Raw genomic sequence first — 57671 nt, 5'->3', positions numbered from 1 at the left:
CGGTGGCCGCCGCGGTGTAGCGGAGCTGCTTGGCCCGCTTGCGGATCTTGTGCAGTGCCTCGTCGGCGTGCTCGCCACCGTCGGCGTCGCTCGCCTTCTTCGCCGCCTTGCGCACCCGCTTGTAGGCCGAGTCGATGGTCACCTCGACTCGCTCCTCACCGGCTTCCAGCGGCGGCTCGGCCGTCGTCAGCTCCCCCAGCGCATCCAGCAACCGGAAGTACCGAGGTGTGCGCATCGCCGCCAGCGAGCGTTTCCAGCCGGTCTGGTACCGCTTCTTCGCGCCCTCGACCAATCGCTCGCGCACCGGGCCCCGCACCAGGTCGTCGGGCAGTCCGTCGAGCGCCTGCTCGTACCGTTCGGCCAGCACCTCTGCGTCCCGTGCCGTTCCGAGCACGCCCGCCAGTTCCCGCAGTTCCGCGAGCACCCACGAGTCGTCGTCGATGCCGAACGCGCCCTCCGACGACTGCAGCAGGCTGCGGATCTTGCGCGTCGTCACCCGCATCTGATGCACGGAGTCGTACACGTCCGCGCGGACGGCGCGGTCCCACTCGATGAGCTCGGCGACCTGCTCGGCCACGGCACGGTGCACCGGATCGTCGGGTACCGCCGGAGCCTCGTCGGCAGGAGTTTCGAGCACCCGCGCCAACTTCGAGCCGTGTCCGGCGGGGCGCGCCCCCGCGTCGAGCAGGCGACGGGTCAGCGGCTTGAACAGTCCCCGATCGGCACCCTCGGCGAGTTCGAGTTCCCACTCCCGCCAGTGCTGATCGTCGCCGCCCACCGCGCCCGCGGTCACATGGTCGTCACAGAACTCGGCGATCGGGGCCCCGTCGACGCCGTAGAACATCGTGACCTCGCGCACGGTGCTGATCCGAGCGACCGGGGCCAGTCCGCGGTCCCGGACGATCGCGAGGACGACGTCGCGCAACTCGTCGGGTACCTGCGGATGTGCCGGCGCGCCGTCTTCCAGCGGCAGCCGGACCTCGGTGCGACTGTCCTGTCCCGAGGGCAGCTTCAGGTGCCATCCCGCGTCGGTGCCGCCCGTGCGGCGGCGCAGCGTGATCCGGTGGCGGGCCAGATCATGGGCCGATGTGTCGTAGTAGACAGCGTCCAGAGACTGTGACGGCGACCGCTCGGCACGAGACACCGCCGCGAGTCCGTCGAACGACGGACTGACGGTCGAGACGTCCACGTCGAACTTGCGCTCAGTCTCGGTGTACCTGGACAAATCGGACGATCGGGAGGGCATGAACACCTTCGTTTCAGCGGGAGGGGGCCCACAAGATTGCCATACCGAGGTGAACCGCGAATCCGCTCGTCGTTATCGAACCGGAACCGAGTCGGAATCGGACTCGCGGGACACGTGCGCGCGAACCTGAGAACCACTCTTACAATTCTCTTATGAGTCCAGAGATGAGGCTCGAGGACTATCTCGATGCCGAAGGCAACATCGAGATTCCCGCCGGAGTCACGCTGACGTCGTTCATGGATCGCCACGCCGAGCAGTCGGGCGAGGCGCCCGCCTACCGCTATCTCGACTACGACCGGGACTGCACGGTCGAGCTGAGTTGGGCGGCCCTGCGAACTCGATTACGTGCCGTCGGCGCGCGGCTCCAGCAGATCACCGACACCGGCGACCGGATCGCCATCCTCGCGCCGCAGGGCGTGGAGTACGTGGTCGGATTCTTCGCCGCCATCCAGGCCGGCGGCATCGCGGTTCCGCTGTTCGCACCTGAACTGCCCGGGCACGCCGAACGCCTCGAGGCCGTGCTCGGCGACGCGCAGCCGACCGTCGTACTGACCACCACGGCCGCGGCCCCGGCGGTCCGCGACTTCATCAAGACGATTCCGCGGGAGCGGCGGCCGAGGATGCTCGCCGTCGACGCCGTGCCTGACGCCGTCGGCGAGCACTTCACCCCCGCACGCATCGCCACCGACGACATCGCCTACCTGCAGTACACGTCCGGATCCACCCGCACCCCGGCCGGCGTCGAGATCACCCATCGCGGCGCCGCGACCAATGTGGTGCAGATGATCGAGTCCGTGGGCTTGGACTGGAACACCCGCAGCGTCAGCTGGTTGCCGCTGTTCCACGACATGGGGCTGTTGATGATCATGTTCCCGGCGCTGGTCGGCGGCCACATCACGTTGATGTCGCCGGTGGCCTTCGTGCGCCGGCCCTACCGCTGGCTCCGTGAGCTGGGCGCATCCGACAAGCCCACGTTCGCCGCCGCGCCCAACTTCGCGTTCGAACTCGCCGCCCAGCGTGGCCGCCCGCCCGCGGACGAGACGCTGGACCTGAGCAACGTGGCCGGTCTGATCAACGGCTCCGAACCGGTCAGCATGGCGTCGGTCGATGCGTTCGTCGCGGCGTTCGCGCCGTACGGACTCGACCCCGCTGCGATCAAACCGTCCTACGGCATGGCCGAAGCCACCCTGTTCGTCTCCACCACCGAGTCCGGTACCGCCCCGAAGGCTGTGCACCTCGACCGGCAGGCGCTGGGCGGGGGAGACGCCGTCCAGGTCGGCGCCGACGATGCCGACGCCGTGGTCAGCGTGTCGTGCGGGCAGATCGCCCGCAGCCAGTGGGCGGTGATCGTCGACCCGCAGACCGACGCCGAGCTGCCCGACGGACGGGTCGGTGAGATCTGGTTGCACGGCGACAACATCGGCCGCGGGTACTGGAACCGTACCGACGAGACCGAGCTGACGTTCCGCAACAAGCTGCAGTCCCGGCTGGCCGAGTACAGCCACGCCGAAGGTGCCGCCGAGAGCGCTCTGTGGTTGCGCACCGGTGACCTCGGCGTCTACATCGACGGCCAGCTGCACATCACCGGGCGCGTCAAGGATCTCGTGATCGTCGACGGCCGCAATCACTACCCGCAGGACATCGAGGCGACGGTCGCCGAGGCGTCCAAGGCCGTGCGTTCCGGCTTCGTCGCCGCGTTCTCGGTGCCCGGTGTCGGACGCGAAGAGGTGGTGATCGTCGCAGAACGCGCCCCGGGCGCCGGACGCGCCGATGCCGCGCCCATCGTCGACGCCATCCGCGCTGCCGTCTCGCGACGCCACGCCATCCCGCTAGCCGACATCAAACTCGTTGCGGCAGGGGTGATCCCGCGGACCACCAGCGGCAAGCTGGCGCGCCGCGCCTGCCGCGCTCGCTACCTCGACGGCACCCTGTAGAACGCCGCGCGATAGCGTCGCCGGTGTGAGCGACTTCCACACCATCGACGTGCAGCGCAGCGCAGGGCTGGTGCGCCTGACGCTGAATCGGCCCGCCGCCGCCAACGGCATCAACGCCGAGATGGCGGGCGAACTCGCCGCCGCGGCCGCTGCGTGCGACGACCCCGCGGTCAGAGTCGTCGTCATCACCGGCGCCGGCCGCTTCTTCAGCGCCGGAGGCGATCTCAAGGAGTTCGCCTCCGCGCCGCACCGCGGCCGCCATCTCAAGGGCGTCGCCGACGACCTGCACCGGGCGATCTCGACGTTCGCGCGCTGCGACGCCGTGGTGATCACCGCGGTCAACGGTGCCGCGGCGGGCGCGGGATTCTCGTTGGCGGTCCTCGGGGACATCACTGTCGCCGCGGAATCGGCGTCCTTCACGATGGCCTACACCCGCGTCGGATTGACCCCCGACGGCGGCGCCACCTACCTGCTGCCGCGCCTGGTGGGGATGGCGCGCGCCAAGGAACTGATGCTGACCAACCGCAGGCTCTCGGCTCAGGATGCGCTGCAGTGGGGTCTGGTCACCGAAGTCGTCGCCGACGACGCCCTCACGGCCCGCGTGGACGACCTCGCCGCCGGGTTGCTGCGCACGTCGGGCGGCGCCAACGGCGGCGTCAAAGCGTTGCTGCTCGACAGCTTCGGCAACGGCGTGGAAGCCCAGATGGAACTCGAGGGCCGAATGATCGCCGGCCGCGCCGAATCCGCCGACGGCCGGGAAGGTGTCGACGCGTTCCTGGCGAAACGCACCCCCGACTTCGCCTGACTAGAAGGAGTGCTCCTCGGCGGGGAACGCCCCCGTCGCCACCTCGGCGGCGTATTGCGTTGCAGCGCGGCGCAATTCGTCACCCACGGCGCCGAACCTCTTGACGAACTTGGCGGTGCGGCCGCTGGTCATGCCGGCCATGTCCTGCCAGACGAGCACCTGACCGTCGCAGTTCGGGCCGGCGCCGATACCGACGGTCGGGATGGTCAGCTTGCCGGTGATCTGGGTGGCCAACTCGGCGGGCACCATCTCCATCACCACCGCGAACGCACCGGCCTCCTGCACGGCGATCGCGTCGTGGATCGTCTGCTCGGCGCCGTCACCGCGGCCCTGCACCTTGAACCCGCCGAGGCCGTTGACGCTCTGCGGGGTGAAGCCGATGTGCGCCATCACCGGGATGCCCGCCGCGGTGAGTGCCGCGATCTGCTCGGCCACCCGCTCGCCGCCCTCCAGCTTCACCGCATGGGCACCCGTCTCCTTCAGGAACCGGGTGGCCGTCTGGAGCGCCTGGGCAGCGCCGCCCTCGTAGCTGCCGAACGGCAGGTCGGCCACGACCAGCGCATGAGGTGCACCCCGAACGACGCCGCGCACCAGCGGGATCAGCTCGTCGATGGTCACCGGGACGGTGGTGTCATAGCCGTAGACGACGTTGGCCGCAGAGTCGCCGACCAGCAGCACAGGAATCTCCGCCTGGTCGAACACCGCGGCGGTCGAGTAGTCGTACGCCGTCAGCATCGCCCACTTGTGGCCTTCGGACTTCCACTTGGCGAGGTGATGAGTGCGGATCTTGATCCGCGCCGCGGGGGTCTGCGTGGCAGCGCCGTACACACTCTGTTCAGACATCGATGTCTCCAGATGGGTGGTCGTTTCGGATCCTCGAGGCCGCTCCGGGTCCCCGGGTTCCACTGACCCGTCAAGTCTGCCACCGCGTCACCAGAAGTTGAACAACGCGTTAAGTGGATTTGCTCACATCTGTTCGCGGCGCGCTTACGATCGGCGGATGCAACGGCTCAGCGGGCTCGACGCCAGTTTTCTCTATCTCGAGACCGCGGCGCAGCCGTTGCACGTGTGCTCGATCCTCGAGCTGGACACCTCCACGATGCCCGGCGGCTATTCGTTCGCCCGGTTCCGCGACCTGCTGGCCGAACGCATCCGCGCGATGCCCGAGTTCCGGGAACGCCTGGCCGACAACCGATTCAATCTCGACCATCCGGTGTGGGTGGACGATCCGGATTTCGACGTCGACCGACACCTGCACCGGATGGGTTTGCCGTCACCCGGCGGGCCGCGCGAACTGGCCGACATCTGCGGACACATCGCCTCCCTTCCGCTGGACCGCACCCGCCCGCTGTGGGAGATGTGGGTGATCGAGAACCTCGGCGGGGCCCCGGGCGGCGACGACGGTGAGCGCATCGCGGTGATGACCAAGGTGCACCACGCAGCCGTCGACGGCGTCACCGGCGCCAACCTGATGTCGAAGCTGTGCACCACCGAGCCCGACGCGCCCGCCCCCGAGCCCGTCGCCGGTCCCGGCGGCGGCAGCGACCTCGAGATCGCGGTCAGCGGTGCGGTGCGTTTCGTCAGCCGGCCGCTCGGGCTGGTCAACGCGGTGCCCAACACGCTGACCTCCGTGATCGACACCGTCCGGCGGGTCCGCAGCGGAATGACGATGGCCCCGCCGTTCGTCGCCCCCAAGACCGCGTTCAACGCCAACGTCACCGGCCACCGCAACGTGGCGTTCGCGCACCTCGACCTCGACGACGTCAAGACCGTCAAGAACCACTTCGGCGTCAAGGTCAACGACGTGGTGATGGCCCTGGTCTCCGGTGTGCTGCGCACGTTCCTGCTCGACCGTGGCGAGCTGCCGAACAATTCACTGGTCGCGATGGTGCCGGTGTCGGTGCACGAGAAGTCCGACCGGCCCGGCCGCAACCAGGTGTCGGGCATGTTCGCGCGGCTGGAGACCAACATCGCCGACCCGGTCGAGCGGCTCGAGGCGATCGCGGAAGCCAACACCGTTGCCAAACAACACAGTTCGGCGATCGCAGCCACCCTGCTGCAGGACTGGACGCAGTTCGCCGCGCCCGCGGTGTTCGGCGCGGCGATGCGGGTCTACGCCAGCAGCAGGCTCAGCGGCGCCCGGCCGGTGCACAACCTGGTGGTCTCCAACGTCCCCGGGCCTCAGGGCCGGCTCTACATGCTGGGCTGCGGCGTGGAGGCGATGTATCCGCTGGGGCCGATCTTCCACGGCTCCGGACTGAACATCACCGTGATGTCGCTGTCGGGCAACCTCGACGTCGGCATCGTGAGCTGCCCCGAACTGGTGCCGGACCTGTGGGACATGGCCGACGACTTCGCGGTGGCCATGAAAGAACTGCTCAACGCCGTCGAACGGGCGACCAAGTAGGCGCTCCGACCGCGCCTCGCCAGCACAGATGCCCGGTCATGGCAGCATGTGTTGCCATGAAGCTCATGACCGGGATCGCGCGATCCGGACTCGTCCTCGCGGCGGTCATGCTGCTCGTCGCCGGCTGCAGCAAGATCGTCGACGGCCGGGCGATGCTCGCGGTCCCTCGTCCCGGTTCGCCGATCCAATGGAACGCGTGCAAGCCCGTCGGACCATCGGACCGCTCCCGCGTCCCCACCGGCGCCGAGTGCGGATTGCTGTCGGTCCCGGTCAACTGGGACAACCCCGAGAGCGCCGACGGCGACGTCGCCCAGCTCGCCGTGGTGCGGTTCAAGGCCACCGGCCAGAAGATCGGCTCGCTGATCGTCAACCCGGGCGGGCCCGGCGAATCGGGGGTCAACGCCGCGGTCAACATGCTCGCGACTCTGCCCGAGCCGCTACGCGAGCGGTTCGACCTGGTGGGCTTCGACCCGCGTGGGGTGGCGAACTCCTCACCCGCCGTGTGGTGCAACAGCGACGCCGACAACGACCGGCTGCGCGCCGACAACGTGGTGGCCTACACCCCCGAGGGCGTGGCCCACATGGAGAAGCTGACCAAGGAATTCGTGCAGCGCTGCGTCGACAAGATGGGCAAGAACTTCCTCGCCAACGTCGGCACCGCGAGCGTGATCAAGGATCTCGACGCGCTGCGCCAGGCCCTCGGCGACGAGAAGCTCACCTACCTCGGATACTCCTACGGCACCCGCATCGGTGCCGGTTACGCCGAGGCCTACCCGGACAAGGTGCGCGCGATGGTCCTCGACGGCGCGGTCGATCCGAACGCCGATCCGCTCGAGGCCGACATCCGCCAGGCCGCCGCATTCCAGAAGGCATTCGACGATTACGCGGCGGACTGCGCCAAGGACCCGAGCTGCCCGCTGGGCACCGACCCGGCCAAGGCCGTCGACGTCTACCAGTCCCTGGTGTGGCCGCTGGTGGACAAGCCCGCCGCCACCGCCGACCCCCGCGGCCTGAGCTACTCCGACGCGGTGGTCGGCACGATCCTGCCGCTGTACTCGCCGAACCTGTGGCGCCACCTCACCCAGGCGCTGACCGAGATCAAGGAGGGCCGCGGCGACACCATGCTCTCGCTGGCCGACCTGTACATGGGTCGCGACGCCCAAGGCCACTACAACAACTCGACCGACGTGCGCGTCGCGGTGAACTGCGTCGACAAACCGGCGATCACCGACCGGGCCACGCTCGTCGACCAGGACCGGCGCCTGCGCGAGGCCGCGCCCTTCATGAGCTACGGCAAGTTCACCGGTTACGCACCGCTGGGTACGTGCGCGATGTGGCCCGTGCCGCCGACCAGTCAGCGCCACGAGATCAAGGTCAACGGTCTGCCGCCCGTGCTGGTGGTGTCCACGACCAACGATCCGGCCACGCCCTATCAGGCCGGCGTGAACCTGGCCGAGCAACTGGGCGGAAGCCTGCTCACCTACGAGGGCACCCAACACACCGTCGCCCTGCAGGGCAACGCCTGCGTCGACGAGATCGCCACCCGGTACCTGCTCGACCTGACGGTGCCCCCGCCCGGCGCGCGATGCTGACGATCACCCGCGTCGGTGACGCGGACCTGACCGACCTGATGCCCCTGATGCGCGGATACTGCGACTTCTACCGGGTAAACCCGAGTGATGCCGACCTCACCGCGATGATGCGTGCCCTGATCGCCGATCCGCGCGAAGGCCTGCAACTCATCGCCCGCGACGACACCGGCGCCGCAGTGGGTTTCGCGACCGTGTTCTGGACGTGGCAGACGCTCTACGCCGCGCGGGTCGGCGTGCTCAACGACCTCTTCGTGACCGAACACGCCCGCGGCACCGGTGCCGGGCGGGCGCTGATCGACCGATGCCTGCAGCACTGCCGCGAACGCGGGGCGCAGAAACTGGTGTGGGAGACGGCGCCGGACAATGTCACCGCCCAACGCCTGTACGACGGCATCGGGGCCGAGAAATCCAGTTGGCTGACCTACGAACTGGACGCCGGATAACAGCCCGGTCACCGTTGAGCCCCAGGGGAAGCCACCCGCGGGATTGCGTGACAGCATGTACTCCCATGTGGCGGGTGGGACGGATGATCGCGGCTGTGTGCGTGCTGAGCGCTGCGCTGTGTCCCACCGCGACCGCCACTCCGGCGCCGGCGTCGGCGGTGTCCTGGGGGACGTGCGCCGACGTCATCAAGGACGCCTCCCGCGTCCCCACCGCACGGTGCACCACCGTCTCGGTGCCGGTCGACTACGCGAAACCCGATGGCGCACAAGCTCAATTGGCGGTCATCAAGGTACCGGCCAGCGGTCGCCGCATCGGCGCGCTGCTGGTGAACCCGGGCGGGCCCGGCGCTTCGGCCGTCGACACCGTCGCCGACATGGGCGCGTCGCTGACCGGCTCTCCCATCACGAACCAATTCGACCTGATCGGTATCGACCCCCGGGGGGTCGGGCACTCGACCCCGCAGCTGCGCTGCCGTACCGACGCGCAGTTCGATGCCTACCGGGCGCAGCCGATGACCGACTACAGCCCGGCCGGCGTCGCCCAGATCGAAGGCGTGCTGCGCGATTTCGCCGATGAATGCCTGTCGGCGATGGGGGCCGACTACCTGGCCAACGTCGGGACCGCGGTTGCGGTGCGCGACATGGACGCCGTGCGCGAAGCCCTCGGCGAAGCGCAGATCAACTACCTCGGTTTCTCGTACGGCACCGAACTCGGCGCGCTCTACGCCGGTCGCTACCCCGACCGGGTGCGCGCCATGGTGCTCGACGGTGCGGTGGACCCGAGCCTCGATCCGATCACCGAGAGCGTCAACCAGATGGCAGGCTTCCAGCAGGCCTTCGACCGCTACGCCGCCGACTGCATGACCGACGCCGACTGCCCGCTGGGCACCGACCCGGCCCAGGCCGTCGCGCGCTACCACCAGCTGATCGATCCGCTGGCCGCACGGCCGGCCGCCACGTCGGATCCGCGCGGGCTGAGCTATCAGGACGCGTTCACCGGCACCGTGTCGGGGCTGTACTCGCCGCGGTACTGGCCCTACATCACCAGCGGTCTGCTCGGCCTCGCCCGCGGCACCGACCCCGTCGACCTGCTGCTGCTCGCCGACGACTACCAGCAGCGAGATCGCAACGGCCACTACAGCAATAGGCAGGACGCATTCACAGCGATCCGCTGCCTCGACTCCGTGTATCCGACCGACCCGGCCGTGTGGGCCGACGCGGACCGGCGGATCCGTGCCGTGGCGCCGTTCTCGTCCTACGGACAGTTCACCGGCTTCGCGCCGCGCAACACGTGCGCGCTGTGGCCGGTGCCCCCCACGCCCGTGGTCGGGCCCGCCACGTCACCCGGGCCCGGCAAGGTCATCGTCGTCTCCACCACAGGGGACCCCGCCACCCCGTACGCGGCCGGCGTCGAGCTGGCCCGGCAGATGGGCGCCCCGCTGGTCACGTTCGAGGGCAGTCAGCACACCGTCGTGTTCAACGGCGATCAGTGCGTCGACACGACCGTCGTCGACTACCTCACCGCACTGAAGCCGCCACCGGCCGGTTTGCGGTGCTAGCAGCGCTGTAACACAGAATTAACAGGCGGAAATTAGGCTCCCACCATGGATCGGCAGAAGGAATTCGTGCTGCGCACGCTGGAAGAACGCGATATCCGCTTCGTCCGGCTGTGGTTCACCGACGTACTCGGATACCTGAAGTCGGTCGCGATCGCGCCTGCCGAGTTGGAAGGTGCCTTCGAGGAGGGCATCGGCTTCGACGGCTCGTCGATCGAAGGCTTCGCCCGCGTGTCCGAAGCCGACATGGTGGCCCGGCCCGACCCGTCCACGTTCCAGGTGCTGCCGTGGACGTCGAGCGCCGGCGAGCACCACTCGGCGCGGATGTTCTGCGACATCACCATGCCCGACGGATCGCCGTCCTGGGCGGACTCCCGGCACGTGCTGCGCCGCCAGCTGTCCAAGGCCAGCGACCTCGGCTTCTCCTGCTACGTGCATCCCGAGATCGAGTTCTTCCTGCTCAAGCCGGGCCCCGACGACGGAACCCCGCCGGTACCCGCGGACAACGGCGGCTACTTCGACCAGGCGGTCCACGACTCGGCGCCGAACTTCCGCCGCCACGCCATCGACGCGCTGGAGCAGATGGGCATCTCGGTGGAGTTCAGCCACCACGAGGGCGCGCCCGGACAGCAGGAGATCGACCTGCGCTACGCCGACGCGCTGTCGATGGCCGACAACGTCATGACGTTCCGCTACGTGGTCAAAGAGGTCGCCCTCGCCGACGGTGTACGAGCCTCGTTCATGCCGAAGCCGTTCGCCGAACATCCCGGCTCGGCCATGCACACCCACATGAGCCTCTTCGAGGGTGAGAACAACGCCTTCCACAGCCCCGACGATCCACTTCAGCTCTCCGAGGTCGGAAAGTCCTTCATCGCAGGCATTCTCGAGCATGCACAGGAGATCAGCGCCGTCACCAACCAGTGGGTGAACTCCTACAAGCGGTTGGTGCACGGCGGTGAGGCGCCGACGGCGGCGTCCTGGGGTGCGGCGAACCGCTCGGCGCTCGTGCGGGTACCGATGTACACGCCGCACAAGGCGTCGTCGCGCCGCGTCGAGGTCCGTAGCCCCGATTCGGCATGCAACCCGTATCTGACGTTCGCCGTGCTGCTGGCGGCCGGGCTGCGCGGAATCGAGAAGAACTACGCGCTGGGTCCGCAGGCCGAGGACAACGTCTGGACCCTGACCCCCGAGGAACGCAAGGCGATGGGTTACAAGGAGCTGCCCGGCAGCCTCGGTGTCGCGCTGACCGAGATGGAGAACTCCGAACTGGTCGCCGAGGCGCTGGGGGAGCACGTGTTCGACTTCTTCCTGCGCAACAAGCGCGCGGAATGGGAGAACTACCGCAGCCACGTCACACCGTTCGAGCTGAAGAACTACCTGTCGCTCTAACGGAGAACGGGCCGGACTAGATTCACCGGTATGGCCAAACCCGCGACGCAGCGTCCCAAGCTGCCCGGAGTCGGCCGACTCGGCCTCGTCGAGAAGACCGCGCAGGCCGACCTGGACCAGCTCGGCTGGAACACCGACGCCCACGTCGAGCTGCTGTGGTCGCTCTCGCGCGCCCCGGACGCCGACAGCGCGTTGCGCACGATCGTCCGGCTCTCCGAGGCGCTCGGCCGCGACTGGGCCGAGCTCGACGCCGCACTGCTCACCGACAAGCCGCTGCGGGGCCGGCTGTTCGCCGTGATCGGCTCCTCGCTGGCCCTGGGCGATCATCTGGTGGCCAATCCGCAGTCCTGGCGTCTGCTTGCGGGCCGGGTGCGGTTACCGAGCATCGACGATCTGGCGCGCATGTTCGGCGAGGTGACCGAAAAGGCAACGGGTGCACCGACTGTCACGCCCGAGCTGCGCACGCTCTACCGGGATCGACTGCTGGTGCTGGCCGCCCTGGATGTGGCACCGACGGTGGAGAACGAACCGGTGCTGCCGTTCACGGTGGTCGCCGAGCACCTGTCGGATCTCGCGGACGCAGCACTGCAGGCCGCACTGACCGTGACCACGAGGTCGGTGTGCGGGGACGGGAAAGACGAGGCGCCGCCGGCGCTCGCGGTGATCGCGATGGGCAAGTGCGGTGCGCAGGAGCTCAACTACGTCAGCGACGTCGACGTCATCTTCGTCACCGACGACGACTCGCACAGCCGGCTGGCGCAGGCCACCCGCATCGCCGGGGAGATGATGCGGCTCGCGTCCGACGCGTTCTTCGAAGTCGACGCGGCGCTGCGGCCGGAAGGCAAGCGGGGTCCGTTGGTGCGCACCCTGGACTCCCACATCGCCTACTACGAGCGGTGGGCCAAGACTTGGGAGTTCCAGGCACTGCTCAAGGCGCGGCCCGCCGCCGGCGACGCCGACCTCGGCCGCCGCTACGTCGACGCACTGATGCCGATGGTGTGGACCGCCAGCGAGCGTGAGGATTTCGTGCCCGATGTGCAGGCCATGCGCCGCCGCGTGGTGGAACTGGTCCCCGCCGGCGTGCGCTCCCGGGAGCTGAAGCTGGGTACCGGCGGTCTGCGCGACGTCGAATTCGCCGTGCAACTCCTGCAATTGGTGCACGGACGGCTCGATGAGTCGCTGCACGTGGCTTCCACGGTGAACGCGCTGGCCGCGCTCGGCGACGGCGGGTACATCGGCCGCGACGACGCGGCCAACATGACAGCGTCGTATGAGTTCCTGCGCCTGCTCGAACACCGTCTGCAGTTGCAGCGCCTCAAGCGCACCCACCTGCTGCCCGAGGACGACGACGACGAGGCGATGCGCTGGCTGGCCCGCGCGGCCCACATCCGGCCCGACGGCCGCCACGACGCGCTCGGCGTGCTGCGCGAGGAACTCAAGCGGCAGAACCACCGGGTGTCGCGCCTGCACGCGAAGCTGTTCTATCAGCCGCTGCTGGAATCGGTGGGCGAGACATCGCTGGGGATCTCCGAGGTCATGAGCACCGAGTCGGCCGAAAGGCAGCTCGCCGCACTCGGTTACGAAGGCCCGCAGAGCGCACTGACCCATCTCGCCGCGTTGACCAGCAGCAGTGGCCGACGAGGCCGGGTGCAGCAGGTGCTCCTGCCGACGCTGCTCGACTGGCTCTCCGACACCCCCGACCCCGACGCCGGCCTGCTCAACTATCGCCGGCTCAGCGATCAACTGGCCGACCATCGCTGGTATCTGGCGACGCTGCGCGACGAGGGCGCCGTGGCCAAGCGGTTGATGCATGTCCTGGGCACCTCGGCGTACGTGCCGGAGCTGCTCATGCGTGCGCCCGAGGTGATCCAGCTCTACGCCGACGGGCCCAACGGACCCAAGCTGTGCGACGTCGACACCGATGGCGTGGCGCGCTCGCTGGTCGCCTCCGCGGCCCGGCACAGCGACCCGGCCCGCGCGATCGCCGCTGCCCGCTCTTTGCGCCGTCGCGAACTGGCCCGCATCGCCTCGGCCGATCTGCTCGGGATGCTCGACGTGACGGAGGTGTGCGCGCAGCTGACGTCGATGTGGGTGGCGGTGCTGCAGGCCGCCCTCGACGCGGTGATCCGGGCGAACACCCCCGAGCAGGGCCCCCCGGCGCGCCTCGCGGTGATCGGGATGGGCCGCCTCGGCGGGCGGGAACTGGGCTACGGCTCCGATGCCGACGTGATGTTCGTGTGCGAGCCGAACGCCGGGGTCGAGGAATCGGCGGCGGTGAAATGGTCGGTGACCGTCGCCGAGCAGGTGCGCGCCCGACTCGGCACGCCGGGTGCCGACCCGCCGCTGGACGTCGACGCCAACCTGCGCCCCGAGGGTCGCTCGGGCCCGCTGGTGCGCACGCTCGCGTCCTATGAGACGTACTACTCGCAGTGGGCGCAGCCGTGGGAGATCCAGGCGCTGCTGCGCGCGCATCGGGTGGCCGGCGACCTCGAGCTGGGGGAACGCTTCCTGCTCATGATCGACAAGACCCGATATCCCGCCGGTGGCGTGTCGGCCGAAGCCGTGCAGGAGATCCGCCGCATCAAGGCGCGCGTGGACGCCGAGCGACTGCCGCGCGGAGCCGATCCGAACACGAACACCAAGCTGGGCCGAGGCGGACTCGCCGACATCGAGTGGACCGTGCAGCTGCTGCAATTGCGGTTCGCGCACAAGATCCCGGCCCTGCACACCACCTCGACCCTGGACACGCTGAACGCGATCGGCGCGGCCGAGCTGATCGCCGAAGGCGACATCGAGCTGCTGCGCCATGCGTGGCTGACCGCGACCCGGGCCCGCAACGCGCTGGTGCTGGTGCGCGGCAAGCCCACCGACCAGTTGCCCGGGCCGGGCAAGCTGCTCAACGCCGTCGCGGTGGCCGCCGGCTGGCCGGACGGCGACGGCGGGGAATTCCTGGACAACTATCTGCGTGTCACCCGGCGTGCGAAAGCCGTGGTGCGCAAGGTGTTCGGGGCCTGACGCGGTCTGAGGGCAACCCGCCCGTCCGTTTGACAGCTGTCAGTGCTAAGAAACATAGATGGACTTCACGTTCGATGTGATCAGCGCGAAGGAGTACGACGAGCAACGGCGGCGATTCGATCCGCTGACCGATGCGCTGCGCGAACTCATCGATGTGGGTATTCACACCGACGTCGACGACGCCACGGTGCTGTTGGCTCTCGAACACCTCGAGGAGGCGCATGCACTTCTCGAACAGCGCCTCCGCACCGGGCGGTCGACGCTGCGGCACGCCGAGACCGGCCGCGCCGTCGTCTGGGCCAATCCCGCGGTGGGGTTGCGCAACGCGATCGCCCCGCCGATGGTGATCGAGCGCGAGCCCGACGGGAGCTGCTGGAGCGAATTCACCCTCGGTCCGGCCTATGAGGGGCCGCCGGGCTGGGTGCACGGCGGCATCTGCGCGCTCGTGCTCGACCATCTGCTCGGAGACGTGGCGAGCCAGGGTCTGAATCTGCCGAAGTTCACGGGCACCATCAGCCTGCGCTATCTGCGCGGTACACCGCTCGGGCCGGTGCGGGCCGAGGGTTTCGTCGAGCGCGTCGAGGGGGCCAAGACCTTCGCCCGCGGCTACCTCAAAGACGCCGACGGGGCGACCGTCGAGGCCGAGGGCGTGTTCATCCTGCCCGCCTGGGCCCGGGACGCGGGCTGATCGGTCGCATGAAGATCTACGTCTCCATCGCCTTCCAGGACACCCGGGAGGCGATCGAGGTCGCCCGTGCCGCAGACGAACTCGGCTATGACGGTATCGGCATTCCCGACCACGTCGTGAATCTCGAGACCTTGCAGACCCCCTATCCGTACACCGAGGACGGCAGCCGCCGCTGGCAGGCCTTCACCGACTGGCCGGACCCGTGGGTGATGATCGGCGCCATCGCCACGCTGGCCACCCGGCTGCGCTTCGTGACCACCGTCTACCTGCCCGCCATGCGGGACCCGTATTCGGCGGCCAAAGCCATCGGCACCGCGGCCGTGCTGGCCGGCGGCCGGCTCGAGCTGGGTATCGGAGTAGGTTGGTGCCGTGAGGAATTCGAGCTCCTCGGTCAGCAGTTCGAGCGGCGGGGCAAACGTACCGACGAGATGCTCGAGCTGATGAAGGCGCTGTGGGCGCCCGGCTGGACCGAGTTCTCCGGCGAGTTCTACACCGCGCCGCGCATGGAGATGGAACCCACCCCGCCGCCCATCCCCATCTACGTCGGCGGGTTGTCCGACATCGCGCTGCGCCGCGCCGCCCGACACGACGGCTGGATCGGCGATCTCATCACCACCGACCAGGCTCTGGAGCGGATCGCCACCCTGCGTCGCATCCGGGCCGAAAACGGTTTGGACATGGCCGGTTTCGAGACGATCACACCGCTGAGCGACGCGTTCACCCCGGATCACTACGCCCGCGCGGAAGCGGGCGGCGTCACCGGCGTGATCACGATGCCGTGGATGTTCTACAGCGGTCCGGCCGCCACGCTCGAGCAGAAGATCGACGGCATGCGCCGCTTCCGTATCGACATGGGGCTAGAGGACTGACGTCACCGTGGTCGGCACGATCGTCACCCGCACCGTGATGTCCGACGTGCCGCCGTGGCCGTCGTCGACGGTGACCACGAACGCATCACGCTTGTCCGACAGTGGCGCCTTCGGTGCACCGGCCGCCGCGCGGGCGGCGTCGGTGGGCACGTAGGTGAATCCGCCGGCAGCGGTGACGACGACGCTGCCCTTCTCGGTCACGGTGGTGCCCCGGTAGATGAGCAGATCGCCGTCGGCGTCCTTGGCGGTCACCTGCCCGCTGACCAGACCGGTGGCCTCGTCGGTAGTGGCGGTGTAGGACAGCTGCGACGGCGCGCGATTCGCCGACGGCTTGATCGACACCATGACCGGGACCGCCAGCGTGCCACCGAAACCGTCGGCTGCGGTGACGACGAACGTGTCCACCTTGTCCTGTTCGGTGGCGTCGTCCGCGCCGGCCTGGTGACGTGCCGCAGCGCTCGGGGTGTAGGTGAACGTGCCGTCGGCGTTGACGACAACGCTGCCCTTGGGGGTGAGCTCGGTTCCGCTGTAGGACAACGGATCCTGGTCCGGATCGGTGGCGGTCACCGAACCGGTCACCTTGCCGGTGAACACGTTCGGGGTGCCGGCGGTGAACGAACCGTCGACGGGAGCGTGGTTCTCGCCGCCGAGCGGGGCGATCCCGACCCGTACCGTCAGCGCAGTGGTGCCGCCGTGGCCGTCGTCGATGATCACTCGGAAACTGTCGTTCTTGGCGCCCCTCGGGGCGAACGGCCGGCTCGCTCGCGCCCTCGCGGCGTCCGAGGGGGTGTAGACGAAGGTGCCGTCCTCGGCCAGCGTCACCGTGCCCTTGCGCGTCGTGGACGCGGATCGGTAGGTGAACGAGTCTCCGTCGGCGTCGACGGCGGTGATCGCACCGGTCACCACGCCGGTGTTCGGATTGGTGAACACATTCTCCACCGATGCCGAGGTGGGTGCCACGTTGGCGGGTTTGACCGCAACGGTGACAAGGGTTCTGGTGATACCGCCGTGATCGTCGGTGACGGTGATGACGAAGCTGTCCTGCTTGTCCAGCTGCGAGGCGTTGTCGGCGGATGCGGCGTGGCGGGCCTGCGCGGTCGGTGTGTAGGTGAACCGGCCCCGCTCGTCGATCACCACGGTGCCGCCCTTGTTGGTGTCGCCGACCTCGTAGGTCACCGGGTCACCGTTGGGGTCTCTCACGATGACGACGCCGGTCACCGTGGAGCTGAATGGCGATGTCCTGGTGCGCACCGTGACGTCGGGATCGATGTTGTCGGGTCTGATCGGCACGGTCAGACTCACGGTGGTGACGCCACCGTAGCCGTCGGTGACGGTCACATCGAACGTGTCGGTCTTGTCCGCCTCGGTGGCGTCGGCAGCCGCAGCGGCATGCCGTGCCGCGGCGGTCGGCATGTACGAGATGTGACCGACCTCGTCGATCGTGACGGTGCCGCCCTTGGCCGTCGGAGACAGTGAGTACGTGTAGGCGTCCCCGTCGAAGTCCCGCACGCGCACCGATACGCGGACCTCGCCGTCACCGAACGGCGACATGCGCGGCCTCGACACTCTGACGACCGGGGCGGCATTCGCCGGCGCCACCGCCACGGTGATCGGCACGGTGGTGATGTCGCCGGCGCCGTCGACGACCGTGAGCACGAAGCTGTCGGTCTGCAGTGCGGGGTCGGCGCCCACGGCGGCCGCGGCGTGCCGGGCCGCCTTGGTGGGGGTGTACTCGAACGACACCGTGTCGCCGTCGACCGAGACGACGACCGTGCCCTTGCCCGGGCCGCTGGCCACTGCCGAGTCGGCGTCGGCGACGACGACCTCTCCGGTGACCACACCGGTCTCGTCCGGCGGATTGACGACCGGCGCGTCGGCCTGCCCCAGTTGACGACGCGCAGCTGCCGCCAGCACCCACATCGCCGGCGACGCGACCGGCGCCACCGGGGCGTCCTTCGGGGTGAGCCCCGACGTCAGCAGTTCGACGAGTCGGACGCGGGTGGTGGCGGAGGCTCGCTCCTCGGTGTCGGGCTGCTGCGTGGGGGCGACGACATCGGCGGTCACCATGGGGACCTCCGCGACGGAGGCGACGAGCTTCTGCGGGGCCGGCGCGACCGTGGTGGCTCCCGACGGGGAATCGTCGTCCGGTTCGGGTGTGCGCACGCGTGTGCGCTGCACCGTCGAGGTCTCCGCGCCTGCGTCGTCACGGATCGCGCGCTGCTTGCGCTTCCGCGACGGCTTCGCGTCGTCGGTGGAGGCATCGGCGTCGGTTCTGACGGCCCGCTGGGCCTTGCGGTTGTTCCGGGTCGGCTTGTCCGGCGTCCTGCCACCGGTGTCGGATGCCGTCGTCGTGTCCGCGTTCGAGCTCACCGACGGCGTGCTGTCGCTCGAGTCGTCCGCCCACGCGACGCCCGGAGTCGCGCCGATACCGATGCCGACACCGAGCGCGAACGCCAGTGCGCCGATTCTGCCGATGTGCTTCGAAGACCCCACAGTGAATTCCCCCCGACAATTGCCAACGTGGTCAATATCGGGTCATCCTAGGGACCTCAGCAACCAAAAAGCGTGGCGTTCAGCGAATCTTTTCCTCGTGTCTGCAAACCCGAACGCCACTGGCGTTCGCTGGCGCGGGCGGTACCGGGAGCAAACGCGACGTCAGCGCCGCGCGGCCAGTGAGCCCCGCCGTCGCCCGTCGACCGCCCAGGCCCCCCCGCCGGTCGTTGCCAACAGCAAGAACCCGAAGCACAGCACCACCGCCAGCTCGCCGCCGTTGCCACCCGTCTGGGGATCGAACGGCCAGAAGCTCGCCGGCTCACCGCTGAACACCGCCCAGTGCTGCCAGAAGTAGGCCACCGCCATCTCGCCGGAGGCGATGAACGCGGCGATGCGGGTGACGAAGCCGACGGTGATCAGGGCGCCGAGGACGATCTCGAGGATTCCGGCGAACCAGAACGGCCAGGTGCCCGCGGGCACCGCCGTGCCCAGCGGCCAGCCGAACACCTTCATGGTGCCGTGAAGGAGCAGCACCACACCGGTCACGATGCGGAAGAGACTCAGGACGGGGGAGGAGTACGCGGACAGTCGGGCGTCGAGGCGTTGCGTCATACCCGCAGACTAGCGGAGCGGACCGCGGTCCGGATGGCGGTCGGGGGGACGTCTCGTCATCGATGCGTGCGAACGGAACGGGCGGGTGGGTGGCTCGGCCACCGGCGGGGCGGACAGAGCGCGCATCCGCGTGGTCTGCACGTCGGACAGCGGGGGCCGCGGCGGTGCCCCCAACTTCACCGGACGTGTCTCCGCCCGCGGGGACTGCCGCTCGAGCAACACGCTGCGGGCGAGTCGATCCAGCGCGCCCTGCACCTGCAACCGGTCGGGGCGGCCGTCGAACTCGGGTGACTGGGCCAGCATGTCGGTGATCCACGACGCGATCACGTCGCGCGCACTGTTCACCTCGGCCGCGCCCGCCGCCGTCAGCGAGTACGCGTCCCCGACCCGAGTGGCGAAACCCTCGGCGACCAGGCGGTTGAACGTGGGCTCGAGGATCTGCGGCGGCACGCGGCGCTCCTCGGCGATGTCGGTGAGATATGCCGCCCCCGTGGCGGCGGCATACCGGTACACCTGCATCGTCGCCCAGAGCCGGGGCACATCCATGCGGCTGCGCGCCGCGCGGGCGACCGCGTCGAGGTCCACCCCGTGACTGCGCTGCAGCAACCGGCCGACCGCGACCTCGAGCAGCTTCTCGGGCGTCGCGGTCGTCGGCATGCCGAACCCCTCGCCCAGATCGGTGCTCCCGGCCGCCGCGGCGTCGCGCAGCGGGACCTGCTTGAGGAACAGCGCCAGCACCAGGCCCACCACAGCGAACGGCGCCGCGAACAGGAAGACGCGGCTCAGCGAATCCGCGTACGCATCGATGATGGGTCCGGCCACCTCCGCGGGCAGTCGGTGCAACGCCTGCGGGGAGGTCGCCGCCTCCGCGGGAGCTCCGCTGCTCGCCATCGCCGCGGGCAACCGGTCGTCGAGGAAGTTGGCGAACAACGATCCGAAGATCGCCGCACCGAACGAGCTGCCGATGGTGCGGAAGAACGTGACCCCGGACGTCGCGACGCCCAGGTCGGTGAAATCGACCGTGTTCTGCACGACCAGCACCAGAACCTGCATGCTCAGCCCGATACCTGCGCCGAGCACCAGCAGATACACCGACTCCAGGAGCGTCGAGGTGTCGGCGTCCATGCGCGACAGCAGCACGAAGCCCAGCGCCATGATCGCCGTGCCCGCGATCGGGAAGATCTTGTAGCGGCCCGTCCGGCCGACGATCACACCGCTGGTCAGCGAGGTCGTCAGCAGGCCCAGAACCATCGGCAGCGTGCGCAATCCCGACTCCGTCGCGGACACGCCGTCGACGAACTGCATGAACGTCGGCAGGAACGTCAACGCGCCCAGCATCGCGAACCCGACGACGAACGACAGCACGCAGCACACCGTGAACACCGGATTCCCGAACAGCCGGATCGGCAGCACCGGTTCCTTGGCGCGGCGTTCGACGAACACGAACGCGACCAGCACCGCCACCGACACCACGAACAGGCCGATGATCGTCACCGACCCCCAGGCGTAGGTGGTGCCGCCCCAGCTGGTCGCCAGCGTCAATCCGGCCGCGCCGAGACCGACCAGCACGATGCCGGCGTAGTCGAGCACCGGCCGCGCGGTGCGGGCGAGCTCAGGGATGGCCACCGCCGCGATACCGAGGACCACGACCGCCACCGGCACGTTGATCCAGAAGGCCCAGCGCCAGGTGAGGTGGTCGGTGAACAGCCCGCCCAGCAGCGGGCCGATGACCGTCGTGACGCCGAACACCGCGCCCAGCGCACCCTGGTAGCGGCCGCGTTCGCGCAGGGGGATGACCTCGCCGATGACGGCGACCGCGGTCACCGTGATCGCACCGCCGCCGAGACCCTGCAGCGCCCGCGAGGCGACGAGCATGCCCATCGACTGCGCCAGCCCGCACAGCACCGAGCCGATCAGGAACAGCAGCACCGCGACCTGGAACACCTTCTTGCGTCCGAAGATGTCGCCGAGCTTGCCGACGACCGCGGTGACGATCGTCGACGCCAGCAGATAACTGGTCACCACCCAGGCCTGATGGCCGGCACCGCCGAGATCGGCGACGACGGTCGGCAGAGCAGTCGCGACGATCGTCTGGTCGAGCGCGGCCAGCAACATGCCGAGGACCACCGCGGTGAACACCAGGTTGCGCGAACGAAGGTCCATCTGCTCGGGGGGATTCACCTTCTCGGCTGCGGCAGTCACCGCGGGGGCTTACCCCACGGAGCACGGATCGACACCGGTTTCGGCTGTGAGCCTGCTCAATCCAGCGTGCTGGCGAGTGCGGCGAGCGTCTCCTCCGAGGTGTACCGGGGGCGCCAGCCGAGCTCGACCTTCGCCTTCTCGGTGTCCATCACCACCGACGTACGCCCCGCGTGCAGCCACTCCAGGGCCGACGGCACGAAGGGCAACACCGACAGGACCTCCGAGGTGACGACCGCCGCGGCCCGGGGCACCTTGATCGGGAACGCACCCAGGGCGTCGCCGACCTGCGACATCGACACCACACCGTCGCCGGCGATGTTGTAGGCGCCGGGCGGGGCGGTCTGCGTCGTGGCGGCCAGCGCGATGGCCGCTGCCACGTCGTCGTGGTGCACCAGCTGCAGCGGGGTGCCGGGGTCGGGAAACGGTCGCAGCACGGGCAGCACCCCGGAGATGCGCCGGATCGGCCCGGGGAGGTGGTTCCACGGCATGGCGTCGGCGAGCGCGGGCGCGTTCGGCCCGGCGACGATGCACGGCCGCAGCACGAAGACCTCGAGACCTGAGCCTGCCGTGATCTCGGTCAGCGCGGCTTCGCATGCCGCTTTCTGCTCGGAGTAATAGTGCTCGGCCGAGCCGCGGGGCGCCACGTCCTCGGTGATCGGTACCGGGTTGTCGGCGTGGTAGCCGTAGGCGGCCACCGAGGACGTGTAGACGAGACGGCGGGGACGGGCGGCCGCGACGGTCGCCTCGAACACGTTGCGGGTGCCTGCCAGGTTCACGCGGGCGCTCTCGGTGCGGGTGCCCATGATGATGAAGGCCAGGTGGACCACGACGTCGACATCGGCGACGAGGGCGTCGACAGCGTCCCGGTCGAGGATGTCGCCCTGCCGGTAGGTGGTCTTCGTCCAGTGCTGCGCCTGCGGATCGAAGGGGCGGCGGGCCATTCCGACGATGGCCTCGACGCCGGGATCGTCCTCCAGAGCCGCGATGGCCGCCTTGCCGATCTCGCCGGTGGGGCCCGTGACGCCGACGCGCAATGCCATGCCGGCCAGATTGCCGCTTTGTCCGCGCGCGAAACCGGCGGGAAGCGTTCGGTGAGAATGGATGCCATGTCCCGAGAACTGTCCCTGGCCCTGGTCCAGCACGATGCCGCGCACACACCTGAGGGCTTCGGCCGCGAGCTGCGCCTGCTGACCCGCCAGTATCCGGCCACGTCGCTGTTCGTGTTCCCGGAGCAGCACCTGCTCGGTGACTGGGACCCGTGGGATCCGGCCAGCACGCAACGCCACGCCGAACCGCTCGACGGGCCCCTGTGCCGCGCTGTCGGCGAGCTCGCCGCCGAGCTCGGTGTGTGGGTGGTTCCCGGCAGCATCCTGGAACGGTCCGACGACGGCCGCATCCACAACACGATGGTGGTCTTCGCGCCGACCGGCGAGCTCGTCGCCGCGTACCGCAAAGCGTTCCCGTGGCGGCCCGTCGAGACCACCGAGCCAGGTCGGGGCTTCGTCACCGTGCCGGTCCAGGACGCCGTCGTCGGGCTCACCGTCTGCTACGACGCATGGTTTCCGGAGGTGTCGCGGCAGCTGTCCTGGATGGGCGCCGAACTGCTGCTCAACGTCGTGCTCACCCCGACCGCGGACCGTGCGCAGGAGGTGGTGCTGGTGCAGGCCAACGCGATCGTCAACCAGGTGTTCGTCGCGAGTGTGAACGCCGCGACCCCGCGGGGGCAGGGGCGCAGCCTGCTGGTCGACCCGCAGGGGCGGATCCTCGCCGCCGCGGTGGGCGCCGAGCCGACCGTGCTGGCCACGACCATCGACCTCGAGGAGGTGGCGCGCACGCGCAAGTTCGGCACGGCCGGCGTGACGCGACCGTGGTCGCCGTTCACCGAGACCGATCAGCCGATAGAGCTGCCCGTCTACGACGGCAGGATCGACCCGGCCTCGTGGAGCCCGTCATGAGAAACGCCCGCTCGGTCTGCGACCGAGCGGGCGAATCCTTCTGCCTTACAACGACTTACACGTCGTAGTACAGCGAGAACTCGTAGGGGTGAGGCCGGATCTGGATCGGCATGATCTCGTTCTCCCGCTTGTAGGAGATCCAGGTCTCGATCAGATCCTCGGTGAACACGCCACCCTCGGTGAGGTACTCGTGGTCCTCTTCGAGCTTGTCGATCACCGCCGCCAGCGACGTCGGCGCCTGCGGGATGTTGGCGGCCTCCTCCGGCGGCAGCTCGTAGAGGTCCTTGTCGACCGGCGACAGCGGCTCGATCTTCTTCTTGATGCCGTCGATGCCGGCCATCAGCATCGCCGCGAACGCCAGGTACGGGTTGCCCGAGCTGTCCGGGCAGCGGAACTCGAGGCGCTTGGCCTTCGGGTTGTTCCCGGTGATCGGGATACGCACGCACGCCGAGCGGTTGCGCTGGCTGTACACCAGGTTGATCGGCGCCTCGTAGCCCGGGACCAGACGCTTGTAGGAGTTCACCGTCGGGTTGGTGAACGCCAGCAGCGACGGCGCGTGGTGCAGGATGCCGCCGATGTAGTGCCGTGCCATGTCCGACAGGCCCGCGTACCCGGACTCGTCGTGGAACAGCGGCTTGCCGTCCTTCCACAGCGACTGGTGGGCGTGCATGCCGGAGCCGTTGTCACCGAACAGCGGCTTGGGCATGAAGGTCACGGTCTTGCCGTTGGCCCAGGCGGTGTTCTTGATGATGTATTTGAACAGCAGCACGTCGTCGGCCGCGTGCAGCAGCGTGTTGAACTTGTAGTTGATCTCGGCCTGGCCGGCGGTGCCGACCTCGTGGTGGCCGCGCTCGAGGACGAATCCCGCGTTCTGCAGGTTGGTCGCCATCTCGTCGCGCAGGTCCACGTAGTGGTCGTAAGGCGCGACGGGGAAGTAGCCGCCCTTGGGGCGGACCTTGTAGCCGCGGTTGGCGCTGCCGTCGGCTTCGAACGGCTCACCGGTGTTCCACCAGCCGGATTCCGAATCCACCTCGTAGAAGGTGCCGTTGATCCTCGAGTCGAAGGTGACCGAGTCGAAGATGTAGAACTCGGCTTCGGCGCCGAAGTAGCAGGTGTCCGCGATGCCGGTGCTGGCCAGGTAGTTCTCCGCCTTGCGGGCGACGTTGCGCGGATCGCGCGAGTAGGCCTCACGGGTGAACGGATCGTGGACGAAGAAATTGAGGTTCAGCGTCTTGGCGGCGCGGAACGGATCGATACGAGCGGTGGCCGGATCGGGCAGCAGCATCATGTCCGACTCGTGGATGGACTGGAACCCGCGCACCGACGAACCGTCGAAGGCGAGACCGTCCTCGAACACGCTCTCGTCGAAGGCCGACGCCGGGATCGAGAAGTGCTGGACGACACCGGGCAGGTCACAGAAACGGATGTCGACGTACTCGACGTTCTCGTCCTTGATCAGCTTGATGATGTCGTCGGCGGTCTGTTCTGCCACTCTTTGCTCTCCTTTGACATTGATGGCCCGCGGCTGACGCTAAGGACACGATGTTGCGCGGCAGTCAACCGGATGTTGCGTGGACGTTACGCGTGCGGTCCCGGCCGCCGTGGCCAGGACCGCACGCCGCGACACTATCCTGGCGATATGGCGCGTACGTCCCGTTCCGGTCTCGGCTCGTGGCTGTCCGGGCCGGGGACGCCCGAGCCCGGCACCTACCCGGGCGAACGGCTGGGCCTGCCCAAGGACGGCCCGGGCTCGATCGCCCGCTTCGGCCGCCGCATCGCGGCGCTGATCGTCGACTGGCTGATCGCTCTGGGTCTTGCGGCTCTGGTGGTGGCACTCGGTTCGTTCGATCTGCAGGTGCAGACGGTCCAGCTCGTGGTCTGGTTCGTGGTGGGGGTGGCGTCGGTGCGCCTCTTCGGGTTCTCGCCCGGACAGTTGGCGCTCGGCCTCGAGGTGGTGCCGGTCGACGGCCGGATGCACGTCGGCGCCGGACGCGCGCTGGCACGCGGCGTGCTGATCGCGTTGGTCATCCCGGCGCTGTTCACCGACTCCGATCTGCGGGGCCTGCACGACCTGGCGACCAAGACCGCGGTGGTGAAGCGCTAGACCTGGTGGACGACCGTGCCGTTCATCATCGTCGTCGTCACTGTCGCCGCGTGGATGTCATGCGGATCGATCTCCAGCAGGTTGCGATCCAGCACGATCAGATCGGCGCGTTTACCCACTTCCAATGAGCCCACCTGGTCGTCGAGACGCAGCTGATGGGCCGCCCCGAGCGTGTTGGCGTGGACCGCCTCGGCGACCGTGAGTTTCTGCTCGACGGGCACCAGCACCGGGGCGTCCGGTCGACCGATCAGCTGACGCGTCACCCCGATCTGGATCGAGTCGAGCGGCTTGTAGGTGGAGAAGTATCCCGCTGCCGGCCAGTCGGTGCCCAGCGAGATCCGTCCGCCGGACCGCAGCACATCCTGGGGGCGGTACATCAGGTCAGCCCGGGGCTTGCCGTAGCGCGCGGCCATGTTCTGCAGTGTGTCCGGGTCCGCCGAGAGCCAGTTCGCGGAGAACTGCGCGATGACGCCCAGCTCGCCGAAGCGCTGGTTGTCGGGGTCTTGGACGTAGACGAGGTGCGCGATCGTGTGCCTGCGGTCGCGGGGCGGATTGGCAGCGATCGCCGCCTCGACGGCGTCCAGCGCGACGCGCACCGTGCGCTCGCCGCAGGCGTGGACGTGCACGTCGAACCCGGCGGCGTCGACCTCCTCGACCAATTGGCGCCACTGCTGTTCGGTGAACGGCGATCCGCCCGTGGAGTCCGGCTTGTCGGCGTACGGCTCGATCAACCAGGCGGTGTAGCCGCCCTGGGTTCCGTCGCCGATCACCTTCACCACACCGACGGTGACCAGGTCGGTGGCGATGCGATCCCGAATGCCGGTCAATTCGGCGACAGCATTGTCCACCGGCGGTGACTTGACGCTGTAGGACGCGACGACCCGGAACGGCAGCGCGCCCTGCTTCTCGACGTCGGTGTAGAGCGCGATCAACGCGCCCTGGTCGTCCCCGATCGGGGGCACCCCCGCGTCGAACACGGTGGTGATGCCCGCCGCCGATGCCTTGGGCAGCCAGCCGATCAGCAACGTCTTCATGGTCTCGGGCGAGATCGGCTCGATGGCGTTGACGATGCCGAGGACCGCCGTCACCTCCAACACGTAGCCCGTCGGGTCGCCGTTCTCGTCGCGCACGTAGTAGCTGAAGCCGGGAATCGGATCCTGCGTCGCGCGCGTCACCCCGGCGATCTCCAGGGCCTTGCTGTTGGCCCACAGGCTGTGCCCGTCGATGGCGAAGAAGAAGCCCGGCCGGTCGGGCAGCACCCGGTCGAGATCGGCGCGCGTCGGTCCCTCCGGGCCGAACATGTCCACGCGCCACCCGAATCCGCGCACCGGCCCGTCGGGGTGCTCCTTCGCATAGGCGGCGATCGCGTCGAGCGCATCCTGCCCGGTCGGCACCTGCAGATCGACTCCGGTGGTCAGGAAGGCGCCCAGGAACGGGTGGATGTGGCCCTCGACGAAGCCCGGCATCACGAACCCGCCGGCCAGGTCGACGACCGTGGTGTCCGGCCCGGCGAGCGCCGTCGCGCCTGCGCTGTCGCCGACGTAGCTGATCACCTCGCCGGTGACGGCGACGGCCTCGGCCCAGGGGCGATCGGTCGCGACGGTGTAGACACGGCCGTTGTGGAACACGGTGTCGGGAGCGCGCTGCGCGCCCGCAGCGGTGGTGGTGACCGGCGCCTGCGACCCCGTCCCGCACGCGCCGGCCGTCGCCACCGCGGCCGTCGTCACTGCGGCGGCGCGTAGAACCGAGCGGCGCGTCAGCGGGGCTTGTCGTGAGGCCGAGCTCGTCTGGCCGAACGCGGCGAAATGCGGCGCCCACTCACAGGCAGTGCACATGGTCCGTCCCCCCTTGGGCGCGACGGCCCGCAGCGAATTGTCGCCGCCGTAGAAGGGTGTGGCAAGCGTGACGCGCGAGGCGTCAGCGGCGGCGCACGGTGCGCTGTACCCCGCGCATCTTGGCCTGTGCCGGCAGCGGCCCCTTCGGCATCGCGGCGGGACCGACCTTGGAGCTCAGTGCCGCCAGGCGAGACTCCAGCGAATCCATCTGCTTGACCGTGATGTTGGCCGGCAACCGGGTCAGATGACGCTCGAGCTTCGACAGCGGCACCTCACCCTCGCCGTTACCGATGATCACGTCGTAGATCGGCACATCGCCGACCAGGCGGGCCGTGCGCTTCTTCTCCTGCGCCAGCAGCGGCTTGAGCCGGTTCGGCGCGCCCTCGGCCACGAAGATCACGCCGGGGCGGCCGATCACCCGGTGCACCGCGTCGAAGTGCCCCGTCGCGGCGACCCCGGGCGTCACCCGCCACTTGCCCCGCAGGTTGTCCAGCGCCCACGCCGCCGCGCCGGTCTGTCCCTCGGCCTTGCGGTACACCGACTTCTGCGCGCGGCGACCGAAGATGATGAACGCGACCAGCGCGCCCAGCACGATGCCCAGCGGGATGAGCATGAACATCGTGAAACCGCCGCCCGCGAAGAGGCCGGCGACCACCGACGCGGCCACGATCAGCACGAACGCACCGATCATGTACGGCAGCAGCCGCGTGTCCTCTTTGCGCTGGATCTGAAACGCCTGCCACAGCTGACTGCGGCGCTGCTTCGATGCGGCCTTGCGGGCGGCCTTCGCCTCGGCCTTCGCCGCTTTGACCTCCGCCGAGTTACGCGATTTCGCCATGGGCTCAGGATATCTATGGGGTGGGTGTCGGTTGCGCGGACCGCGACGCGATCGTCTGCGCGTACAGCTTTCCGGCCCGGTACGACGAGCGCACCAGCGGTCCGGCCAGCACACCGGCGAAGCCGAGTTCGGTCGCGAACTGCTGATGCTCGACGAACTCGTCGGGGTGCACCCACCGTTCGACGGGATGGTGACGCGCCGACGGCCGCAGGTACTGGGTGATCGTGACGATGTCACACCCCGCCTCGTACAGGTCGCGCAGCGCGGCGCGCACCTCCTCCGGCGTCTCACCCATGCCGAGGATCAGATTGCTCTTGGTGACCAGGCCGTCGGCGCGGGCCATCGTCAGCACCGACAGGCTGCGCTCGTACCGGAACGCCGGCCGGATGCGCTTGAAGATGCGCGGCACCGTCTCGACGTTGTGCGCCAACACTTCCGGCCGCGTCTCGAACACCTGCGCCAGCTGCTCGGGGTCGGCGTTGAAGTCGGGGATGAGCAGTTCCACCCCGGTGTTCGGGTTGAGCGCCTTGATCTGACGGACCGTCTCGGCGTAGAGCCACGCGCCGCCGTCGGGCAGGTCATCGCGCGCCACCCCGGTCACCGTCGAGTAGCGCAACCCCATCGCCTGCACGCTCTCGGCGACGCGGCGTGGCTCGTCGCGGTCCAGCTCGGCGGGCTTGCCGGTGTCGATCTGGCAGAAGTCGCAGCGGCGGGTGCACTGCTCACCACCGATCAGGAACGTCGCTTCGCGGTCTTCCCAGCACTCGTAGATGTTGGGGCAGCCGGCCTCTTCACACACCGTGTGCAGGCCTTCGCGGCGCACGAGTGACTTCAGCTCGGTGTACTCAGGACCCATCTTGGCCCGGGTCTTGATCCACGGCGGTTTGCGCTCGATCGGCGTCTGCGCGTTGCGCACCTCGAGCCGGAGCAGTTTGCGGTTACCGGGATCGACACTCACTGCATCGATGCTACTGCGTGCCCGGCCACGGGGAGGCGGCCGTCGAGCACGTCACACACCGCATCGGCGACCGGGCCCAGAACATCGTCGACGGTGATGTGCCGGCCCAGTTCGGCGCTCAGCGACGTCACGCCGGCGTCGCTGATGCCACACGGCACGATCGAGCCGTAGGCGCCGAGATCGCAGTCGCAGTTCAGCGCGAAGCCGTGCTGGGTGACCCCGCGGGCCACCCGGATTCCGATCGCGGCGATCTTGCGTTCCGGACGGGGCCCGTCGGCGGCCAGCCACACGCCGGAGCGGCCCTCGACCCGGCCGGTCTGCAGGCCGAAGCCGGCGCACACGGCGATCAACGCCTCTTCGAGACGGCGGACGAAGTTCACGACGTCCAGCGGCTCCGCGAGCCCGATGATCGGATAGCCGACGAGCTGCCCCGGGCCGTGCCAGGTGATCTTGCCGCCGCGGTCGGTGTCCACGACGGGCGTGCCGTCAGTGGGGCGCTCCTCGGGCAGCGTGCGGCGCCCGGCGGTGTACACCGGGGGATGTTGGAGCAGCAGCAGTTCGTCGGGGGCGCCCGCGACCCGCGCCGCGACGATCTCCCGCTGCAGATCCCACGCGTGCTGGTAGTCGACCGTGCCCAGCCGGCGCACCACGACACCGTCGCTGCTCGACCGGATCGATCCCATGGAACCGACGTTACTCACGGCTGCCCGCGGTGGCGAACGCCAGCGCCTCACCGATCGTGTTGTGGCGGAACCGGAACCCGGCCTGCTCGAGCGCCGCCGGGATCGCCCGCTGACCGCCGAGCACCCCCTCGTCGGCGAACTCGCCGAGCACCGCACGCAATGCGAAGCCGGGGACGACGAACGGGGTCGGCCGGTTCACCGTGCGGCCCAGTGCCGTGGTGAACTCCGCGTTGGTGACCGGCGCCGGGCCGGTGAAGTTCACCGGCCCCGCCAGGTCGTCGTGGGTGATCGCGAACAACAGCGCACGGATCTGGTCTTCCAGGCTGATCCAGGAGATGTACTGGCGTCCGTTGCCCAGCCGTGCGCCCAAGCCCAGCGAGAACAGCGGTCGAATCCTCCCGAGCATGCCGCCCGACGGCGACATCACCAGGCCGGTGCGGGGGAGCACCACACGCACTCCCGCGTGCGCTGCGACGGTCGTCGCGGCCTCCCAGTCCACGGTGAGCCGCGCGAGGAAGTTCCGTCCGGGCGGGGCGGTCTCGTCGACCGGGCGGGGACCGGTGTCGCCGTAATACCCGACCGCACTGGCGTTGACGAGCACCGGAACACCGGCGTCGACGACCGCACGCGAGAGCACTTCGGTCGGCCCGATCCTGCTGTCGCGCAGGCTCTGCTTGAACGCGCCGGACCATCGCTTCTCGCCGACGTTCACGCCGCACATGTTCACCACGGCCGACACGCCTGCCAGAGCGCTCGCGTCGAACTCTCCGGTGTCAGGGTTCCAGTACACCTCGTCGGCGTTCGACGGTGCACGCCGCACGATGCGGATCACCCGGCGATCGGTGGAGCGCAGCGCATACACCAGCGCCGTCCCGATCACACCGGATGAACCCGCAATCGCGATGACCGAATCCGGGGGCATCGACACCGTCGTCTACAGCCCCAGGTCGGCCTCGAAGGCCCCCTCTTCGAGGCGCCGTTTGATCGTCGTGACGAACCGTCCGGCGTCGGCGCCGTCGATGAGGCGATGGTCGTAGGTCAGCGGCAGGTAGCTCACCGAGCGCACACCGATCGACTCGTTGCCGAACTCGTCGACGATCACCCTCGGCCGCTTGACGATCGCGCCGGTGCCCAGCATCGCCGCCTGCGGCGGGACCAGGATCGGGGTGTCGAACAACGCGCCCTGGCTGCCGATGTTGGTGATGGTGAACGTGCCACCGGAGAGCTCGTCGGGCTTGAGGTCACCCGAGCGGGCCCGCGCGGCGATGTCGGCGATGGCGCGGGCCAGCCCGCCCAGGGACAGATCTCCGGCGTTCTTGATCACCGGCGAGAGCAGACCCTGCTCGGTGTCCACCGCGAAACCGAGGTGCTCGGCGTCGTAGTAGGTGATCTCCTTGGAGTCCTCGTTGTAGCTGGCGTTGACGTTCGGGTGCAGCTTGAGCGCGTCGATGACCGCCCGCGCGATGAACGGCAGGTAGGTCAGGTTGACGCCCTCACGCTCGCTGAAGCCGGCCTTCGCCTTGGCCCGCAACGCCACGATCTTGGTCATGTCGACCTCGTGGACCTGCGTCAGCTGGGCCGTGGTCTGCAGCGATTCCCGCGTCTTCTTGGCGGTGATCTGCCGGATGCGGTTGGCCTTCTGCGTGGTTCCGCGCAGGTGCGCCAGCGCGCCCTCGGGGGCCGGGACCGGGGCCGACGTCTTGCCCGGAGCCTCGGCGGCGGGTGCCGGCTTCGACTCCTCGGCCGGCTTCTTCGCCGACTCGGCGGCGGCCAGCACGTCCTGCTTGCGGATACGGCCACCCACACCGGTGCCCTTCACCGCGGACAGGTCGACGTTGTGCTCACTGGCCAGCTTGCGCACCAGCGGGGTGACGTACGGACCGGAATCGCCGGATGACGAGCCGGCCGGTGCCGGCTCCTTCTTGGGCTCGGGCTCTTTCTTGGGTTCGGGCTTGGACTCAGGCTCGGAATCTTCGGCCGGCTTGGTCGTCGGCTTGGTGTCCTCCGGCTCCGGCTCGGGCTCCGGTTCCGGTTCGGGCTCGGGCTCCGGTTTGGGTTCCGGTTCGGGTTCGGGTTCGGGTTCGCTGTCGGCCTCACTGGCGTCGCCGATCTTGGCGAGCTCGCCGCCCACCTCGACGGTGTCGTCCTCCTCGGCCGTGATCGACAGCAGCGTGCCGGCCACCGGCGAGGGGATCTCGGTGTCGACCTTGTCGGTGGAGACCTCGACGAGCGGCTCGTCGACCTCCACGCTGTCACCGACCTCCTTGAGCCAGCGTGTGACGGTGCCCTCGGTCACCGACTCGCCGAGCTCGGGCATCAGCACCGGTGTGGACTTGCCGGATCCGCCCGACGACTTCTTCGGCGCCGGCTTCTCCTCGGGCTCCTCAGCGGCAGGTTCGTCGGAGTCGTCGTCAGCGTCATCGGCGGACTCGGCCGCGGGCTCCTCGGCCGGCTCCTCCTCGGCGCTGTCGTCACTGCTGTCGTCGTCGCCGCTGTCGTCGGACTCGTCGGCGTCACCGATCACGGCCAGCTCGCCGCCGACCTCGACGGTGTCGTCCTCCTGGGCGACGATCTTCTTCAGCACCCCGGACGCGGGGGATGGGATCTCGGTGTCGACCTTGTCCGTCGACACCTCCAACAGCGGCTCGTCCTCCTCGACCGTGTCGCCCTCCTGCTTCAGCCAGCGGGTGACAGTCCCTTCGGTAACGCTCTCTCCGAGTGCGGGCATCTGGACGGAGATGGCCATAGTGTCGTGGCTCCCTTGCACGGTCGTTCGTGGTCGAATTCACGGTCTCGAGGTGTCGGTTCCCCATCCTGTCACGTCCGCTGCGACGTTTCGTCGCAGACGCGTGCACCGACCGTTCTGGCACTATCGAATCGAGGGGTTCGGCAGTGGGAAGGAGCGACCCCAGGTGGGACTGTTCGACGCGCTGAGGGGCCGGCGTCGTGGTGCAGGTGCGGGCACTGACCGGGCAGCCGATCTGCGCTACCTGCAGCAATGGGTGGCCGGGCACACCGGTGTCGAGGCTTTCGTGGAACCCCAGACGACGGTCACCGACGTGACTGTGGTGCTCGTGGCCGCTGACGGCGAATGGACCCGGCGTCGCGCGGGCGGCTACGCCGGCGCGCGCAAGCTGTCCGACCGACTGAAGATCCCGGTCTACGACGTGCAGAAGGTGGGCTACCCGCAGCGCATGCGCGACTACGACGAACGCCGCCGCATCGAGCGCAAACGCGCCGCCCGCGAGGAGTTGGATCGCTAGTAGCGTGCGGCGCGTGGACATCGACGAGCCGACCATCGTCGCGGTGCATGCGCACCCCGACTCGCCCCGTCTCTGGGACGGAATGACAGCGCTACTCGGCGGCGCGCACGTCGTGCACACCGACCCGACCGGGCTGGCCGCCGCCATCGCCGGCCCGCGGCCCGTGCACGTCGTCGCGCACGGACGTGCCGTGCCCGCCGTGTGGGAGGCGCTCTCACGGCCCGGTACCGCGGTTGCGTCGGTGACGGTGTCGGAGCCGGCGCGGCGGCGGTTCGGGCGACGGCGCCCGACGGGTCCCGCGCGGCGTGTCGACGTCCCGGTCCAGCTGATCGTCTCGTCCGGCCGCGCCGACGACGTCACCGCGACGGTGCCGCGGCTGTGGCGACGCGAGGTCGCCATCGGGCACCCCGCGCCGGACACCCACGCCGAGCTGTTCGCCCGCGCCGTGCGTCAGTTCGTCGAGCACCTCGACGGCGCGCCCGCGGCCCGAGGGTTGCGACGCGCCGAGGTGCGGCAGGGCCGGCGTCCGTTCGACGACACCCTGGTCTCGGTCACCGGCGCGGGCAGCGGCATCGGCCGCGAGACCGCGTTGGCATTCGCCCGCGCCGGCGCGGAGCTGGTGATCAGCGATGTCGACGCCGACGGGCTCACCGAGACCGCCCGCCTGCTCGCCGAAGTCGGCGCCACCGCGCACCGGTACCTCGTCGACGTGGCCGACGCCGCGGCCGTCGAATCCTTCGCCGACGAGGTGTGCGAGCAGCACGGGGTGCCCGACGTCGTGGTCAACAACGCCGGCGTCGGGCATGCCGGCTACTTCCTCGACACCCCCGCCGAGGAATTCGACCGCGTGCTCGACATCAACTTCGGCGGCGTGGTCAACGGGTGCCGCTCGTTCGGCCGGCGGATGGTCCAGCGGGGGACGGGCGGGCACATCGTCAACATCGCCTCGATGGCGTCCTACACGCCGGTCAACGTGATGAACGCGTATTGCACCTCGAAGGCGGCGGTGTTCATGTTCTCGGATTGCCTTCGCGCCGAACTGGATTCGGCCGGCATCGGCGTCACCACCATCTGTCCAGGAGTGATCGGCACCAACATCGTCGACACCACCCGCTTCTCTCTGCCCGAGTCCAGGCACGCCGACGCAGACAAGCTGCGGGCCCGAGTCAGGCGCGGATTCGCGGTGCGCCGCTACGGTCCGGAGAAGGTGGCCCGTGCCATCGTCAGCGCGGTCACGCAGAAGAAGGCGGTGCGTCCGGTCACTCCGGAGGCCCACCTCGTGTACGCGGTCGCGCACGCCGCACCGGCGGCCATGCGCAGCGCCGCCCGCGGCGGAAAGATCGTTTGACGCGCTCAGCCGTTGACTGCGATGTCCTCCAGGACCGCGAACATCGTGCGCGTCGGCACGCCGGTACCACCCTTGGGCGTGTAGCCCCACGGCCCGCCCGAGTTGTAGGCGGGCACCGCGACGTCGATGTGCGCCCAGGCCACGCCCTCGGCGACGAACTCGCGCAGATACGTACCGGCGACCAGCATGCCGGCGTTGCGGGACGCGCTGACGTTCGCCAGATCGGCCACCGTCGACTTGAGGTCGTCCTTGAGTTCCTCGGGTAGCGGCATCGCCCAGCCGTTCTCGCCCACCGACTGGGAGATCTCGGCGACCCGGTCGCGGAATTCGTCACTGCCCATCACGCCGGGCGTGCGCGCCCCGAGCGCGACCATCTGTGCACCGGTCAGCGTCGACGTCTCGATCAGGTAGTCGGGCCGGTCCTCGCAGGCCCGCACGATCGCGTCGGCCAGGATCAGCCGGCCCTCGGCGTCGGTGTTGAGCACCTCCACGGTGGTGCCGCCGTACTGCGTCAGCACATCACCCGGGCGCTGCGCGGTTCCCGACGGCATGTTCTCGGCCATCGGCACCGTCGCGATCACGTCGATCGGCAGCTCGAGGCGGGCCGCCAGCACGACGGTCGCGATCACCGCGGCCGCGCCGCCCATGTCCGAGGTCATCTGGTGCATGTTCGCCGCCGGCTTGATGGAGATGCCGCCGGTGTCGAACGTGATGCCCTTGCCCACCAGAGCCACCGTCTTCGCCTTGCGGCCCTTGCCGCCGCGGTGGGCCAGGCGCACCAGGCGGGGCAGCCGCGATGACCCCTTACCGACGCCGATGATGCCGCCGTAGCCGCCCTTGGTCAGCGCCTTGTCGTCGAGCACCTCTACGTCGAGACCGGCTGCTTCGCCCAAAGCCTTTGCCCGCTTGGCGAATTCGTCGGGAAACAGGTGGCTCGGCGGAGTGTTGACGAAGTCGCGGGCCGTGGCGACGGCTGTCGCGATGGCCTCGCCGCGCGCCGCGGCGTCCTTGGTGGCCGACTTCGTGTCCGCGGTCAGGGCCGTGATCTTGCGCACGCCGGCATCCTTGGGGGCGGTCTTGGCGCTGCGGAACTCCGTGAAGCGATAGGACCCCATGATCAGGCCCTCCACGGCGGCTTCGGTGTCCAGCAGCGACAGCGTGGTCAGCACCGACTCCACACCGGTGACCGACCGTGCGGCCGATCCGGCGGCCCGCCGGATGGTCTCGGCCGGGTACTCGTCGCGGCTCTTGCCCAATCCGACCGCCAGCACGCTGCCGACCGGCAACGACGCCACCGGCACCCGGGTGACCTGCTCCGCGCCGCCCTTGGCGCCGAGCGCCGCCAGCGCCGCCTCGATCTCGGCGACCACGCGTGCGTCCAGATGCTGCGTGGCGACGAGCTTGGCCACCGGCTCATCCCCGACGCTTGCGACCGGCACGATCAGCACCGACGACTCGACCTTGCGCTTGGGCAGCGCGCTGGCGACGGTGACGGCGGGGGACTGGTAACCGACTGGGGTGCTCACGGGGATTCACCCTAGCCACTGCCTACTAATGTGGTTCGGCGTGAGTGACACACCGTTGACCGGCCCGCTCGAAGACCGGCATCGCGAGCTCGGGGCCACCTTCGCCGAATTCGGGGGCTGGCTGATGCCGGTGTCCTACTCGGGCACCGTCGCCGAGCACACCGCCACCCGCACCACGGTCGGCCTGTTCGACGTCAGCCACCTGGGCAAGGCGCTGGTCACCGGTCCGGGCGCAGCCGAGTTCGTCAACGCCGCCTTCACCAACGATCTGGGCCGCATCGGCGCTGGGAAAGCGCAGTACACGCTGTGCTGCACCGACGAGGGCGGCGTGATCGACGACCTCATCGCCTACTACGTCTCCGACGACGAGATCTTCCTGGTGCCCAACGCCGCCAACACCGCCGACGTCGTCGCCGCGCTCATCGAGCGCGCGCCCGCCGGGGTGACGGTCACCGACGAGCACCGCTCACGGGCCGTGCTCGCCGTGCAGGGCCCCCGGGCGGCCGACGTGGTCGGCGGGCTCGGGCTGCCCACCGACATGGACTACATGGGGTTCGCCGACGCGGTGTTCGACGGCGTCGACGTCCGGGTCTGCCGCACCGGTTACACCGGCGAGCACGGCTATGAGTTGCTGCCGACGTGGGATCAGGCGGGCGTCGTGTTCGACGCTCTGGTCGAGAAGGTGCGGGCCGCCGGCGGTGAGCTCGCCGGTCTCGGGGCGCGCGACACGCTGCGCACCGAAATGGGTTATCCGCTGCACGGCCACGAACTCTCGCGCGACATCTCGCCGCTGCAGGCGCGCTGCGGGTGGGCGGTCGGGTGGAAGAAGGACGCGTTCTGGGGGCGCGAGGCGCTGCTCGCGGAGAAGGAGGCGGGGCCGCGGCGCACGCTGCGCGGCTTGCGTGCCGTCGGTCGCGGGGTGCTGCGCGGCGAGTTGACCGTGCTCGACGGCGACACACCCGTCGGCATCACCACCTCTGGAACCTTCTCTCCCACACTGAAAGTCGGCATCGCGTTGGCGCTGATCGACACCACCGCGGGCATCGCCGACGGGGGCCGCGTGACGGTGGACGTGCGGGGCCGCGCCGTCGAGTGCGAGGTGGTCAAACCGCCGTTCGTGGACACCCGCACGCGATAAATCCCTTCCCGGGCGGTTATACAATCGCAGCCATGACTGAAGGCCTCTCGTTCACCGTCGATCGCACCGCGGATCCGGCGAGTGACGAGGTACGGGCGCAGGTCCTCGGCAACCCCGGGTTCGGCAAGTACTTCACCGACCACATGGTGTCGGTCGACTACACGGCCGAGCAGGGGTGGCACGACGCCCGGGTGCTGCCCTACGGGCCCATCGAGCTCGATCCGTCGGCGGTCGTCCTGCACTACGCGCAGGAGATCTTCGAGGGTCTGAAGGCTTATCGCTGGAACGACGGGTCCATCGTGTCGTTCCGGCCGGAGGCCAACGCGGCACGGCTGCAGACCTCCGCGCGCAGGCTCGCGATCCCGGAGCTGCCCGCCGAGGTGTTTCTCGAGTCGCTGCGTCAGCTCATCGCGGTCGACGGGCAGTGGGTGCCGCCGGCCGGCGGTGAGGAGTCGCTCTACCTGCGGCCGTTCGTCATCGCGACCGAGCCGGGGCTCGGCGTGCGCCCGGCCGACCGGTACCGCTACCTGGTGATCGCCTCACCCGCCGGCGCGTACTTCCCCCGGGGCATCAAGCCGGTCAGCGTGTGGCTGTCCCACGAATACGTGCGGGCCTCGCCGGGCGGCACCGGTGCGGCCAAGTTCGGCGGCAACTACGCGGCGTCGCTGCTCGCGCAGGCCGAGGCCGCCGACCACGGCTGCGATCAGGTGGTGTGGCTCGACGCGATCGAGCGCCGTTACGTCGAAGAGATGGGCGGGATGAACCTGTTCTTCGTCTTCGGCAGCGGCGGCACCGCGCGGTTGGTCACCCCCGAGCTGTCGGGCTCGCTGTTGCCGGGCATCACACGAGACTCGTTGCTGCAGTTGGCCACTGACGCCGGGTTCGCGGTCGAGGAACGCAAGATCGACGTCGACGAGTGGCAGAAGAAGGCCGCCGCGGGGGAGATCACCGAGGTGTTCGCCTGCGGCACCGCCGCGGTCATCACCCCGGTCTCCCACGTCAAGCACGCCGACGGCGAATTCACCATCGCCGACGGGGAACCCGGCGAGATCACGATGGCGCTGCGCGACACGCTGACGGGGATCCAGCGCGGCACCTTCGCCGACACCCACGGCTGGATGACGCGGCTGGGCTAGCGGATCGCCAGGCCCACCGCGGCGATCGTCGTCGTCACCTCGACGGCGGCGCCGAGCACGTCGCCGGTGATACCGCCGAACCGGCGCACGCAGTGGCCGACCAGCGCCATCGCCGCGGCCACCGCCAGGACCACCACGAGCGGGCCCTGCCAGGCCGTGCCGCACACCGGCACGGCGGCCGCGGCGGTGCAGGCCACCCACGCCCAGCCCACCCAGGCCGGCTGCACTCCTGCGACCGCAGCCCCCAGCGAGCTCCCCGGCGCCGCAGGCACGCCGCGCCGGCACGCCATCACCGCCGCGACCCGGCCGGCCACGACCGCGACCAGCACGCCGGCCCACCCCGCCTGCGCGAACGCCAGCGTCTGGATGAGCACCGTCGCCGCGACAGCCGCCACCCCGAACGGGCCGGCCGTACCTTCCCGCATCACGGCCAGCGCACGCTCCGGCGGGCCGTAACACCCCAGCGCGTCCGTGGTGTCGGCCAGGCCGTCGATGTGCAGGCCGCGGGTCGCCAGCAGCAGGGTCGTCACCGCCAGCGCGCCGGCGAGCGGAGCGTCCGGGCCGAAGGCCCAGAATCCCGCCGCCAACACCGCCGCGGCCACCCCGCCCAGTGCCGCGCCCGCGATGGGCAGTGCGGTGATCACGCCCCGGCCGACGAGCGCGGTGCGCGACGCAGGCACCGGCAGCACCGTCGCGAACGCGAAAGCGCCCGCCAGGGAACGGATCACGGTCAGCCCCCGGAGATCCCGGCCTCTTCGAAGGTGGCCATCGACGCGAGCGTGGCGACGGCGGCGCGCAGCACCGGCAGCGCGACCAGGGCACCGGAACCCTCGCCGAGGCGCATCCCGAGATCGACGATGGGCGTCAGCGAAAGCTCATCGAGCGCCATCCCGTGCGCGGGCTCGGTGGACCGGTGCCCGGCCTGCCACCACAGCCGCGCGCCCGGCGCCAGCCGCTCGGCGGCCAACGCCGCCGCGGTCACCACCACGCCGTCGAGCAGCACCGGGGTGCGGCGAAGTGCGGCCTGAGCACAGAACCCCGTCATCGCCGCGAGATCGGCGCCGCCGCAGATGCGAAGCAGCGCAACCGGATCCGCCGACAGCCGCTTGGTGCGGTAGAGCGCATCGCGGATCGCGGCGGTCTTGCGCTTCCAACCCTCGTCGTCGATGCCGGTGCCCCGCCCCACCACCGCCACCGGTTCGGCCCCGATCAGCGCCGCCACCAACGTGGTGGCCGGGGTGGTGTTGCCGATCCCCATGTCGCCCGCGATCAGCAGGTCCGCACCCGCGTCGACCTCGTCGTCGGCGATGCGCCGGCCCACCTCGATGGCGGCGACCACCTCGTCGGGGCTCAGCGCGTCCTCGACCGCGATGTTGCCGCTCGAGCGACGCACCTTGTGCTCGCCGGCATCCGGCGACAGCGGCTCCTCGGTGTCGACCGCGATGTCGACGACGCGCACTCCCGCGTCGGCGAGGCCGGCGAGCACGTTGACCGCGGCACCACCGGCGGCGAAGTTGGCCATCATCGCCGCCGTGACCTCGGCCGGGTAGGCCGACACTCCCGCCGCGGTGACCCCGTGGTCGCCGGCGAACACCACCACCCGGGCACGCTCGAACTGTCGTGGCGGACATGTGTTCTGGCACGACGCCACCCAGACCGACAGGTCTTCGAGGCGGCCCAGCGCGCCGGCGGGTTTGGTCAGCTGCGCCTGCCGGGCCCGCGCGGCGGCGGCTGCGTCGGGGTCGGGCGCGGCGATCTCGGGGAAGTAGGACACCGACGGCGTCAGTCGATTGTCGCGCCGCGCTCGACCTGCGGTCGCGGTGCGCGCATCCGCCGCAGCTGCGACGCACGGCTGGCGGCGTAGAAGCCCAGCTTCCACCCGGATTCGGTGTTGCCGGGGAACTTCTGATCGACCAGCCGGTTCGCCCGGCGGCCCAGGAAGAAGCCGTCGACGATCATGATCAGGACCAGCACCAGCATCGCCGGGGAGATCAGCTGCTGCACCTGGACCGAGGGCACCGCCAGCATGACCAGGATCAGACCCAGGGCCGAAGGCATGAACAGGCCGAGCACGTTGCGCCGCGAGTCGACCAGGTCGCGCACATAACGGCGCACCGGGCCCTTGTCGCGCGGCAGCAGGTAGGCATCGTCGCCGGCCATCATCTTCTCGCGACGCTGCGACATCGTGGCGCGGCGCTCGATCTTCTCTGCTTTGCGCTCCTCGCGGGAGAGCTTCGGGCCCCGCAGCTCCTTGCGGCGCCGCCGCGCCTCCGCGCTGGTCATCGGCGCCGGTGCGACCGGTCCGCGCCGGCGGCTCGCCTCGTTGCGTTTCGGGGTCGGTCTGCCCTTGGGCGCGGTGGTCACCCGGCCGCTCGGCGCGGCGTCCACGACGTCGTCGTCGGCGGGGACCCGATCGTCCCCGGAGTCGTCGTTCTTGCGGCCCAGCAGCTTCACATGTGCCAGGTTACTTCGCGGGTGCCGGCATGACGTAGCCCGCCGTGCGCCACCTCCGGCACCGACTTAATCTTCCGAAGATGTCTGCTGAGACGAACCGGGCGATGACCCGGACCGTCCTGATCGCGCCGGACTCGTTCGGCGACAGCCTCACTGCCGTCGAGGCGGCTCGCGCCGTCGCGACAGGATGGGCCCGCTCGCGCCCGCAGGACCGGCTGATCCTGGCGCCGCAGTCCGACGGCGGACCCGGCTTCGTCGACGTCCTGGCCAGCCGGCTGGGCGAGCGGCGCACCGAACGGGTGAGCGGTCCGTTGAGCGCCGACGTCGACGCCGACTGGGTGTTCGACCCCGGCCCCCCGGCGACCGCCTACATCGAATGCGCCCAGGCGTGCGGCCTCGCCCTGCTCGGCGGAACGCCCACCGTGCGCACCGCCGTCGACGCCCACACCCGCGGGGTCGGGGCGCTCATCGCGGCCGCCCTGGATGCGGGCGCACGCCGCATCGTCGTCGGGCTCGGTGGCAGCGGCAGCACCGACGGCGGCCGCGGCATGATCGAGGCGCTCGGCGGCTTGGCCGCCGCCCGCGAGCTGCTGGCCGATGTCGAGCTGGTCGCCGCCAGTGACGTCGAACATCCGCTGCTCGGCGCGCGCGGTGCCGCGGCGGTGTTCGGACCGCAGAAGGGTGCCGACCCCGCCACCGTCGAGCTGCTGGAACAGCGGCTGGCCGCATGGGCCCGGCAGCTGGAGGACGCCGCGGGCGCAGCGATCCGGGACGAGCCCGGGGCGGGTGCGGCGGGCGGACTGGGCGCGGCGCTGCTCGCGCTGGGGGCGCGACGCGAATCCGGAGCGGCGATCATCGCCTCGCACACCCGGCTGGACGCGGATCTGGACGCCGCGGACCTGGTCATCACCGGTGAGGGCCGCTTCGACGACCAGTCGCTGCACGGCAAGGTGGTCAGCGCACTGGCAGCGGGAGCGGGCCGGCGGGGCGTGCCGGTGCTGGTCATGGCCGGTCAGGTGACGCTGACTGACGCCGAACGCAGCGAGGCCGGCATCGCCGCCGCGCACGCGGTCGCCGAGCACGCCGGATCCGTGCGTCGAGCCATCGACGACGCCGCCGAGCAGCTCACCGGCCTGGCCGCCGCGGTCGCGGCAACCTGGACGTAGATGGGGAATAGCGCCGCGACAAGGTACCGTTGAACGCGTGGGGTCACGGCGTTCGGGCCTCACCCACGAACATCCCACACAGGAGTATTCATGACTGTTCAGGACGAGTCGGCAGTGCAGGCAGGACAGGCCACCGACACCCAACACGGCGTGATCCTGACCGAGGCCGCGGCGTCCAAGGCGAAGGCACTGCTCGACCAGGAGGGTCGCGACGACCTGGCGCTGCGGATCGCGGTGCAGCCGGGCGGCTGTGCAGGGCTGCGTTACAACCTGTTCTTCGACGACCGCACCCTCGACGGCGATCTCACCGTCGAGTTCGGCGGGGTCAACCTCACCGTGGACCGGATGAGCGCGCCGTACGTGCAGGGTGCCAGCATCGACTTCGTCGACACGATCGAGAAGCAGGGGTTCACCATCGACAACCCCAACGCCACCGGCTCGTGCGCCTGCGGCGATTCCTTCAACTGACCTAGTACTGGCCTGCCGTGCGCGGCAGGTAGGAGCACACCAGCACGTCGTTGTCGACCGAGACCAGCTGCGCGATCGCTTGCTCGTCGGCATCGGCGGGCTGGTTTCGTGACGACCGGCTCTGCGGCGTCACCTTCATCGTGAACAGCACCTGCGCCTGCGTCGGCGACGAGAGGACCATCTTGTCGATCGAGGTCACCTGAGCGCTGCTGTACTGCTTGCGGAATGCGTCGCTGGACAGGCTCGCCAACGCGAGATCCGACCGGCGCTCCTTGACCGCGTCGAACAATCCGCACAGGCTGTGTCGCGCCACCGTCTCGGCGTCGCCGCCCGACAGCGCGTCGAGATAATCCTGGATCGCGGTCCGTGCCGACGCTTCGGTCAGTGCGCCGCTGGGAGAGCTGTCGCCCGAGCCGCGCGTCAGGACGATGGCGGTGACGACGCCGGCCACCACGAGCACCGCGACGACAGCGGCCACGATCGCCAGCCAGCGCCGTCTGCGCGGGGGATAGGGCACGGGCGGCGGAAGCGCGCCGGGATAGGCGGCGGCGAAGCCCGCGTCCGGATAGGGCTGGGGCTGGGACTGTCCGTAACCCCCGGGGTAGTCCTGCGGTCCTGCTGGTCCAGCTCCGTAGTGGGGCGGGTAAGGACCAGTCATACATGAACTCCCGGGCAGGTCGATGGATTGCGTGTGTGGATTGTGTTGCCTCTACAGTGGCCCACTGAGGGCTCATAGGCAGGTTAGCGCACGTGCGCAGGCTGCTCCGGTAGGCGAAGAGCCTGCCGACGAGGCCCAGCTAGGGTGTCTGACGACTTCACGAAGGGTGTGACTGCGTGACCATTGCCGTGACCGGATCGATCGCCACCGATCATCTGATGCGCTTCCCCGGCCGCTTCTCCGAGCAGCTGCTGGCCGACCACCTGCAGAAGGTGTCGCTGAGCTTCCTGGTCGACGATCTGGTGATGCACCGCGGCGGGGTCGCCGGAAACATGGCCTACGCGATGGGCGTGCTCGGCGGGCAGCCGACGCTGATCGGCGCGGTCGGCGCCGACTTCGACGACTACCGCGAGTGGCTGACCGGAGCCGGCGTCAACTGCGATGCGGTGCTGGTGTCGGAGTCCGCCTACACGGCGCGCTTCGTCTGCACCACCGACGAGGACATGGCGCAGATCGCGTCGTTCTATCCCGGCGCCATGTCGGAATCCCGCAACATCAAGCTCGCCGATGTCGTGACCCGCACGGGCACACCGGATCTGGTGATCATCGGGGCGAACGATCCCGAGGCGATGTTCCTCTACACCGAGGAATGCCGCTCGCTGGGCCTGGCGTTCGCCGCCGACCCGAGCCAGCAGCTCGCCCGGCTGTCGGGTGACGAGATCCGGCGGTTGATCGACGGCGCCACCTACCTGTTCACCAACGACTACGAGTGGGATCTGCTGCTCCAGAAGTCCGGGTGGTCGGAGGCCGAGGTGATGCAGCAGATCCAGCTGCGGGTCACCACGCTGGGGGAGAAGGGAGTCGACCTGGTGGGCCGGGACGGCACGTTCGTCCACGTCGACGTCGTGCCGGAGCGTCGTCGCGAGGACCCGACGGGCATCGGCGATGCGTTCCGCGCGGGCTTCCTCACCGGCCGTGACGCCGGCCTGTCCCTGGAGCGAGCCGCGCAGCTGGCCTCGCTGGTCGCGACGTTGGTGCTGGAGGCGCCCGGCCCGCAGGAGTGGACGTGGGATCGGGACGACGCGATCACGCGGCTCACCGATGCCTACGGCGACGACGCCGGCCGCGAGATCGCTTCGGCGCTCGCCTAGAGCTGAACCGGGTACGTCGGCTCGCTGATCGTCGGCGTCACGCTGTGCTCGATGAAGATCGCGTGCCACAGCATGAAGATCAACACCGTCCACAGCCGGCGGCTGTGATCGGCGGCGCCCGTGCGGTGTTCGTCGAGCATCGCGCGCACCGCCGACAGATCGAGCAGATCCCCGGCACCCGATGTCGCGATCATCCCGTACGCCCAGTCCAGCAGCTCGCCGGCGCGCAGCCAATGACGGATGGGTACCGGGAAGCCGAGCTTGGGGCGATGCAGCACATGGGCGGGGATGACCGGTTCCAGCGCCTTGCGCAGCGCGTACTTGGTCGTCGACCGGGTGATCTTCTGGTCATAGGGCAAGCGTGATGCGACGGCGAACACCTCCGGGTCGAGGAACGGCACCCGCAGCTCCAGCGAGTTCGCCATCGTCATCTTGTCGGCCTTGACCAGGATGTCGCCGCGCAGCCAGGTGAACAGGTCGATGTGCTGCATCCGCGCGACCGGGTCCCAGCCGACGGACTGCGCATACACCGGCGCGGTCACATCGGTGTGCGTCCACTCGGGCCGGAACCGCGCCAGCACCGCGCGCAGCTGTGCATCGGAGAAACTGCGCGCATTGCCGTAGTAGCGCTCCTCGAGCGTCAGCGAGCCGCGGTGCAGCAGACTCTTGCCCCGCATCCCCTCGGGCAGTGGGCCGGCCATCCGGCCGACCGACCTGCGCACACCCCGCGGCAGATAGTCGAACGGCTTCAGCGACAGCGGCTCGCGGTAGATCGTGTAGCCGCCGAACAGTTCGTCGGCGCCCTCACCCGAGAGCACCACCTTGACGTGCTTGCGGGCCTCCCGGGCGATGAAGAACAGCGGCACCAGCGCCGGGTCGGCCACTGGTTCGTCCAGATACCAGACGATCTCGGGCAGCGCGTCGACGAACTCGGCCTGGCTGACCACCTTGGTGACGTGCCGGGCACCGATCGCCTCGGCCGACGCGACCGCGACGTCGACCTCCGAGAAGCCGGCGCGCTCGAAACCGGTGGTGAACGTGATCAGCCGCGGGTTGTGGCGCATCGCCAGTGCCGCGATCGCCGTGGAGTCGATGCCGCCCGACAGGAACGACCCGACGGTGACGTCGGCACGCATGTGCTTGGCCACCGAGTCCTCGAGCACCGCGGTGATCTCGTCGTACCGTGACTGCTCGCGCCCCGCCACGAAAGGCACGGCTGCGAAGCGCGGCGTGAAGTAGCGGGTCACTTCGGGTGCCGCGCCCGGCCGCACCCGTGCGTAGCTGCCCGATTCGAGCCGCCGGATACCGCGCTGCAGCGTCTCGGGCTCCGGGACGTACTGCAGCACGGTGTAGTGCTGCACGGCGCGCTCGTCGATGCTCAGGTCGACACCGAGCTGCCCGGCCATGTCGAGGAGGCACTTCTTCTCGCTGCCCACGGCCGTGCCGCCCGGGCCGGTGGCCATGTACAGCGGTTTGATGCCGAAGGGATCGCGGGCGCAGAACAGCTCCTCGGTGACGGTGTCCCACAGCGCGAACGCGAACATCCCGCGAAGGCGGGTGAGCGCCTCAGCGCCCCAGTGGTGGTAGGCGGCGACGATGGCCTCGCCGTCCCCGTCGGTGTGGAAGACGGCGCCGTGCTCGGCGGCCAGGGCCTCCCTCAGCTCGAGGTAGTTGTAGATCTCACCGTTGAACACCAGCGCGTAGCGCTGCGGAGCCTCGGCCGGACCCCAGCGCAACGGCTGATGGCTGTGGGCGATGTCGATGATCGAGAGCCGGTTGAAGCCGAGCACCACGCGGTCGTCGTTCCAGGTCCCGGGCTCGTCGGGACCCCGATGACGCATCAGATGGCTGGCGCCGGAGACGGCGTCGACGAGGCTGGGGGAGACGTCATGGGCAGGATCGGTCACCAACGCCAGCAGTCCGCACACCGCGCCAGTATGTCTGATCGTCCGGGCGCTCTCGGACCGGCGTGGGTGGGCACTTCCTGACATTGCCCCGGTCGCATGGAACTGCTCGGGAAGCGTGGTCTACGCTGCGTAGTATTCAATGCAGCCGTCTGACCGTCCGGCGGTCGATCGACTTGGTAGGAGGCGCCAACGTGCCCGCTCGCGGCCTGAAGTTGGTGGCATTGTCCCTGCTCCTGGGAGGGACGACAGTCCTGCTCAGCGGATGCAGCTGGTCCGATGCTCTCGCCCTGGGATGGCCCAAGGGCATCACCCCCGAAGCGCACCTCAACCGTGAGCTGTGGATCGGTTCCATGATCGCCGCGCTGGTCGTCGGCGCGATCGTCTACGTCCTGCTGTTCTGGACCGTGGTGTTCCACCGCAAGAAGAAGGGCGACCAGGAACTGCCCCGCCAGTTCGGCTACAACATGCCGCTCGAGCTGGCCCTGACGGTCACCCCGTTCCTCATCATCTCGGTGCTCTTCTACTTCACCGTCGTCGTGCAGGAGCGGATGCTGCACAAGGAGCCCAACCCCGAGGTCGTCGTCGACGTCACGGCATTCCAGTGGAACTGGAAGTTCGGCTACCAGAAGATCGACTTCAGTGACGGCACCTTCACCTACGACGGCGCCGACAACGCCCGCAAAGAGGCGATGACCTCCAAGCCGGAGGGCACCTACGAGAACGGTGAGGAGCGCGTCGGCGCGATCCGCGGCCTCAACCCCGAGGACCGTAGCTACCTGAACTTCGACAAGGTCGAGACCCTCGGCTCGTCGACCGAGATCCCGGTCCTGGTGGTGCCGTCCGGGAAGCGCATCGAGTTCCAGATCGCCTCGGCCGATGTGATCCACGGCTTCTGGGTGCCGGAGTTCCTGTTCAAGCGGGACGTGCTGCCGGATCCGAAGGCGAACAACTCCGACAATGTCTTCCAGGTCAGCGAGATCAACAAGACCGGCGCCTTCGTGGGCCGCTGCACCGAGATGTGCGGCACGTATCACGCGATGATGAATTTCGAGCTGCGCGTCGTCGAGCCCAACGATTTCAAGGCCTACATGGATCAGCGCATCGCCGGTAAGACCAACGCCGAGGCGCTGCAGGCGATCAACCAGTCGCCGGTCGCAACCACCACCAAGCCGTTCGACACGCGCCGCGGTGAGCAGGCGCCCCAGGCGAGCAGGTAGGACAGCAGATGCATATCGAAGCCCGGTTGTTCGAGTTCCTCACGGCGTTCTTCGCGCTGGCGACGGTGGTGTACGCGGTGCTCACCGCGCTGTTCGCCCAGGGCGGAGTGGAGTGGGCCGGTACCACGGCGCTCGCCCTCACGACGGGCCTGACGCTGATCACCGGCACGTTCTTCCGCTTCGTCGCCCGCCGGTTGGACACCCGCCCCGAGGACTACGAAGACGCCGAGATCGCCGACGGCGCCGGCGAACTGGGCTTCTACAGCCCGCACAGCTGGTGGCCGGTCATGATCGCGCTGTCGGCCTCGGTCACCGCGGTCGGCATGGCCCTGTGGCTGCCGTGGCTCATCGTCGCCGGCGTCTGCTTCGTGCTCACCACGGTCTCCGGGCTGGTCTTCGAGTACCACACCGGACCCGAGAAGCACTAGCCGCTGTCGTCGTTCGGCGCTGCAGCCCGGGGCAAGGTCACAATCCGGCATGAGTTGGCCGGCGACGGACTTCCTGCCCCTCTCCACGACATCGGAGTTGGGTAGTGTTGCCGGCGCACCGCGAGCCGCCGTCGGCGGTGATCGGCGCCCGAGAAGCTGGCTGAGAAGGATTGACGCACATGAGCGGGCCTAGAGGCGATGAGCCGGGTGACCGGTCCTCGGCCGACGAACCGACCCAGGACGTCTCGGGTGTCGCCCCGGACAGCGACGCGAGTGCACCCGGCACCGGTCCGACCGACCACTACTCGCGGGCCTACTCCGCCCCGGAATCCGAACAGTTCGTCAGCCCTCCCTACCTCCCCGCCGAATCGTCGCTCTACGACTACGACAGCTACGACGCATCAGCCGACACCGGCGAGACCCCCGATCCGCCGCGATGGCCGTGGGTGGTCGGTGTCGTCGCGATCATCGCCGCCATCGCGCTGGTGGTGTCGGTGTCGGTCCTGGTGACACGCACCGACACCGACAACCTCGCGACGCCGGAGACGACCACCAGCGCTCCGCCGCCGGTGCAGGACGAGATCACCACCACGACACCCCCGCCGCCCCCGCCCCCGCCGCCACCGAGCACCGAGGAACCGCCGCCGCCCCCGCCGGAGACGGTGACGGTCACCGAACCTCCGCCGGAGCCGGCTCCCACCGAGGCGCCGCCGCCCCCGCCGCCACCGACCACCACGGAAGCGCCGCCGCCACCACCCACCACGACGCGGGCCGGCCCACGCCAGGTCACCTACTCCGTGACCGGCACCAAGGCGCCCGGCGACATCATCACGGTGACCTACACCGACGCCTCGGGGCGCAGCCGCACCCAACGCAACGTGTACATCCCGTGGTCGTTGACCGTCACCCCGATCTCGCAGTCCGAGGTGGGCTCGGTGCAGGCGTCGAGCCTGTTCCTGGTCAGTCGGCTCAACTGCTCGATCACGACCAGCGACGGCACGGTGTTGTCCTCGAACACCGGCAACGCCGCGCAGACCAACTGCTAGCCGACATGACGACACCCGCTGCCCGCTACACCCCGGACCGCACGGATCGCGTCCTGCTGGGCGGCTGCGCGGCCGCATGGCTCGCCGCATTGGGCGCCGGTGTCGCCGCGACGGTGGCACTGGTCGACCTCGGTAGCGGCCGCACCGCGTCCGGCGACTCCGGCACGCCCTGGTTCCTCTACGTCGTGATCGGGGTGTCGGCGGCGGTGATCCTCGCCGCCGTGCCGTTGCTGCTGCGGGCCCGCCGAGATGCGCGCGGTGACGCGGGGCCCCGGGAGTCGAAGCCGACTCCGACGGCAGCCTCCGGTGAGCAGGGGAGCGCTCCACCGCGGGTCGCAGACGCGCCGACGGAGAAGATCCGCGCGGTCGCTCCGGCCCAGAGTGTCTCGGCTGCACCCAGCCCGTCCGGGTCGCCCGTCGTGGAACAGCTGACGTTGCGCTGCGCAGCCTCGATCGGCGCCGCGATGGGCGTTGCGTACGTGCTGATCGGGACCGCGACCTACCTGATGGCCGTCGACAACGACGTCACCTCGTGGGTGTTCTACGGTGCCGCCGGCGTCGTCACGGCCGCGATGATCGGCCTCCCGATCTACTTCCTGCGTGAGCTGCGCAGCCACGCCGACGCATAAAAAACATCCGCCCCGGCCGGAGCCGGAGCGGATGTCGTTGTCGTGCGGGGGCCGGTCAGTGATGACCGTTGTCGGATGACCCGTTGGAGTGGCCGTTCGACGATCCGTGCCCGTTGGAGCTGTTGTGCCCGTTGGAGCCCTCGTGGCTGACACGTTCACGCAGCGCCGTGATCGCCCGATGCTCGGCCGCGTGGGCCGCCTCGGTGAGCGCCTGGTGCTCGGACACCGGGTCGGCGCTGAGGAAGCCACCCGTGCCCGGAGCGCCGGCCGAACCCAGCTTGTTCATCCGCTTCGGCAGAGCCGCACCCTGGTACTCCAGCGGGATGGCGTGGCCGTGCTCGTCGACGGGGCCCAGCGGCTGGTGCAGCTCGATGTAGGCACCGTGCGGCAGGCGCTTGATGATGCCCGTCTCGATACCGTGCTCGAGCACCTCGCGGTCGCTGCGCTGCAGCGCCACCGCCCAGCGGTAGGCGATGTAGTAGACGATCGCCGGGAGCACCACCATGCCGATACGGCCGATCCACGTCGTCGCGTTCAGCGAGATGTGGAACTTCAGCGCGATGATGTCGTTCATGCAGGCGAAGGTCAGCACGATGTACAGCGAGATCGCCGCCGCGCCGATCGCGGTGCGCGTCGGTGCGTCACGCGGACGCTGCAACAGGTTGTGGTGCGCGTCGTCGCCGGAGAACTTCTTCTCCAGGAACGGGTAGGCGATCAGCAGCATGAACACCACACCCATGCCCAGCGCCACCCACACGCCCTGCGGGATGGTGTGGCCGAACGGGTAGAACTCCCAGGCCGGCCACAGTCGGATCAGGCCGTCGGTCCACATCATGTAGAAGTCGGGCTGGCTACCCGCAGACACCTGCGACGGTTTGTACGGCCCCAGCACCCAGATCGGGTTGATCTGCAGCAGACCGCCCATCAGGCCGAGGATGCCGACCGTGACCGCGAAGAACGCGCCGGACTTGACCGCGAACACCGGCATGACGCGCACGCCGACGACGTTGGTCTCGGTCCGCCCGGGGCCGGGGAACTGGGTGTGCTTCTGGAACCACACCAGCGCCAGGTGCACGCCGATCAGGGCCAGGATGATCCCGGGGATCAGCAGGATGTGCAGCGCGTAGAGGCGCGGGATGAGGATCTCGCCGGGGAAGTCGCCACCGAACAGCGCCCAGTGCATCCAGGTACCGATGACGGGGATGCCCATCGTGATGCCCGACAGTGCGGCGCGGATGCCGGTGCCCGAGAGCAGGTCGTCGGGCAGCGAGTACCCGAAGAAGCCTTCGAACATCGCCAGGATCAGCAGCAACGAGCCGATCACCCAGTTGGCCTCACGGGGGCGGCGGAACGCGCCGGTGAAGAAGATGCGGGCGAGGTGGACCATGATCGACGCGGCGAACAGCAGCGCCGCCCAGTGATGCACCTGCCGGACGAACAGGCCGCCGCGGATCTCGAAGCTGATGTCGAGGGCCGTCTCGTATGCCCGGGACATCCCGACGCCGCGCAACGGCTGGTAGACGCCGTCGTAGACGACGTGCGTCATCGACGGGTCGAAGAACAGGGTCAACCAGACGCCGGTGAGCAGCAGCACGATGAAGCTGTACATCGCGATCTCGCCCAGCAGGAAGGACCAGTGGGTCGGGAACACCTTGTTCAGCTGGCGACGTACCGCTGCCGACGGGTGGTAGCGGGAGTCGATGGCGTCGCCCTGCTTGGCGGCGATCTCGGCCATGTTGGGTCGTGGGCTCATGATTCGCGCTCCCAGAATGCCGGTCCGACGGGTTCGATGAAATCACCGTTGGCTACAAGGTAGCCCTCTTGATCGATGGTGATCGGTAGCTGCGCCAACGCGCGGGCAGCGGGTCCGAAGATGGGCCGGGCGAAGTGCAGCGCGTCGAACTGCGATTGGTGGCACGGGCACAGGATTCGGTAGGTCTGCTGCTCGTACAGAGACGCCGGGCAGCCCAGGTGGGAGCACACCTTCGTGTAGGCGAACAGCTCGCCGAAGTTGAAGCTCTCCTGGCCCTGGCGCTTGACCACTCGCGACATGTCGCCGGGCCGGATGCGGATGAGCATGACCGGGTTGCGCACGCCCATCGCGATCTCGGTGAGCTTGTGCTCGGACTCCACCGTGGTGCCGTCGCCGTCGGACTCGCGCCACGGGAACACCGTCTCCATGCCGCCGGCGTCGATGTCCTCGGGGCGCATCTTGACGAACGGCGACTCGCCCGGGCGGCCGGTGGCGCGTGCGAGGTAGATGGTCTCGCCGGTGAAGCGGGGCGTCCACCCCGACGTCCACAGCACGGCCTTCATGCCCTCGGCCGTCGGCACCACGGGCTTCCACGGGTTCTTGATCAGACCGCCGAGGAAGGCCACCAGCGTGCCGAGCCCGAACGCGCCGAACCCGATGCCCAGCGAGAGCCCGATCAGCTTGCGCCGCTTCAGTGTCGAGCCTTCCAGCGCGTCGCCGAGGTTGGCGGCGACGGTCCGGCGGTGCAGCTCGGGGGAGGCGCCGTCGTGGCGCTCCTGGATCGAGATCTCCTCGGGGATGAACTTCTTCTGGAACAGCACCGCGCCGACACCGATGGACAGCACCGACAGGCCGAACGTCAGGCCGTACAGCGGCGTCGCCAGCGCGTACAGCCACTCGCCCTCGGCGCCGAACGGCTTGTACTCCCACGGCCAGAACAAGAAGATCAGCAGCAGCGCGAGACCCGAAACACCGGCCAGCAGAAGCCAGTACGCGACGGTGCGCTCAGCGCGCTTCTCGGCCTTGGTGCCCGGGACGGGCCAGCGCGGCTCTTTGTAGACGATCTCGACGCCGTCGAGCTTGCCGCCGAGTTCGAGCAGCTGCTCCTGGGACATCTCGGCGAGTTCAGCGTCGGTCGGCTGCCCGGGGGTACCCAACTGGCCGGGGGTGTCGGAACCTTTATCCGCGCCCGTACCTTCACTCATGCTCGTGCTCCGATCCAGAGGGCGGCCGCGATGATGGCCACCATGCCGACGATCCACGCGACCATGCCCTCGGACGTGGGGCCGAAGCCGCCCAGTCCGAGACCGCCCGGCGACGGCGTCTCGGCCGCTTCCCTGACATAGGCGACGATGTCGCGCTTCTCGTCAGGGGAGAGCTGCCGGTCGGAGAACTTCGGCATGTTCTGCGGGCCGGTCAGCATCGCGGTGTAGACCTGTGCGGGCACCTTCGCCGCGTCACCGAGATCAGGTGCGTACTTGCCCGACGACAGGGCGCCACCCTTACCGGTGAAGTTGTGGCACGACGCGCAGTTCAGCCGGAACAGGTCGCCGCCGCGGGCCACGTCGTTGCCGATCAGCGACTGCGAGGCGATCGCGCCGTTCTCGTCGCGCGGCACGACGGGGCCGCCGCCGTTGGCCTGGATGTAGGCCCCCAGCGCGTCGATCTGGGCCTCGTCGAACGCCGGTTCCTTGCGCTGGGCCTGCGCCTCGCCGCGCATCGCGGGCATCCGGCCGGTGGCCACCTGGAAGTAGACAGCGGCCTCGCCGACGCCGATGAGGCTCGGGCCGCGGTCCGCCACACCCTGCAGATTGGCGCCGTGGCAGGTGATGCACGCGGTGTCGTAGAGCTGCTCGCCGGTGCGCAGCATGGCCGAGGCCGATTCGTCGGCCACCGCGACCTGCGGCGTCGGCGTGAAGGTGGCCGCCAGACCACCGGCCACTGCCAGTCCGATCAGCAGCAGCAGCGCCGCCGAGACGCGCCGGCGCAACCGGCGCTTGGACTTGCTTGTCATCGAACCCCTTCTTTTCTGCGGGCTGCCAGGCTGTGTCGCCGAATCCGTCATCGGACGAAGTAGATGACGGCGAACAGGGCGATCCAGACGATGTCGACGAAGTGCCAGTAGTACGAGACCACGATCGCGGCGGTGGCCTGCGCCGGGGTGAACTTGCTCATCCGGGTGCGCAGCAGCAGCAGGATGAACGCCACCAGACCGCCGATCACGTGCAGGCCGTGGAAACCGGTCGCCAGGTAGAAGACGGTGCCGTAGGCGCTTCCCGGGATCGTCGTGCCCTCGTGCACCAGGTGGTAGTACTCGTAGCCCTGGCCGCAGACGAAGAACAGACCCATCGCGAACGTCAGCAGGTACCAGCGACGCAGCCCGAACACGTCGCCGCGCTCGGCCGCGAACACGCCCATCTGGCAGGTGAACGACGAGGCGATCAGCACCAGTGTCACCGGTACCGCGAGCGCGAGGTTCAACTCGGTCGGGGGCGGCGGCCACACACCGCCGGCCTGGGCGCGGGCCGTGAAGTACATCGCGAACAGGCCAGCAAAGAACATCAACTCGCTGGAAAGCCACACGATCGTGCCAACACTGACCATGTTCGGACGGTTCAGCGAATGCACTCGCGACGTGATGGCGGTTCCCGAAGTCCCTACAGCGCTCGTCACAGCTGCAAGTATGACGCTTTGTAGTTGTCTAACTCCACCCGGGTCGAGCAATTCGTCATAATCGCGTCGTGACTCCTGCTCCCGCTGCGCACGACCCGTCTGTGGCCGCTCCGACATGGTCGGTGATCCTCGGCCGCCTGACCACCAACCAGTCGCTCCTGCCGGGGCAGGCGGCGTGGGCGATGGACGAGATCATGACCGGCGCCGCCACGCCCGCGCAGATCGCCGGCTTCGGCGTGTCGATGAAGATGAAGCGGCCCACCTCGGCGGAGGTGGGTGAGCTCGCCGACATCATGCTCAAGCACGCGCACCGCGTGCCCACCGAGACCATCGGCACCGACACCGTCGACGTGGTGGGCACCGGGGGCGACGGCGCGAACACCGTGAACCTGTCGACCATGGCGTCGATCGTCGTGGCCGCTGCGGGGGTCAAGGTGGTCAAGCACGGCAATCGGGCGGCGACGTCGCTGTCCGGCGGCGCCGACACACTCGAGGCCCTCGGGGTGCGTATCGACCTGGGGCCGGAGGAGGTCGCGCGCTGTGTCGCCGAGGTGGGCATCGGATTCGCGTTCGCGCCGCAGTTCCATCCGTCCTACCGGCACGCCGGGGTGGCACGGCGCGAGATCGGCGTCCCGACGGTCTTCAACCTGCTCGGACCGCTGACCAACCCGGCGGGACCGCGTGCCGGTTTGATCGGCTGCGCGTGGGGAGAATTGGCCGAGGTGATGGCGGAGGTGTTCGCCACCCGCGGCTCCAGCGTGCTGGTGGTGCACGGCGACGACGGCCTCGACGAGTTGACGACGACGACCACGAGCACCATCTGGCGGGTCCAGGCGGGCACCGTGGACCGGCTGCGGTTCGACCCTGCCGCGTTCGGCTTCGCCCGCGCGCACATCTCGGAGCTGGTCGGTGGTGACGCCGAGTCGAACGCCGCCGAAGCCCGCGCGGTGCTCGGCGGAGCGACGGGTCCGGTGCGCGACGCCGTATTGCTCAACGCCGCAGGCGCCCTGGTGTCCCATGCGGGGCTATCCAGCGACGCCAAGTGGGTTCCGGCGTGGGAGTCCGGGCTCGCGCGGGCCACGGAGGCGATCGACTCCGGGGCGGCCGAACAGCTGCTCGCGCGTTGGGCTCGGTTCACCCAGGAGTTCTGAGGCGGCCACCTGCTCGTCGAGCTGCTCGGCCGCCACCCGGGCCGAGCGGGCCGACGCGGCCCAGCCTGCCCACCGTCCCGCGGCGCCGATCGGTGAGCAGTAGCCCGCATCGGATTCGGAGCCGGCGCGCACGATCCGCACGCCGGGGTGGGTCAGCCATCGCGCGATGAGCGCGATCTCCTCGATCAGGGCGCCGCCGTGCGGCGCGGCGCTGGGCAGCACCGTCTGGGCGGCCGCGCACAGCGCGTCGACGACCGGCATCGGTGGCACCCCGCGGGGGGCCACGCCCGCGGCGGCGAGCTGGCCGTGCCGGATCACGGCCAGGTGCCAGCCACGCTCACCGTCGGGTCGTGCCGCGACGAGCTCCCCGATCACCGACAGCGCGCGCAGCCGCTGACCGCGCCACAGCACGTCGATCGCCGCTGACGCCCGGTCCCGCATCCGGGCTGCCGTCTCGTAGCGGTGTCGCTGCGCCAGATCGTCGATGTGGGCGAGGATCGCGCGCAGCGCCTCTGCGCTGCGGCCGTCGATCAGCGCGTGCGCGGCATCGACCGCGACGGCGTAGTCCTGCGCACTGATTCCGCGCACGGCAGGGCAGGGGGAGACCTCGACGTCCGGACACGCCGGCCCGTGCACGGCGCTGCGGGAGAGCCGCTTGGTGCAGGTCCGGATTCCGGTGAACCGGGCGATCAGCGCGGCGGCATCGAGTGCGTCGGCCCGGGCGCGGAACGGACCGAGCGCGATGTCGCTGCGGGGGCTGCGTACCGCGGAGAAGCGCGGGAACGTCTCGTCGGTGAGGGAGACCCACCACCAGCGGTGCGGGAACTTGGAGCGGCGGTTGTACGGGGGTGCGTGCGCAGCCAGCAGGCGCAGCTCGCGCACACCGGCCTCGAGATCGTGAGCGCACTCGACGTGGTCGATGCCGGTGGCCAGCGACGCCATCTCCTTCATCCGGGTGCGCGGGTCCGCCCCGGTGAAGTACTGGCTCACCCGGCGCCGCAGGTCCTTCGCGGTGCCCACGTAGAGCACCTCGTCCGAGGGGCCGCGGAACAGGTACACCCCGGGGGCGTGCGGCACCGTCGTGGCCAGGCGGCGGTTGCGGCGTTGGGCCGGGGTCACATCGGGCAGGTAGGACCGCAGCTCGGTGTAGGTCTGTACGCCCTGATTGCCGACGCGCTCGATCAGGCCGTGCAGCACGTCGACCGTGGCCCGCGCATCGGCCAGCGCCCGGTGGTTGGGCGTGGTGGCCGCCCCGAACAGCTGCGCCAGCGCCGAGAGACGCACGCTGGGCGCCTCGTCGCGGGTCAGCACCCGGCGTGCCAGCCGCACCGTGCACAGCACCGGCGGCTTGGGCCACGGGATGTGGTTGCGTTCGGCGGCGGCGCGCAGGAACCCGACGTCGAAGCCCGCGTTGTGGGCGACCAGCACCGCCCCGCGTGCGAACTCGAGGAACGCCGGCAGGACCTCCTCGATACGCGGCGCGTCGTAGACCATCGCGGTCGTGATGCCGGTCAGCGCCACGATCTGGGGCGGGATGGCCCGGCCCGGGTCGACCAGCGTCGCGAACTCACCGAGAATCTCGCCCCCGCGCACCTTCACCGCGCCGATCTCGGTGATCTGGTCGTGTCGCTCGCCGCTGGATCGCCCTCCCGTGGTCTCCAGGTCGACGACGACGAAGGTGGTCTCCCGCAGCGTCAGGTCAGCCGCCGGATCGACATCGGCGAAGCTCAGCTGACCCATGCGCCGACCGTAGGACGACGGGCCGACAAGTGCCGCGCAGCCACGCGCGTTCGAGCGCGCCGACTTGTCGGTCGCTGTCGATACCGTGCCCTCGACTGCGACGAGAGGACAGGGCATGCGTCATCACGAGCCACATGACCAGGCACGACAGGACGAGGGTTACGGCGATTCCGGCGCCGATTCCGGGACGGTCACCATCGATTGTGACGACTGCGCGGTACGCGGTCCGGGCTGCCAGGACTGCGTAGTCAGCGTGCTCCTCGGAATTCCCGAAAATTTGCTGGTGGACGAGCAGCGTGCATTGGAAGTGCTGGCCGACGTGGGCCTGGCGCCGCGGTTGAGGCTCGTCCCGTTACATCGGCGGGGCACGCCCGGCGTTGCCTGACGACACTTGGCGTCACCGTCGTCCCATCCTTCACAGGAGCACCTGTTAAATTTGCGTCTCCTGTTGGACAAGGCCGATGCCGTTTCGTAACCTATCTGAGACCTAAGAGAGTTCAAGGCAGCTCGTTACGGCAGTTGAAGGACGCATAAATCTTGACGCTCGACCGCGCGCATCGGAGCATCAGCCGTTTCTGGCGACCCGCAATCAGTGCCTTGGCCTCGGTGGCCGTCGTCGGCGCCCTGGCCGCCGGAGCCGGGCACGCCGACCCGGCCAGCGATGCGCTGGCCAAGCTCAACGAGCTGTCGCGCCAGGCCGAGCAGACGACGGAGGCCATGCACTCCGCGCAACTCGACCTGAACAAGAAGCTGGAGATCCAGCAGGCGGCAGAAGTCAAGCACGCCAACGATGTTGCGGCCGTGGACTCCGCGAAGGCCGAGCTCGCCGACTTCCAGCGCAAGGTGAACGATCTGGCCGCCGCCCAGTACATGGGTGGGCGGCCGTCGGGCTTCCAGGCCATGCTGACCGCATCCTCGCCACAGGGCCTGATCGACCAGCTGTCGATCCAGCGGGTGATGGCGCATGAGATGTCGGCGCAGATGTCGCGCTATCTCGAGGTGGGTAAGCAAGCGGAGGCCGCGGAGAAGGCGTCCGCGGTGTCGGCGTCGGAGGCCAAGACCGCCGCGGAACAGGCCGCCGCGGTGCGCGCTGATCTGCAGTCCAAGCAAAGCCAACTGCAGGTGCAGATCGCCGTCGTCAAGTCCCAGTACGACACTCTGCCCCCGCCTCAGCGGGAGGCGTTGGCCGCCATGC

The 57671-nt window shown here is 69.4% G+C and carries 48 protein-coding genes and 2 pseudogenes (1 of these 50 running past the window's edge); 26 read left to right on the top strand and 24 right to left on the bottom strand.

Annotation, left to right across the window (positions count from 1 at the left end):
• Nucleotides 1-1246, bottom strand: the 5' portion of a protein-coding gene (locus MHN84_RS17775) for a CYTH and CHAD domain-containing protein (protein WP_241205829.1). It extends 236 nt beyond the left edge of the window; the window shows 1246 of its 1482 coding nt (coding positions 1-1246); it begins with the start codon at nucleotides 1244-1246; its stop codon lies off the left edge, out of view.
• Nucleotides 1247-1398: 152 nt separating this feature from the next.
• Here MHN84_RS17775 and MHN84_RS17770 point away from each other — a divergent pair, with 152 nt between their 5' ends.
• Nucleotides 1399-3180: a fatty acyl-AMP ligase gene (locus tag MHN84_RS17770; protein ID WP_241205828.1), complete on the top strand. Its 1782-nt coding sequence runs from the start codon at nucleotides 1399-1401 to the stop codon at nucleotides 3178-3180.
• Between the two features lie 25 nt (nucleotides 3181-3205).
• On the top strand, nucleotides 3206-3985 hold the full coding sequence (locus MHN84_RS17765; RefSeq protein WP_241205827.1) for an enoyl-CoA hydratase/isomerase family protein: 780 nt from the start codon (nucleotides 3206-3208) through the stop codon (nucleotides 3983-3985).
• Here the strand turns inward: MHN84_RS17765 and panB are convergent, their stop codons facing one another.
• The gene (panB, locus tag MHN84_RS17760; RefSeq protein WP_241205826.1) at nucleotides 3986-4828 is read right to left on the bottom strand and encodes a 3-methyl-2-oxobutanoate hydroxymethyltransferase; all 843 of its coding nucleotides are present in this window, start codon (nucleotides 4826-4828) and stop codon (nucleotides 3986-3988) included. It abuts the gene before it with no gap.
• A 157-nt stretch (nucleotides 4829-4985) separates the two neighbouring features.
• On the opposite strand from panB, the gene MHN84_RS17755 reads away from it, so the two are divergent.
• The 8 genes from MHN84_RS17755 (at nucleotide 4986) to MHN84_RS17720 (ending at nucleotide 15944) form a co-directional block, all read left to right on the top strand.
• On the top strand, nucleotides 4986-6392 hold the full coding sequence (locus MHN84_RS17755) for a wax ester/triacylglycerol synthase family O-acyltransferase (RefSeq protein WP_241205825.1): 1407 nt from the start codon (nucleotides 4986-4988) through the stop codon (nucleotides 6390-6392).
• A gap of 56 nt (nucleotides 6393-6448) precedes the next feature.
• Nucleotides 6449-7984: an alpha/beta hydrolase gene (locus tag MHN84_RS17750; protein ID WP_241205824.1), complete on the top strand. Its 1536-nt coding sequence runs from the start codon at nucleotides 6449-6451 to the stop codon at nucleotides 7982-7984.
• Nucleotides 7978-8427 (top strand): GNAT family N-acetyltransferase, encoded by a 450-nt coding sequence (locus tag MHN84_RS17745; protein ID WP_241205823.1) that lies wholly within the window; start codon nucleotides 7978-7980, stop codon nucleotides 8425-8427. Before MHN84_RS17750 ends, MHN84_RS17745 begins: the two co-directional genes overlap by 7 nt.
• Nucleotides 8428-8510: 83 nt before the next feature.
• Complete coding sequence (locus MHN84_RS17740; RefSeq protein ID WP_241205822.1) at nucleotides 8511-9986, top strand: alpha/beta hydrolase; 1476 nt, start codon at nucleotides 8511-8513, stop codon at nucleotides 9984-9986.
• A gap of 45 nt (nucleotides 9987-10031) precedes the next feature.
• A complete protein-coding gene (gene glnA, locus MHN84_RS17735) occupies nucleotides 10032-11372 on the top strand; it encodes a type I glutamate--ammonia ligase (RefSeq protein WP_241205821.1) in 1341 nt (446 codons plus the stop codon).
• Nucleotides 11373-11402: 30 nt separating this feature from the next.
• Entirely contained in the window at nucleotides 11403-14387 is a 2985-nt protein-coding gene (locus MHN84_RS17730; protein ID WP_241205820.1) for a bifunctional [glutamine synthetase] adenylyltransferase/[glutamine synthetase]-adenylyl-L-tyrosine phosphorylase, read from the top strand.
• 58 nt (nucleotides 14388-14445) lie between these two features.
• Nucleotides 14446-15075, top strand: a complete 630-nt coding sequence (locus tag MHN84_RS17725; protein WP_241205819.1) for a PaaI family thioesterase — start codon at nucleotides 14446-14448, stop codon at nucleotides 15073-15075.
• 8 nt (nucleotides 15076-15083) lie between these two features.
• A complete protein-coding gene (locus MHN84_RS17720; protein WP_241205818.1) occupies nucleotides 15084-15944 on the top strand; it encodes a TIGR03619 family F420-dependent LLM class oxidoreductase in 861 nt (286 codons plus the stop codon).
• Here MHN84_RS17720 and MHN84_RS17715 read toward each other — a convergent pair.
• The 4 genes from MHN84_RS17715 to MHN84_RS17700 all read right to left on the bottom strand — a co-directional run bounded on the left by MHN84_RS17715 (nucleotide 15933) and on the right by MHN84_RS17700 (nucleotide 22291).
• On the bottom strand, nucleotides 15933-18437 hold the full coding sequence (locus MHN84_RS17715; RefSeq protein WP_241205817.1) for an Ig-like domain-containing protein: 2505 nt from the start codon (nucleotides 18435-18437) through the stop codon (nucleotides 15933-15935). The genes MHN84_RS17720 and MHN84_RS17715 overlap by 12 nt on opposite strands.
• A 162-nt stretch (nucleotides 18438-18599) precedes the next feature.
• The gene (locus MHN84_RS17710) at nucleotides 18600-19049 is read right to left on the bottom strand and encodes a DoxX family protein (protein ID WP_241205816.1); all 450 of its coding nucleotides are present in this window, start codon (nucleotides 19047-19049) and stop codon (nucleotides 18600-18602) included.
• Nucleotides 19050-19058: 9 nt separating this feature from the next.
• Complete coding sequence (locus MHN84_RS17705) at nucleotides 19059-21212, bottom strand: MDR family MFS transporter (protein ID WP_241205915.1); 2154 nt, start codon at nucleotides 21210-21212, stop codon at nucleotides 19059-19061.
• 95 nt (nucleotides 21213-21307) lie between these two features.
• Nucleotides 21308-22291 (bottom strand): NAD-dependent epimerase/dehydratase family protein, encoded by a 984-nt coding sequence (locus tag MHN84_RS17700; RefSeq protein WP_241205815.1) that lies wholly within the window; start codon nucleotides 22289-22291, stop codon nucleotides 21308-21310.
• 66 nt (nucleotides 22292-22357) lie between these two features.
• On the opposite strand from MHN84_RS17700, the gene MHN84_RS17695 reads away from it, so the two are divergent.
• On the top strand, nucleotides 22358-23206 hold the full coding sequence (locus MHN84_RS17695) for a carbon-nitrogen hydrolase family protein (protein WP_241205814.1): 849 nt from the start codon (nucleotides 22358-22360) through the stop codon (nucleotides 23204-23206).
• A gap of 55 nt (nucleotides 23207-23261) precedes the next feature.
• Here the strand turns inward: MHN84_RS17695 and glnA (MHN84_RS17690) are convergent, their stop codons facing one another.
• Nucleotides 23262-24698 (bottom strand): type I glutamate--ammonia ligase, encoded by a 1437-nt coding sequence (gene glnA / locus MHN84_RS17690; protein ID WP_241205813.1) that lies wholly within the window; start codon nucleotides 24696-24698, stop codon nucleotides 23262-23264.
• Between the two features lie 147 nt (nucleotides 24699-24845).
• Between glnA (MHN84_RS17690) and MHN84_RS17685 the strand changes: the two genes are divergently transcribed.
• Nucleotides 24846-25310 carry an RDD family protein gene (locus MHN84_RS17685; protein ID WP_241205812.1) on the top strand — a complete coding sequence of 155 codons (465 nt, stop codon included), beginning with the start codon at nucleotides 24846-24848 and terminating at the stop codon, nucleotides 25308-25310.
• On the opposite strand, the gene MHN84_RS17680 is transcribed toward MHN84_RS17685, so the two are convergent.
• From MHN84_RS17680 to sucB, 6 genes are all read right to left on the bottom strand, one after another.
• On the bottom strand, nucleotides 25307-27145 hold the full coding sequence (locus MHN84_RS17680; protein WP_241205811.1) for an amidohydrolase: 1839 nt from the start codon (nucleotides 27143-27145) through the stop codon (nucleotides 25307-25309). The two genes, MHN84_RS17685 and MHN84_RS17680, sit on opposite strands and share 4 nt — an antisense overlap.
• Before the next feature lie 82 nt (nucleotides 27146-27227).
• Entirely contained in the window at nucleotides 27228-27983 is a 756-nt protein-coding gene (locus MHN84_RS17675) for a DUF4191 domain-containing protein (protein WP_241205810.1), read from the bottom strand.
• A 13-nt stretch (nucleotides 27984-27996) separates the two neighbouring features.
• Nucleotides 27997-28941 (bottom strand): lipoyl synthase, encoded by a 945-nt coding sequence (gene lipA, locus MHN84_RS17670; protein WP_241205809.1) that lies wholly within the window; start codon nucleotides 28939-28941, stop codon nucleotides 27997-27999.
• Complete coding sequence (lipB, locus tag MHN84_RS17665; RefSeq protein ID WP_241205808.1) at nucleotides 28938-29624, bottom strand: lipoyl(octanoyl) transferase LipB; 687 nt, start codon at nucleotides 29622-29624, stop codon at nucleotides 28938-28940. Before lipB ends, lipA begins: the two co-directional genes overlap by 4 nt.
• 10 nt (nucleotides 29625-29634) lie before the next feature.
• Nucleotides 29635-30546 carry a TIGR01777 family oxidoreductase gene (locus tag MHN84_RS17660; RefSeq protein ID WP_241205807.1) on the bottom strand — a complete coding sequence of 304 codons (912 nt, stop codon included), beginning with the start codon at nucleotides 30544-30546 and terminating at the stop codon, nucleotides 29635-29637.
• Between the two features lie 12 nt (nucleotides 30547-30558).
• Nucleotides 30559-32370, bottom strand: a complete 1812-nt coding sequence (gene sucB / locus MHN84_RS17655; RefSeq protein WP_241205806.1) for a 2-oxoglutarate dehydrogenase, E2 component, dihydrolipoamide succinyltransferase — start codon at nucleotides 32368-32370, stop codon at nucleotides 30559-30561.
• Between the two features lie 166 nt (nucleotides 32371-32536).
• Between sucB and MHN84_RS17650 the strand changes: the two genes are divergently transcribed.
• Together MHN84_RS17650 and MHN84_RS17645 are read left to right on the top strand one after the other, a co-directional pair.
• Nucleotides 32537-32887 (top strand): oxidoreductase, encoded by a 351-nt coding sequence (locus tag MHN84_RS17650; protein WP_241205805.1) that lies wholly within the window; start codon nucleotides 32537-32539, stop codon nucleotides 32885-32887.
• A gap of 13 nt (nucleotides 32888-32900) precedes the next feature.
• Complete coding sequence (locus MHN84_RS17645) at nucleotides 32901-34235, top strand: SDR family oxidoreductase (RefSeq protein ID WP_308192959.1); 1335 nt, start codon at nucleotides 32901-32903, stop codon at nucleotides 34233-34235.
• Between the two features lie 5 nt (nucleotides 34236-34240).
• Here MHN84_RS17645 and MHN84_RS17640 read toward each other — a convergent pair whose 3' ends face one another.
• Nucleotides 34241-35761, bottom strand: coding sequence for a leucyl aminopeptidase (locus MHN84_RS17640; protein ID WP_241205804.1), 1521 nt, complete (start codon nucleotides 35759-35761; stop codon nucleotides 34241-34243).
• 28 nt (nucleotides 35762-35789) lie between these two features.
• On the opposite strand from MHN84_RS17640, the gene gcvT reads away from it, so the two are divergent.
• Entirely contained in the window at nucleotides 35790-36899 is a 1110-nt protein-coding gene (gene gcvT / locus MHN84_RS17635; protein WP_241205803.1) for a glycine cleavage system aminomethyltransferase GcvT, read from the top strand.
• 32 nt (nucleotides 36900-36931) lie between these two features.
• Nucleotides 36932-38035: a branched-chain amino acid aminotransferase gene (locus MHN84_RS17630; protein ID WP_241205802.1), complete on the top strand. Its 1104-nt coding sequence runs from the start codon at nucleotides 36932-36934 to the stop codon at nucleotides 38033-38035.
• Here MHN84_RS17630 and MHN84_RS17625 read toward each other — a convergent pair.
• Genes MHN84_RS17625 through MHN84_RS17615 form a run of 3 tightly spaced genes read right to left on the bottom strand, consistent with a single transcriptional unit; the run spans nucleotide 38032 to nucleotide 40489 of the window.
• On the bottom strand, nucleotides 38032-38763 hold the full coding sequence (locus MHN84_RS17625; protein ID WP_241205801.1) for an adenosylcobinamide-GDP ribazoletransferase: 732 nt from the start codon (nucleotides 38761-38763) through the stop codon (nucleotides 38032-38034). The genes MHN84_RS17630 and MHN84_RS17625 overlap by 4 nt on opposite strands.
• 2 nt (nucleotides 38764-38765) lie before the next feature.
• Nucleotides 38766-39809, bottom strand: a complete 1044-nt coding sequence (gene cobT / locus MHN84_RS17620) for a nicotinate-nucleotide--dimethylbenzimidazole phosphoribosyltransferase (protein ID WP_241205800.1) — start codon at nucleotides 39807-39809, stop codon at nucleotides 38766-38768.
• A gap of 8 nt (nucleotides 39810-39817) precedes the next feature.
• The gene (locus MHN84_RS17615; protein ID WP_241205799.1) at nucleotides 39818-40489 is read right to left on the bottom strand and encodes a DUF3043 domain-containing protein; all 672 of its coding nucleotides are present in this window, start codon (nucleotides 40487-40489) and stop codon (nucleotides 39818-39820) included.
• An 80-nt stretch (nucleotides 40490-40569) separates the two neighbouring features.
• Here MHN84_RS17615 and MHN84_RS17610 point away from each other — a divergent pair, with 80 nt between their 5' ends.
• Both MHN84_RS17610 and MHN84_RS17605 read left to right on the top strand, forming a co-directional pair.
• On the top strand, nucleotides 40570-41655 hold the full coding sequence (locus MHN84_RS17610; protein WP_241205798.1) for a glycerate kinase: 1086 nt from the start codon (nucleotides 40570-40572) through the stop codon (nucleotides 41653-41655).
• Nucleotides 41656-41745: 90 nt separating this feature from the next.
• The gene (locus MHN84_RS17605; protein WP_241205797.1) at nucleotides 41746-42123 is read left to right on the top strand and encodes an iron-sulfur cluster assembly accessory protein; all 378 of its coding nucleotides are present in this window, start codon (nucleotides 41746-41748) and stop codon (nucleotides 42121-42123) included.
• Between the two features lies 1 nt (nucleotide 42124).
• On the opposite strand, the gene MHN84_RS17600 is transcribed toward MHN84_RS17605, so the two are convergent.
• A complete protein-coding gene (locus MHN84_RS17600) occupies nucleotides 42125-42781 on the bottom strand; it encodes a hypothetical protein (protein ID WP_241205796.1) in 657 nt (218 codons plus the stop codon).
• A 176-nt stretch (nucleotides 42782-42957) separates the two neighbouring features.
• On the opposite strand from MHN84_RS17600, the gene MHN84_RS17595 reads away from it, so the two are divergent.
• Complete coding sequence (locus tag MHN84_RS17595) at nucleotides 42958-43932, top strand: PfkB family carbohydrate kinase (RefSeq protein ID WP_241205795.1); 975 nt, start codon at nucleotides 42958-42960, stop codon at nucleotides 43930-43932.
• On the opposite strand, the gene asnB is transcribed toward MHN84_RS17595, so the two are convergent.
• Nucleotides 43929-45860, bottom strand: coding sequence for an asparagine synthase (glutamine-hydrolyzing) (gene asnB, locus MHN84_RS17590; protein WP_308192958.1), 1932 nt, complete (start codon nucleotides 45858-45860; stop codon nucleotides 43929-43931). The genes MHN84_RS17595 and asnB overlap by 4 nt on opposite strands.
• Nucleotides 45861-45973: 113 nt before the next feature.
• Here asnB and MHN84_RS17585 point away from each other — a divergent pair, with 113 nt between their 5' ends.
• From MHN84_RS17585 to MHN84_RS17570, 4 genes are all read left to right on the top strand, one after another.
• Nucleotides 45974-47056: a cytochrome c oxidase subunit II gene (locus MHN84_RS17585; protein ID WP_241205912.1), complete on the top strand. Its 1083-nt coding sequence runs from the start codon at nucleotides 45974-45976 to the stop codon at nucleotides 47054-47056.
• Nucleotides 47057-47064: 8 nt separating this feature from the next.
• The gene (locus MHN84_RS17580) at nucleotides 47065-47484 is read left to right on the top strand and encodes a cytochrome c oxidase subunit 4 (protein ID WP_221359466.1); all 420 of its coding nucleotides are present in this window, start codon (nucleotides 47065-47067) and stop codon (nucleotides 47482-47484) included.
• A gap of 179 nt (nucleotides 47485-47663) precedes the next feature.
• Nucleotides 47664-48530, top strand: coding sequence for an MmpS family transport accessory protein (locus MHN84_RS17575; RefSeq protein ID WP_241205794.1), 867 nt, complete (start codon nucleotides 47664-47666; stop codon nucleotides 48528-48530).
• Between the two features lie 5 nt (nucleotides 48531-48535).
• Nucleotides 48536-49159, top strand: a complete 624-nt coding sequence (locus MHN84_RS17570; protein ID WP_241205793.1) for a DUF2561 family protein — start codon at nucleotides 48536-48538, stop codon at nucleotides 49157-49159.
• A gap of 55 nt (nucleotides 49160-49214) precedes the next feature.
• On the opposite strand, the gene MHN84_RS17565 is transcribed toward MHN84_RS17570, so the two are convergent.
• The 4 genes from MHN84_RS17565 to MHN84_RS17550 are packed head-to-tail and all read right to left on the bottom strand — an operon-like array spanning nucleotide 49215 to nucleotide 53585.
• Nucleotides 49215-50912, bottom strand: coding sequence for a cytochrome bc complex cytochrome b subunit (locus tag MHN84_RS17565; RefSeq protein WP_241205792.1), 1698 nt, complete (start codon nucleotides 50910-50912; stop codon nucleotides 49215-49217).
• Entirely contained in the window at nucleotides 50909-52117 is a 1209-nt protein-coding gene (locus MHN84_RS17560; protein ID WP_241205791.1) for a ubiquinol-cytochrome c reductase iron-sulfur subunit, read from the bottom strand. Before MHN84_RS17560 ends, MHN84_RS17565 begins: the two co-directional genes overlap by 4 nt.
• Complete coding sequence (locus MHN84_RS17555; RefSeq protein WP_241205790.1) at nucleotides 52114-52926, bottom strand: c-type cytochrome; 813 nt, start codon at nucleotides 52924-52926, stop codon at nucleotides 52114-52116. Before MHN84_RS17555 ends, MHN84_RS17560 begins: the two co-directional genes overlap by 4 nt.
• Before the next feature lie 47 nt (nucleotides 52927-52973).
• On the bottom strand, nucleotides 52974-53585 hold the full coding sequence (locus tag MHN84_RS17550) for a heme-copper oxidase subunit III (RefSeq protein WP_241205789.1): 612 nt from the start codon (nucleotides 53583-53585) through the stop codon (nucleotides 52974-52976).
• Between the two features lie 68 nt (nucleotides 53586-53653).
• On the opposite strand from MHN84_RS17550, the gene trpD reads away from it, so the two are divergent.
• A complete protein-coding gene (gene trpD / locus MHN84_RS17545; protein ID WP_241205788.1) occupies nucleotides 53654-54736 on the top strand; it encodes an anthranilate phosphoribosyltransferase in 1083 nt (360 codons plus the stop codon).
• On the opposite strand, the pseudogene MHN84_RS17540 reads toward trpD, so the two are convergent.
• Nucleotides 54674-56476 (bottom strand): annotated as a pseudogene (locus MHN84_RS17540) (DEDD exonuclease domain-containing protein); the annotation flags it as partial. The gene trpD and the pseudogene MHN84_RS17540 sit on opposite strands and share 63 nt — an antisense overlap.
• Nucleotides 56477-56591: 115 nt before the next feature.
• Between MHN84_RS17540 and MHN84_RS17535 the strand changes: the two are divergent.
• Nucleotides 56592-56861: a hypothetical protein gene (locus tag MHN84_RS17535; protein ID WP_241205787.1), complete on the top strand. Its 270-nt coding sequence runs from the start codon at nucleotides 56592-56594 to the stop codon at nucleotides 56859-56861.
• A 152-nt stretch (nucleotides 56862-57013) separates the two neighbouring features.
• A pseudogene (locus MHN84_RS17530) lies at nucleotides 57014-57671 on the top strand (endopeptidase); the annotation flags it as partial.

Source organism: Mycobacterium sp. PSTR-4-N, assembly GCF_022348085.1.
In the GTDB taxonomy this organism is placed as follows: domain Bacteria; phylum Actinomycetota; class Actinomycetes; order Mycobacteriales; family Mycobacteriaceae; genus Mycobacterium.
This window is presented reverse-complemented; position numbering and strand designations above follow the sequence as displayed.

What these genes read in the sequence shown, in the direction of transcription:
- MHN84_RS17770 (WP_241205828.1), top strand. Translation starts at nt 1,399, where the DNA reads ATGAGTCCAGAGATGAGGCTCGAGGACTATCTCGATGCCGAAGGCAAC.
- panB (WP_241205826.1), bottom strand. Translation starts at nt 4,828, where the DNA reads ATGTCTGAACAGAGTGTGTACGGCGCTGCCACGCAGACCCCCGCGGCG.
- MHN84_RS17755 (WP_241205825.1), top strand. Translation starts at nt 4,986, where the DNA reads ATGCAACGGCTCAGCGGGCTCGACGCCAGTTTTCTCTATCTCGAGACC.
- MHN84_RS17750 (WP_241205824.1), top strand. Translation starts at nt 6,449, where the DNA reads ATGAAGCTCATGACCGGGATCGCGCGATCCGGACTCGTCCTCGCGGCG.
- MHN84_RS17745 (WP_241205823.1), top strand. Translation starts at nt 7,978, where the DNA reads ATGCTGACGATCACCCGCGTCGGTGACGCGGACCTGACCGACCTGATG.
- MHN84_RS17740 (WP_241205822.1), top strand. Translation starts at nt 8,511, where the DNA reads ATGATCGCGGCTGTGTGCGTGCTGAGCGCTGCGCTGTGTCCCACCGCG.
- glnA (WP_241205821.1), top strand. Translation starts at nt 10,032, where the DNA reads ATGGATCGGCAGAAGGAATTCGTGCTGCGCACGCTGGAAGAACGCGAT.
- MHN84_RS17730 (WP_241205820.1), top strand. Translation starts at nt 11,403, where the DNA reads ATGGCCAAACCCGCGACGCAGCGTCCCAAGCTGCCCGGAGTCGGCCGA.
- MHN84_RS17725 (WP_241205819.1), top strand. Translation starts at nt 14,446, where the DNA reads ATGGACTTCACGTTCGATGTGATCAGCGCGAAGGAGTACGACGAGCAA.
- MHN84_RS17720 (WP_241205818.1), top strand. Translation starts at nt 15,084, where the DNA reads ATGAAGATCTACGTCTCCATCGCCTTCCAGGACACCCGGGAGGCGATC.
- MHN84_RS17710 (WP_241205816.1), bottom strand. Translation starts at nt 19,049, where the DNA reads ATGACGCAACGCCTCGACGCCCGACTGTCCGCGTACTCCTCCCCCGTC.
- MHN84_RS17705 (WP_241205915.1), bottom strand. Translation starts at nt 21,212, where the DNA reads ATGGACCTTCGTTCGCGCAACCTGGTGTTCACCGCGGTGGTCCTCGGC.
- MHN84_RS17700 (WP_241205815.1), bottom strand. Translation starts at nt 22,291, where the DNA reads ATGGCATTGCGCGTCGGCGTCACGGGCCCCACCGGCGAGATCGGCAAG.
- MHN84_RS17695 (WP_241205814.1), top strand. Translation starts at nt 22,358, where the DNA reads ATGTCCCGAGAACTGTCCCTGGCCCTGGTCCAGCACGATGCCGCGCAC.
- MHN84_RS17685 (WP_241205812.1), top strand. Translation starts at nt 24,846, where the DNA reads ATGGCGCGTACGTCCCGTTCCGGTCTCGGCTCGTGGCTGTCCGGGCCG.
- MHN84_RS17680 (WP_241205811.1), bottom strand. Translation starts at nt 27,145, where the DNA reads ATGTGCACTGCCTGTGAGTGGGCGCCGCATTTCGCCGCGTTCGGCCAG.
- MHN84_RS17675 (WP_241205810.1), bottom strand. Translation starts at nt 27,983, where the DNA reads ATGGCGAAATCGCGTAACTCGGCGGAGGTCAAAGCGGCGAAGGCCGAG.
- lipB (WP_241205808.1), bottom strand. Translation starts at nt 29,624, where the DNA reads ATGGGATCGATCCGGTCGAGCAGCGACGGTGTCGTGGTGCGCCGGCTG.
- MHN84_RS17660 (WP_241205807.1), bottom strand. Translation starts at nt 30,546, where the DNA reads ATGCCCCCGGATTCGGTCATCGCGATTGCGGGTTCATCCGGTGTGATC.
- sucB (WP_241205806.1), bottom strand. Translation starts at nt 32,370, where the DNA reads ATGGCCATCTCCGTCCAGATGCCCGCACTCGGAGAGAGCGTTACCGAA.
- gcvT (WP_241205803.1), top strand. Translation starts at nt 35,790, where the DNA reads ATGTGGTTCGGCGTGAGTGACACACCGTTGACCGGCCCGCTCGAAGAC.
- MHN84_RS17630 (WP_241205802.1), top strand. Translation starts at nt 36,932, where the DNA reads ATGACTGAAGGCCTCTCGTTCACCGTCGATCGCACCGCGGATCCGGCG.
- MHN84_RS17610 (WP_241205798.1), top strand. Translation starts at nt 40,570, where the DNA reads ATGTCTGCTGAGACGAACCGGGCGATGACCCGGACCGTCCTGATCGCG.
- MHN84_RS17605 (WP_241205797.1), top strand. Translation starts at nt 41,746, where the DNA reads ATGACTGTTCAGGACGAGTCGGCAGTGCAGGCAGGACAGGCCACCGAC.
- MHN84_RS17600 (WP_241205796.1), bottom strand. Translation starts at nt 42,781, where the DNA reads ATGACTGGTCCTTACCCGCCCCACTACGGAGCTGGACCAGCAGGACCG.
- MHN84_RS17580 (WP_221359466.1), top strand. Translation starts at nt 47,065, where the DNA reads ATGCATATCGAAGCCCGGTTGTTCGAGTTCCTCACGGCGTTCTTCGCG.
- MHN84_RS17575 (WP_241205794.1), top strand. Translation starts at nt 47,664, where the DNA reads ATGAGCGGGCCTAGAGGCGATGAGCCGGGTGACCGGTCCTCGGCCGAC.
- MHN84_RS17570 (WP_241205793.1), top strand. Translation starts at nt 48,536, where the DNA reads ATGACGACACCCGCTGCCCGCTACACCCCGGACCGCACGGATCGCGTC.
- MHN84_RS17565 (WP_241205792.1), bottom strand. Translation starts at nt 50,912, where the DNA reads ATGAGCCCACGACCCAACATGGCCGAGATCGCCGCCAAGCAGGGCGAC.
- MHN84_RS17560 (WP_241205791.1), bottom strand. Translation starts at nt 52,117, where the DNA reads ATGAGTGAAGGTACGGGCGCGGATAAAGGTTCCGACACCCCCGGCCAG.
- MHN84_RS17555 (WP_241205790.1), bottom strand. Translation starts at nt 52,926, where the DNA reads ATGACAAGCAAGTCCAAGCGCCGGTTGCGCCGGCGCGTCTCGGCGGCG.
- MHN84_RS17535 (WP_241205787.1), top strand. Translation starts at nt 56,592, where the DNA reads ATGCGTCATCACGAGCCACATGACCAGGCACGACAGGACGAGGGTTAC.